Genomic DNA, 52,813 nt, shown 5'->3' with positions numbered 1-52,813 from the left:
CCGCACGTCCGCATTTGCCGCTACCTGCGCCGGTGACAGTCCGGTCCGCCATGCCGGTCTCGCTGGTTTCCCGGGCGCTTTGTTACGTTTTTTCGGGTTTTCGTCGGCGCTCTTGGTCTGCGGATTGCTGTCTGTGTCTTCACTGGCAGGCGCCCAAACCGCGCCGCAGCTCGATGTAGCGCCGGTTCGCTTCGGGATTCTGCCTCTGGGCGGCGCCTTCGAATCCCGCAACGACTGGGAGCCGGTGCTCGCCGAACTGAGCCGCGCCATCGGCCGCCCCGTCACTGTGTTGTCGGTGACGTCGTACGAAGCGCTCGAACAGGCCATCCAGCGCAACCAGGTCGACATGGCGTTTCTCTCCGGAAAGATGGCGCTCGACGCGGTGACGCAGCGCCGCATGAAAGTGATTGCACAGGTCACGCGGCACGACGGCATGCCCGGTTATCGATCGCTGTTGCTGGCGCGCAAGACCGGCCCCAGGACCTCGCTCAAGGACCTGCTCGATTCGCCCGAACAGTGGCGTCTTGCGCGCGGGGAAAGCCGTTCGGTTTCGGGCTTCATCGTGCCGCAGCTGCAGTTTTTCTTGCCGCACAACATCGCCATGGAAACGCGTTTTGCGAGTGAACTGGTCGGCACGCACCAGGTGACGGCGCTGGCCGTCGCCAACGGCGAGGCCGATGTGGCGACCAACAACACGGCCGACTTCGAGCGCTTCAAGCTGCAGTTTCCGACCGAGGCGGAGCGGCTGCAGGTGATCTGGGAATCGGATTTGATTCCGCATGCGCAGATCGTCGTGCGCCGCGACTATCCGCCTGCATTCCAGGCGAAGGTGCAAGCCTTTCTGGTCGCCTTTGGCCGCGGCAAAGGGTCGCGCAGCGACGCGGAGCGCGCCATGCTCAAGTCGCTGCACGACCTGGCTGGTTTTCTGGCGGCAGACAACGCCTCGCTCATGCCGGTCGCCAAGCTGGCCTATCAACTGGCCCGGCAAAGCGCGATGAGCGCGCAATGGGTCAACGAAGATGCGCGTCAGGCACGCCTGCAGCGCATCGAAGCCACGTACGCCGAGCAGGTCGCCGCGCTGCGCGAAGGCGCACCTTGAGCGTGAAGGCGCTGCGGTCGTCGTTTGGCCCCAACTGCTACTGGTGCAGCCTGCCGATGGACTTCGACGAGCCCTACGGACGGCCCGAGTCGGCCACCATCGAGCACCTCAACGATGCCACTCTGGGCGGCGTGCGCAAGCAAAGCCATCGGCGTCTGGCGCATGCTGTCTGCAACCAGATGCGCAATGAGTTCAAGCTGCAGGCAGAACGTCAATTCAAGCAGTGGATCGAGGCGCGGCGGAACTGAACTGCCAACGGGCACACGGGCGAACAGGCGGCGAGCGCACGCGGCGGCGGCTGACAAAGCGCTGGCCGGGGCGGTGTAACCATCTGCTTCGTTCAATCAATATCCGGAGAACCCAATGAAGAAGATTCTGTTCGCGCTTGTTGCATCCGTCGCCGTCCTCAGTGCCAACGCCCAGGTCGGCAAGGCCGCCTCCGAAGCCACCGACTCGGTCCAGCACAAGATCGACGAGAAGCGCGCCGACAGCGCGGCCAAGAAGAGCGGCCCGGTCGGCAAGGCGGTCAACAACGTCAAGTCCGGCTATCACAAGAATCGCGCGAAGCGTTCCGCCAACAAGGCCAAGCAGTCGTTGAAGAACGCGGGCTGATGCCAACAGCGGTCGGATCACCCGGCCGCCGTAACCGCTACCGAGTCTGCAGATCGAGTGCAACTCGATCGATGCGGCGGGCGATGCTCACATCGATTCGTCGACTTCCTTAGTTCGTCGAACATCCCGCGGCGCAGGCACCGGTCGAGGTGAACTCCATCGCGATGCCGGACAACGGCACATACACCGGCACCTTTACCGCCTTGATAAATGCTTCGGTCTTGCTGCCGGGGCGCACCTTGCCGCCCACGGTGCCGACCTCGTTCGCGTGCGATGCAATGACCGATGCCGGCTTTACCAGCTCATTCATCACGAAGGCTGCTTCGGCCGGGCCGGTGGTGAAGCCGTCGCCCATGTTCATGACGGCCAGCTTCGCCTTGTAGAGATCGCGCACCACGCGCTCCTGGTCGGCGGTGACACCGGTGTCGCCGGACAGGTACGCGACGAGCCCGTTGCTGAACCACAGCACGTAGCCGGTCGCCAATCCCACGTCGCCGGCAATGCCCGCGTCTTTCATCGACTTGCCGAGCTCGCCGCCGATGTACTCCGGGTCGACGCCGTTGCTGTGCATCGCAGTCACCGTCGCGATGCGCACGCCGCCCACTGTCACGCTGCCGCCGAAACGCGCGAGCATCGAGTTGGCAGGGTCGCCGCCGAGCGCCTTGAGCTTGGCCGCGAAGAACGGCGGCATCTCGCTGCCGGTGACGATCTTCGACTTCTTGGCGAGCGCGATGTTGACCGCGTTGGAGTTGGGCACGTCCGACACCGACATGTCGGGGCTGGCACACGTGCCTGCGTTGGGCGCCTTGTTGTGCGCGTTGCCCAGGTGGTCGCCGTGCATGTGGCTCACAAGCAGGATGTCGATCTTGCCGAGCCGTGGATCGTTGGCGCCCGCCACCGTGCGACCCGGGTCGTAGAGGATGCGCGTGCCGTTCGGGTCTTCGAAAATCAGCGCGCGGTCTTGCGCACAGAACTCGCCGTCGATGCCGCCGAGCGGCGTCACCTTGACGTTCTGCGCGAACGCGGGCGTGGCCAGCAGGGCCGACAACGCGGCAGCGGCCGCCATGAACTTGATCGATCGATTCATTGAATTTCCGGCGATTTTGAAGAAGAAGGGGAAGGGAAAAGACACAGCGAAAAAACGAGTATCGCGGCATCGGGCGGTGCCACGCATGAGTCGGTGCAGTGACCTTGAACTTGACTTCGACTCCTGAAGCCCAGCGCTGTCGGATGGATGCCGGGCATCCATTAGGAGGTCGCTATTTGCGTCGGCGTGTACCTGGATGAGCAGGACGCGATCGGTGCCGTTGCGCCGCATGCAGGAGCGGGCACGCCGCTCGCGAAGAGTCACGGGAATAATCGGCCAGAAGTCGCCGTTTGGGTCGCAAGGAGAACCATGCTGAAAGTCTACGGATTCGGACGCGTCAACTCGGCCGCCCGCGGCCACACCCGTGACCTGCGGGTTCTGTGGGCACTCGAAGAAATGCAGATGCCCTTCGAGCTCATCGGCATGGATCATCCGGCGCATGAACTCAACACCGATGCCTACCGCAAACTGAATCCGTTCGAGCAGCTTCCGGCGATCGATGACGACGGGGTCGTGCTGACCGAATCGGCGGCGATTCTGATCTACCTTGCGAAGAAGGCGGACAAGTTGATTCCAAGTGATTCCGCGGGCGAGGCGCAGGTCATCCGCTGGTGCTTGGCAGCAATGAACTCGATCGAGCTACCGCTGATGAGCGTCTTCTACATCGACTGGACTGCCGACGGCGGCGCAGGCGCGGCCAAGCCCAGGCAGTTCATGGCGGGCTGGGCTCAACGCTTGTTCACCGGACTGGAGCGCTGGCTGAAGGGCCGTGAGTTCGTGGCCACCGACAATTTCACGGTGGCCGACATCCTCATGTCGCATGTGCTCTCGGAGGTCAGAGATGAACGGCTGCTGGAGCCATTCGAGAACATCCGAAGCTATCGCGACCGTTGCGTGTCTCGGGCCGCATGGCGGCGAACGATGGAGAAGTATCTGGCTCGGGTGGAAGCGGGCTGAATGGCAGCTCGGCCGTCGAAGCCGATGGCAATTCTTCGCGTCTTCGCGGGAGCTGGTCTCAAGGTCTGCTTTTGAGACGACGCTATGTCGGGTGAGGCTCCGAATGTTCCGGCGATCCTGCGGCGGGATTCGGGCCAGGAGCCGACCTTTCATTGCACACTTCCGTCGAGGCTTTAATGAGTGAAATGCACGATACAGAAAATGCGTTGGCGCGAGCGGTCAAGGCGATCTACGACGCGTCTGATTTGAATCGCGAGATCCAGCCTTTGCTTGGACCACTGCTTGACGAACTGCTAAGCACGACGAGCGCGACTTCCGTCAGGGATGTGCTTCCGGAGTTTCATGACTGGACGATCCCAACGCGCGTCCAACTTGCTATGCATGTACGAATCCTTAGTCTCGACGGCGCAAGGCCTTCTGACGAAGCACAGCTGGCCCAGTTTCTTGAACTGTTTTACGAAGATATGCCAGAGTGGGCAGCGGCCTTTCGAGCACACTCTCAAGTCGCCTAACGGCCAGAAGCGGTCCTTCCGTGCGCCTGCCGGGATCAAGATCGAATCATGACTTTCACTCCGCAGCCGCACCTTGAGCGACGCCTTGCTGGCATGGTGGCCTCGTCGAATGAGCTGATGGCCGCGCTCGATGCAGCGCGTCTCCTGGGGCTGCAGTCGTGGTGCATCGGCGCAGGCGCTGTCCGCTCATTGGTTTGGGATGCTCTGCACGGCTTTGAGCGCCGTACGGCTGTGGAAGACATGGACCTTGTCTACTTCGACGCGGACGCTGAGCCGGAGAACGATGTCGAGTTGGAGAAGCGGCTTCGCTCCGTATTGCCAGAAGTGCGCTGGGAGGTGACGAATCAGGCTGGCGTGCACCGATGGTTCGCCCGTGACTTAGGACAAGCAGTGCCGCCGATCAAGTCACTCGCAGATGGCATTGCGACGTGGCCGGAGTTTGCAACTTGCGTTGGCGTGTTTTTGAACTGGGATGAGTCGCTGGGCGTCGTCGCCCCGCATGGACTCGATGATCTTTTCAATCTGCGCGTCCGTCACAACCCGCTCAGAGCGAGCGTTGAGATCTATAGGCAGCGCATAGAAGCCAAGCGCTTTGCCGAGCGCTGGCCTTTGCTTTCGATCAGCATGGGCTAAGGGCAGAATGCGGGCCAGAAGCTGCCGTTTGTCTTCCCCTTGCCGATCTGCCATCCACCATGTTGATCACAGCGTTTGTTGTGCGTGTTCCCTCTGCTGAATGCGTGGTTGCAGAACTCCGCAACCGCTTTGACTCGACGGCACAGCTTGGGGTCCCGGCGCATGTCAGCATTCTGGTTCCGTTCATGTCACCTGACCGAGTGACTGCAGCTGTGCTTGCACGCGCACAGGAGGCGTTGAACGAAATTCCATCGTTCGCGTTCTCGCTGCGTCGGGTAGGCCGCTTCCCGACCACAACCTACCTTGAGCCCGATCCACCCGAGCGCTTTGTTGCGATGACGGCGACGTTGGTTCGGGCGTTTCCGGCATTTCCTCCGTATGAAGGCGAGCATGCCGAAGTCATTCCGCATTTGACGGTCGCGCACGGGGACGCATTCAGCGCAGGCTTGGCGGCCGTCGAACTTCAAGAAAAAGTCCGCCGATCAGGCGCTATCGAGACAATGTGCACGTCCGTGACGCTTTTGGAAAACAGCACGGGACGGTGGCAGGCTATGCATGATTTCTATTTGCCGAAGTCGATAGGCGTGCCTTCCTAAAAGTCCGGCTAATTTCGGCCAGAAGCAGACGTTCCACGCGACGGCATAGTGGTGCTTGAAGAATATTTTTCCCTACAGCTGAGTTTTGCTGAGCGCAACGCGACGGTTGCGGATTTGTCTTTGGGCGCGTCGATCGCGCACTGCACAAACCTGCGGCGGCGTTTGAATCTTTGGGGACCTGCAGGCGCGAACCGCTGGAACGAATTCGTTGCTCGGATCGGCAACTCGAACAATGAAAGGCGCGATGCGCTTTCCTTGTGCACGCAGTGGTACGAGGATCGTCCCCGCCTTGCGACGGGACGGTCGTTCGGCTGCTTCTCCTTCGATCCGCCCGACGCCAGCGGCGTACTCCGCATTCACTTCGTCCCTCCAGAGACCACGAGCACAAGCCCGCTGGCTTCCGCGAACACCGGTGCCAGAGTGCAGGAGCTGTGCGAACTGTTCTCCCATGCTCGTCGCGAGGAGCCCGGCGTCTTGTCGGTTCGCGGCGTCTCCTGGCTCTACAACCTCGAGGCGTATCGGAGGCTCTTCCCGCGCAGCTACGCGAAGTCAATTCAAGCCATCGACGTGCCGCTGCATCTGAACGGCAGTTCAACCTGGGGACAGGTTTTGAACTGGCGTCAGGGTGTGAAGCCGGAAATGCGTGACGCGCTCCTGGCCCGCATGACCACTATGAGACCAGAAGCACCTTGGAAGGCCTTTCCGCTGCAGGCGCTGACCGCCAGTGGTGACGTCGCTGACTTCTATGAGCGCTTTACCTGACTTGGACGTGAGGCTGAGCCCTTCCACGTGAGTGGCGGAATTCGGGCCAGAAGCGGTCGTTCGCCGTCACCGCTTGTCTTGCCCCACGCGGCAAGTGAAAAGCGCTCTTACGTCACGCTTGTCCGGAGAAAGCGAAGATTCACCGCGCTACCATTCCCGATTGATTTTCAGGGAGAAAAAAATATGAAATGGATCTTGACTGCGTTCGTGTCAGTTACTTTTGCGGTGCTGTCGTTCAATGCTTTCATTGCGAACGACCTGAGCAAAGGTAGGAGCGAAAACGCGTTCATCGGAATGATGACGGGCGTATACGGATGGTTGCTCTCGTCTATTGGATCGATGCCATCTGGAATTGTGTTCGCCTTGTGCGCGATCGGTATCTTGCTGTTGGCCGTGCTGGATGGCCGTGGTGCCAAGAAGTCGGATTTCTAAAGTGCAGAGCGGCCGCCAGATCCGCAACCGGGCCAACAGCAGTCAGTCGGCGATGCGCCAGAATTTGACCCGAAGCGGACATTCAGGAACACGGAATTCATGGTTCAACAACTGTTTAAGTCTGCGACGTGACAAATCCCGCCAGGCTGACCCCTCCTCACAGCGTCATACCCAGCATCTACTCCGCCGAGGAGTCTGCGCGCCGCATTTCTGCCCTTTGCATGCCGTATGCATCGGATTCGATGTCGTTCCGTTGGCTTGTGGGCAGCGCAACAGAAAAAGGAGTTCGTCTTTCTTGGCGAGTTCGAGGCTCCAAGCCAAGCGCGACTCGCTTCATCGGCACATTCGACTGTGTGGATAGCAAGGTCGTGCTAGATGGAAAGTTCAGTGAGTCACCGTTCGAGCGGCTTTTCCTCGTGGTTTGGTTCGGAGCGCTCTTTGGTGTACTGGCCTTGTGCTTGTATGCGGGCCTGGTGCACGGAAACAGCAATGCACTGGGAGGTGCGGCGTTCGCGACCTGCCTCATAGCTACATTGTTGTGGATTAGCAAAAAAACAGGCCCAGGACACAACGGCGATATGGAGTGGGTGACGTCAGTTTTGCGAGAGGCGCTGTCTACTTGAAGATATGCGTGAGCGTTCGTCGCCTATGGCACAGTTCGGCCGCAACCAGACATTGAATAACGAGCCCGCAATCACAATGAACGTTGACCAACATCTTCGCGCCTACCTTGAAAGCGGGCAAGAAGCTGCCCAGCTGGATCAGGTGTTGAGTAGCCCGACTGAGCGGCATCAGATTTACAGGGCGATAGCGAGGCAGCCGCCTCGTCCCTATCGCCTATTGCTTCTTCGCTTGTTGGACAGGGAGATTGCGTTCAGGAATGCCCTTTGGGATAGAAGCGCCGAGTTCGACGAGGAGAGCGCTGAAGGAATTTTCCATTGTGCGTATTTACTAAGCCTCTGTGGCGAGCCGGCGGATACGAAGGCACTCTGGAAAGCGCAGTACCTAAATCAAGATGTCGGCGAGTTGGAGGTGGAATACTTCATTGGCGCCGGCGTGCCAGAGACGCTGGCATTCTTGACCCACGAAAATGATGAAACATCGCAAGAGATTGCTGGGTTCATACGCGATTCACTCAAGCAGCCGATAGAGACACAATGGCTGGCGAGTTGGCGAGCGTCTCGTCATGCTTGGTTTGACAGTTAACAGTCGCATTCAAACGACCGGTTCGGAGTTGTCCGAACTTCCGCTTTTGGCGGCGGATTCAACGGGTCGATGCAACGGATTCGCTGAACATCTCAGCGGGCGTCTGGAAGCCGAGCGTCTTGCGCGGCCTCTCATTCAATTGTCGCGCGATCGCGTTGAGCTGAGCCTGTGAGTAGCCCGCCTGCCGCCACCCCATGCGCACTGAACCATAAGCCCGCACACCCAATCGACGAAGGCCTTCTAGGCCCTTCGACTTAGACCCAACGCCTCCGTCTAGGCCGTTAGATGGATTTGCCGTTCACCCTCCGCGCCGGAAACTAGATGTTTCTTTCTGGCACCCGTGCCATTGACGGAGCGCGGATGAGTTGGCGAACAAAAGTGGTTTGGAGCGAGGGGATGCTGCTGCAGCCTCAGCACCTGCAGCAAAGCGAGCGCCACGCCGACCATGCGCGGCATGTGCTCCTGCGCACCACGACCCCTCATGCATGGGGCTTCGCTGAAATTGAAATCGACCAGGCGGCGCTCACCCTCGGCAAGCTCGCGCTGGTACGTGCCGTCGGCGTGTTCGGCGACGGCACCGTGTTCGACATGCCGGCTGTCGATCCATTGCCCGATCCCATCGACATCCCGCCGACGATGCGCGACGAGGCCGTCGTGCTCGCCTTGCCACTGCGCCGCGCTGGTGCCCGAGAAGCCGATGCCGAGGGCTACGACGACCTCGTGCGGCATCGCGTGCTGGAGTCCGAAGTGCCCGACTCCAACACCGCCGGCGAGCGTACCGCCATGCTGCAACTCGGTCAGCTCCACACGCGCCTGATGCGCGCCGGTGAGACGACCGATGCGTGGACCACCGTCAACGTCGCCCGGGTGGTCGAGCGGCGTGTCGACAACCAGGTTCAGCTCGATCGCAACCTGCTGCCGCCGCTGCTCGATGTGGCTGGCCACGCGGTGATCCGCTCGTGGCTCGACGAATTGCTCGGCCTGTTGCGCCAACGCGGCGAGGCTCTCGCTGGCCGCATGACGCAAGGCGGCACTGGCGGCGTGTCCGAGATCGCCGACTTCATGCTGCTGCAAACAGTGAACCGCAACGAGGCGGTGTTCGCGCATCTGGCAAAGAGCGCGATGCTGCATCCGCAGCGCTTCTTCGAGCATGCACTGGCGCTGGCCGGTGACCTCGCGACGTTCCGCGATTCGCGTCGGGTCGCGCGCTTCGGGCCCTACATCCACGACGACCTCGCACTCACATTTCGCCCGGTCATGGACGACCTGCGGCGCAGCCTGTCGATGGTGCTTGAACAGTCGGCCATTCGCATCGAGCTGCACGACCGCAAGCATGGCGTGCGCGTCGCCGTCATTCCCGATGTGGAGCTGCAGCGCAATGCGACCTTCGTGCTCGCGGTCAACGCGCAGATGCCGAGCGAGGCCTTGCGCGCGCGCTTTCCGACGCAGGTCAAGATCGGTCCGGTCGAGCGCATTCGCGATCTGGTCAACCTTGCGCTGCCCGGCGTCACGCTCATGCCGATGCCGGTCGCGCCGCGGCAGATTCCGTTTCACTCGGGTGCCAACTACTTCGAGCTCGAAACGCGCAACAGCGACCTGTGGCGCCAGCTCGAAGCATCGGGCGGCGTGGCGATGCACATCGCCGGCGACTTCCCCGGCCTGGATCTGGCGTTCTGGGCGATCAGGTCCTGACGCGCCCATGGGAAAAGCACCATGACAACCCCGGACCCTTTCGCTGCTTTCGAATCCGAACGTACGGTCATCAAGCCGAAGCCGCGCGCTGCTGGCGGCGCATCGCCGGCAAGCGGCAACGCCCCGTATGCAGCATCGGCAGAAGCGTTGCCAGCCGATGTCGGCGAGCTTGGCCTGCTCAATCCACTGGTGTCGGCCGCCGGCAAGTTGCTGGTGCTGATAGGCAAACTTCGCAACCTCGTGCAGCCGCCCAACGTGCCGGCGTTGCGCGCGTCCACAGCCGATGCGGTTAACCAGTTCGACGCTGCCGCGCGTCGCTCGGGCGCCTCGAACGAGTCGGTGCTGGCGGCTCGCTACATCCTTTGTACTGCGCTCGACGAAGCCGTCGCCAACACGCCGTGGGGCGTGCAGGCGGGCTGGAGCAAGCAGAGTCTGCTGGTCCAGTTCCACAACGAATCGTGGGGCGGTGAAAAGGTTTTTCAGCTGCTCGCAAAGCTGGCGCAAGACGTGCCGACGCACCGCAATTTGCTGGAGCTGATGTACAGCGTGCTGGCGCTCGGATTCGAAGGCCGCTACCGCGTGATCGACAACGGTCGCGCGCAACTCGACACCGTGCGGCAGCGCCTCGCCGATCTCATCGCCAAAGACCGGCCACCGCTGGAAGCCGAACTCTCGCCGCACTGGCGCGGCCAGGCAGCCGGCACCGCACGGCTGCGTGAATCGCTGCCGTTGTGGGTCTTCTCGGTCGGCTTCCTGTTGCTGCTCGCACTCGCCTGGTTCGGCCTGCGGCTCACCCTCAACAACCGCTCCGACACGACCTATGCAGCGATCTCCGGCCTGCGCGTGCCCAACGTGCAGATCGCGCCGCCGGCCATCATGGCGAAGTCGCCGCGGCTCGCGAAATTCCTGGAGCCTGAAGTCAAGCAAGGGCTCGTCACCGTCACCGACGAAGCCGATCGCAGCACAGTGCGCCTGCGCGGCGACAGCTTCTTCGGCTCCGGCAGTGCCGAGCCGATGCCGCAATCGCTGCCGGTGCTCAAGCGCATCGGCCAGGCGCTGGCCGAGGTCAAGGGCGAGGTGCTCATCACCGGCCATTCCGACAACCAGCCGATCCGCTCGATGCGCTATCCATCGAACTGGCATCTGTCGGCTGCGCGTGCCGATGCGGTCAAGGCCTCGCTGGTCGGTTTGGTAGAACCCGGTCGCATGCGGTCCGATGGAAAAGCCGATGCCGAGCCGGTCGCGCTCAACGACTCACCGGCCAATCGCGCGCGCAATCGCCGCGTCGACATCGTGCTGTTGTCCGAGCCGGAGCGCACAGCGGCCACGCTGAACGCAACGCCGGAGGTCAAGCGATGAAAAAGCTCCTCGGCTGGCTCTTCAGCCCGCTGCTCTTCATGCTGCTGGCGCTGCTGGTCGTCTCGCTGTTGATCTGGTGGGTCGGCCCGCTCATCAAGATCGGTTCGCTGGCGCCGCTTGAATCCGAAACCTCGCGCTGGGTGCTGATCGGCGTCATCGTGCTCATCGCGGTACTGCGCGCGACCTGGAAGCGCTGGCGCACGCGCAAGGCCAGCCAGAACCTCACGGAAGGTCTGATGCGCGCGCCGGCCGCCAAGACGGGCCCAGTGGATGAAGGCGAGCAGAAGGTGCTCGACACGCGCTTCACCGAAGCGGTCGCGACGCTCAAGCAGATGCGCCTGCATGCGGCCGGCCGCAAGCCCGGCTGGCGCGACTGGTTGTCGCTGTCGGGCGGCAGCTATCTGTACGACTTGCCGTGGTACGTCTTCATCGGCGCACCGGGTGCGGGCAAGACAACGGCGCTGGTCAACTCGGGCCTGTCGTTTCCGCTGGCCGACAAGTTCGGCCCCGGCGCCATTCGCGGTGTCGGTGGCACGCGCAACTGCGACTGGTGGTTCACCGACGAAGCGGTGCTCATCGACACCGCCGGCCGCTACACCACCCAAGACAGCCACCAAGCCGAAGACAAGAACGCGTGGGAAGGCTTCCTCGGCTTGCTGAAGAAGGTTCGGCCACGCCGGCCGCTCAACGGCGTGTTCCTGACAGTGAGCGTCGCCGACCTCCTGAGCCAGGGCGCCGAGGCGCGCAGCTCGCTGGCCTCGTCGATCCGCGCGCGACTGCTCGAGCTCGATGCCAAGCTCACCACGCGCTTGCCCGTCTACGTGCTGGTCACCAAGAGCGACTTGCTCTACGGCTTCACCGAATACTTCGCCGATCTCGGCAAGGAACAACGCGCGCAAGTCTTCGGCTTCACGCTGCCGGCCGCAGAGGTGGTGCAGGTCGACGAGAAGGGCCTGTCGGCCGCGTTCGGTCGGGAGTTCGGCTTGCTCCACGACCGCATCAACGACGGCCTCGTCAACCGCATGCAGCATGAGACGGACGTGACACGGCGCGCGGCTGTCTTCGGCTTCCCGGCGCAGCTGGGTTCGGTCGGGCCGCTGCTGTCGGACCTGCTCGACCAGGTGTTCACCGGCTCGCGCTTCACGCAGCCGCCATGGGTGCGCGGCGTGTACTTCACCAGCGGCACGCAAGAGGGCAGCCCGATCGATCGCGTGATGGGCAGCCTGGCGCGCAGCTTCGGGCTGGAACGGGCGATGCTCGCTCCGCAAAAGAGCAGCGGCCGCAGCTACTTCCTGACCTCGCTGTTGCGCGACGTGGTGTTCCCCGAGCAGCGGCTCGCGGGCGCCGACGTCAAGCTGGAGCGACGTCGTCACGGACTGCGCCTTGCGGCCCTGTCGCTCATGACGCTGGTCACGCTCGGCCTGCTCGCCGCATGGGGCTACAGCACATGGCAAAACCTCGACTACCTGAAGGCGGTCGAAGCGAAAGTGGAGCCCGCCAAGCAGACGCTGGCGGCACTGCCGGCGCGCGTGCAGAACCTGGTCGAAGTGGCGCCGGTGCTGCAAGGCCTGCGCGATATCTGGAAGGCGCCCGAAAACCGGCAGGGCAACGAGCCGCTCTCGATGACGCTGGGCCTCTACCAGGGCGACAAGCTCGACTCAGCTGCGATGCTGGCGCACCAGCGCGCACTCAACGAAGCCTTCTTGCCGCAGCTCGCCAAGCGACTCGAAGACCAGCTTCGCACCGCGCAAAAGGACAACCTGGAATTCAGCTACGAGGCGCTGAAGAGTTACCTCATGCTGCACCAGCCCGAGCACTTCGATGCCGACGCGCTCAAGGCCTGGATCACGCTCGACTGGGCGCGCAACATGGACCGCGGCATCCCGGAAGACCAGCGCAAGCTTCTCGAAGACCAGCTCGACGTGCTGATCGCGCAGGGCCCGCCGCGCTCGCCGTTGAAGATGGACGAGAACCTGGTGCGCAGCGTGCGTGGCGTGCTCGCCAGCTACCCGCTGGAGCAGCGCGTGTTCAGCCGGCTCAAGCGGCAGCGTCTGGGCAAGGACGTGCCGGCCTTCAGCGTGGCGGCAGCGGCCGGCCCTTCCGGCCCGCTGGTGTTCGAGCGCATCAGCGGCAAGCCGCTGACCGATGGCGTGCCGGGCATGTTCACCTACGACGGCTATCACAAGCGGTTTCAGGCCGAGGTGACCGTGCTCACCGGCCTGCTCGCGCAGGAAGATCCGTGGGTACTGGGGCAAGACCGCACCGCGACCGATCGACTGAAAGACGCGTCGCAACTCGGTGCGATGACCGACCGCGTGCGCCGCCTTTACCTCGAGGAGTACGTGAAGGTGTGGGAGGCGATGCTCGCCGACATTCGGTTGGTGCGCGGCGCAGGGCTCGAGAAGAACATCGAGACCGCGCGCATCTTGTCGGGCGCGAGTTCACCGCTCGCCAACTTCCTGCGTGCGGTAGTCAAAGAGACGACGCTGATTCCGGCCGAAGGCGCAAAGGACGTGGTGAGCAAGGCGACCGAGACCGTTCGCAACACGCGCAAGGGCCTCGAAGACCTGTTCGGCGGCGACTCCAACAAGCCAGTCGTGACCGGCAAGCGCATAGAGAGCATCGTGGACGATCGCTTCGAGCCGCTGCGCCGCATGGTCACTGCCGGCACGCCCGGTGGGCCGGCCCCGCTCGACGATGCACTCAAGCTCTTCAACGAGGTCTACGTCTATTTGACAGCCGTCGATTCCGCGGTGAAGAGCCGCTCGTCACCGCCGCCCGGCGACGTGGCCGCCAAGCTCAAGGGCGATGCGGGCCGGCTGCCGGAGCCGGTGCGCAGCATGGTCGAGAACCTGAGCCAATCGGGCGCGACGCAAGCGCAAAGCGCGGAGCGCAGCAACCTGAGCCAGGACCTGCGGCCGGTAACCGACTTCTGCACACGCGCGATCGCCGGCCGCTATCCGCTGGTCGCCACCAGCAACCGCGATGTGCTGCCCGAAGACTTCGGACAGATGTTCGGACCCGGTGGCTTGATGGACGACTTCTTCCAAAAGAAGCTGGCCGCACTGGTCGACACCAGCACCAAGCCGTGGCGCTACAAACCGGTGGCAGAGAAGGCGGCAGTCACCACCGCATCGCTCGCGCAGTTCGAGCGCGCTGCGCGCATCAAGGACATCTTCTTTCGGGGTGGCGGCCGCGGGCCGGCATTGCGGCTGGACTTCAGGCCGGTGGAGATGGACGAGAACATCACGCAGTTCATCCTCGATGTCGATGGGCAGCTGGTGAAGTACGCGCATGGCCCGGTCGTGCCGATGGCGGTGCAATGGCCGGGACCCAAGGGCAGCAACCAGGTGCGGGTGCAGATCAGCCCGCCTTCGGCCATCGGAAATTCGGGTCTGTCGACGGACGGACCGTGGGCGCTGTTTCGCACGCTCGACAAGGCGCAGCTCGAACAGGGCGACCTGCCGGAGCGCTTCTTCATCACCTTCAACATCGAGAACCGTCGCACCCGTTTCGAGGTGACGACCAACAGCGTGCAGCATCCGATCCGCCTGCGCGAACTGCGCGAGTTCTCTTGCCCGGAGGGGCTGTGAGCGAGACGCGAACCTTCCTCGCATCGGACGAGTTGCCGGGCTGGTTCGGCAAGCTTCCGGGCATGGGCGACTTCGCGCATCGCCGCATGCCGGAGCCGATGCGGGAGCGCCTCGACCACTGGCTGCAACGCGGCCTCTTGCGGCTGCGTGATGCGCACGACGACTGGACCGAGCGCTATCTCGCAGGTCCGCTGTGGTTCTTCGCTTTGGGCAGCGGATTGGGCGGCACCAACGCGTGGCTCGGCGTGCTGATGCCATCGGTCGATGGCGTCGGTCGCTACTTTCCTTTCATCATGGCGGCCGAATGCGAGGTGCCGCTGAACGAGTTCACGCCGGCGCAGTCGGGTGCCGTGTGGCGCTGGTGGCGCACTTGCGCACAGGCGGCACTCGAGGGGCTGGCGAACGACCTCGATGCAGGACGCTTCGACAACGCCTTGCTGCGCGTCTTCGATGTCGCCGACGGCCGCGCCGTGGAAGAGGTGGCCGATGCCGACCGAGGCGCGGCGATGGCCTGGCCGGCCGACGGCCAGTCGCTGTGGCTGACCGATCCTGTCGCCGAACCAGGTCTTCGCATGACGGCCATGGGCCTGCCGACCGACGCGCGCTTCGATGCGCTCTTCGGCTTTGTCAGCGACGAATGGGTGCAGCGGGTGAAGCGAGTGGAGGCAGAGCCATGAGCAATGCCGACGCCCCGAAGAACGACGACGGCGCAACGGTCATCTCCACGGGCGGCGTGGGCAGCACGGGCATGGCCCTGGTCAGCGGCAACCCGACACGCCTGCCGACCTCCGGCTCGCAAGCCGGCGCCGAAGCCGGCGTGTTGCCGGCCGGCAGCAAGGTCGGTGAGTTCGAGATCACCGCACTGGTCGGGCAGGGCGGCTTCGGCGCGGTGTACGAAGCGTGGGATCACACGCTGGAGCGCGTCGTCGCCATCAAGGAATATCTGCCGGTGTCGCTGTCGACGCGGCAATACGACGGCACGGTGGTGGCGTTGTCCGAGCGGCACCGCGAGACCTTCGACCTCGGCATGCGCAGCTTCATCAACGAGGCGCGGCTGCTGGCGCAGTTCGATCATCCCTCGCTGCTGAAGGTCTACCGCTTCTGGCAGGAGCGCGGCACGACCTACATGGTGATGCCGTTCTATCGCGGCGACACATTGCGCCAGGCGTTGGCCGCGATCCCGGCCGGTGTCGACGAAGGTTGGTTGATGCGCATCATGGACGGCGTGACGCAGGCGCTGGCCGTGATGCATGCGGCCAATTGCTATCACCGCGACATCGCGCCCGACAACATCATCCTGCTCGAAGGCTCGGGCCGGCCGGTGGTGCTGGACTTTGGTGCGGCGCGCCGCGTGATCAGCGACAAGACGCAAGCCATCACCGTCATCCTGAAGCCGGGCTACGCACCGATCGAGCAGTACGCCGAGATGCCCGACATGTCGCAGGGCGCGTGGACCGATGTGTACGCATTGGCCGCGGTGATGCACGTCGCCATCTGCGGTCGCGCGCCGCCGCCGTCGGTCGCGCGGTTGCTGTCCGACAGCTATGTGCCGCTGATCAATAACGAGATGCTGCGCCAGCGCTACAGCGCGCGGTTGCTGTCGGCCATCGATGCCGGGCTGGGCGTGCGGCCGGAGGCGCGGCCGCAGTCGATGGGCGCGCTGCGAGAAGCGCTCGGGCTCGATGACGAGACGACGAACGTGCCGGTGCGGCGCTCGGTGCCTGCTGCGCCAGCGTCGGCGCCGGCGCCCGCACCGCGCCCGTCGAAAGCCGTTGCGGCTTCGAGCGGCGGCGCGGGCAAGGCCGTCGCTGCCATCGCGGCAGTCGCGGTGCTTGCCGTGGCCGGCGGCGGCTGGTGGTGGATGCAGGGCAGGTCGAACGGCGCCGACACGGTGGTCGGCAGCGCAGCCGGTTCAATAGACGGCAAAGCGTCCACGCCGCCAGACACGAAGGTCGCTGAAGTTTCCGCGCCCGCAACCGCAACCGCAGCCGCAGCCGCACCGCCGCCCACACCACGCACGCCGACCGAATCGATGGCCGCCATCGGCACCGGCGCCACACCAGGCTTCAACGTGACAGCGACGCCGCGCAAGGCCGAGGTCGTCATCAAAAAGGATCGGCTCTCTTTCGACGTCAAGAGCAACCGCGACGGCTACGTGTACGTCTATCTTTTGTCGAGCGGCGGAGAGATGTTCCTGCTGTTCCCCAACCTGCTCGACAAGTACAACAAGATCACTGCCGGCACATCGATCTCGCTGCCGCGCGCATCGTGGCCGATGGACGCGGGCGGCCCGGCCGGCGTCGACTTGTTCGCGGTGGTGGTGAGCGAGCGCGAGCGCGATTTCTCCGGCTCGGGGATTCAGAACGACGGCGTGTTTCCGCAGTTTCCCGTGCCGGTGCTGGCGGCCCTGGAGGCGACGCGCGGCGCCGGCCCTTCGCCGCTGGTCGGCAAGCCCGTGTGCCCGCCGGGTGCGCCATGCAACGACGTCTACGGCGTCGGGACTTTCAAAATCACAGAGAAGTAAACGTCCTGATGAACAGGCAGCCCTTTCGGGCCGGCTCGTTTCACGGCAAGGAGACCGCCCATGAACACCTCTTCGACGACTTATCCGGTTGCCATCATGGTCGCCATCGCGTTGGCAGGATGCGCCATCGGGCCCAAGACCCCCGCTTCCACGACGACCGCTGCATCGACGGCGCCAGCACCCGCACCCGTCGAAGCCGCGGCACCGGCGCGACCCGCGACCAGCGGGCCCGGTGCTGGCAACGTCGCCGGCCAGGCCCGCACCTTTTCGACCCAGCTCGCGACCTACACGGCGGTCAATTTCGATTCGGTCCCCGGCTGGCGGCGCGACGACTTCGCCGAAACCTGGCCCGCGTTCCTTGGCAGCTGCAAGGTGCTCACCGGTCGCGGCGATGCCTGGAAAGAGGTGTGCGAGCGCGCTCGCAGAGTCAGCGACAAGAGCTCGCCCGCGATTCGCGACTTCTTCGAAACGGAGTTCGCGGCGTATCAGATTCGAGACGACGACCGCAAGCCCGACGGCGTGGTCACCGGCTACTTCGAGCCCGAGATCAGCGGCAACCGGAGTTATGCGCCGCCCTTCATCTACCCGGTGTACGGCCAGCCTGAGGACATGCTGTTCGTCGATGCGCGCAAGTTGCCCGCCGGCAACGGCACGGTGCCGGTGCGCGTGCAGGGCCGCGACGTGATCGTGCAGATGGGGCTCAGCACGCGTGACATGGGCGCGCCAGGCTTGTATGCGCTCGACCTTTCCACCATCACCCGCGACACGCTGGATCGCCGCGTGCGGCTTCGCATCGATGGCAAGCGGTTGATGCCTTACTACACGCGTGAAGAAATCGAAACGCGCGGCGCGCCCAACGCCAAGGTGCTGGCCTTCGTCAACAGCGCGACGGCGCTGTACGAAATGCAGATCCAGGGCTCGGGCCGCATTCGCATGCCGAGTGGCGAGGTGGTCCGCATCGCCTATGCCGAACAGAACGGCCAGCCGTTTCGCCCGACGCTGGTCGGCGCGGCCAACAGCAAAGGCAAGAGCGCGGTGCGCACGCGCGGCGGCGCCATCGAACTCGACCCTGACGACGATGACGACGAAGACCTGAGCGCAGTCAAGACGCGCGGCTTCACGCTGGCCAAGCCGGTCGAGAGCGGTGCCGTCATGGTGCCCGGCCGCAAGGCCACGGGCGACGTGATCGGCTCCGGCATCAAGGACCCGAGCTATGTGTTCTTCAAGGAGACGATCGGCGCTGCGGGCGGCCCGGTCGGCGCCTTCGGCGTGCCGTTATCGGCGGGGCGGTCCATCGCGGTCGATCCGCGCAGCACGCCGCTCGGCTTCCCGGTGTTCGTGTCGACACGCGCACCCGGGACCGGCGCGCCGATGCAGCGCTTGACCATCGCGCAAGACACCGGCGGCGCGATTCGCGGTGCGGTGCGGGCCGACTACTTCTTCGGCAACGGCACGCAGGCCGCGGCCAATGCGCGTCGCATGAAGGAACGCGGCCAACTTTGGATCTTGTTGCCGCGTGGCCTGGCGGTGGCAGCAGCCGCGACGTCGACCCTCCGGACGCGCGGCGCCGCGGTCGGTGCGGACCTGCCGCAGTGCCTGGTGCCGGTCGAAGGGCAGTGCGTCGATGACTGACTTTTCAGTGCTTTTGCACCGACTTCCGGCTTTGTTTCTTACCCATCTGATCTACCACGGGAGTGAATGCCATGTCATTGAACGGCGATGGATACCTGGACACCGACGAGGCATTGCGCCTGCTCGACCTTGGCCTTCGCAAGGGCGTGTCGCTCGACATGGCGATGTCGATCGACAACCGCGGAACGCCGGTCGAAGGCGAGTCGCCGCGCACCTATGCGGACGGCAAGGCGCGCATGGACCTGCTCGGCTACGACGTGCACGCGGGCTTGCGCATCGCGCCGGGCGCGAGCACGGCATCGCTGTCGCTGTCGCACTTGCACGTCGTGCGGCAGTCCGATGCGGCCACCGCGTCGATCGCCAGCCTGCTGCGCAACCAGACGGTCGGCCTGACCATCACCGTGTCGATCTATCGCTCGGGCGGTGAAGACGGCTCGCAACTGGAACCGATGATCGAGTTCGTCTTTACCGGCGGCCGCGTCAACGAGGTCGCCTACCTCACCGGCGGCTCGTCGGGGCACCCATGCGAAATCATCCGCTTCGGCTACCGCGTGATGTCGATCAACTCTGCCGCGCAGCTCGCCACCGGCATTCGCGGGGCCGTGCGTACCTGCGACCTGACGGCTTCCTGAAAAGAACCGAGCAAGCGCAAAGCGAAAGCAAAGGAGTTGCCATGTCCGCCATCGAACTGTTGAAGGCATCCGACCCTGTGGGCGCACTCAAGGCGCTCAGCGACGATGTGCGGGCCAAGCCGGGCGACAGCAAGAACCGCGTGTTCCTGGTGCAGCTGTTGTGCGTGCTCGGCCAGTGGGAGCGCGCGCTCAACCAGCTGTCGGTCGCCGCCGAACTCGACGCACTGGCCGTGCCGATGAAGCAGGTCTACGGCGAAGCCATTCGCTGCGAAGGCGTGCGTGCAGAGGTGTTCGCCGGCTCCCGCACGCCGATGGTCTTCGGCCAGCCCGACGAATGGCTAACGCTGCTGATCGAGTCGCTGCTGCGGCGCGGCCGTGGCGAAGAGGCGATGGCCGAGCAACTGCGCGAGCGCGCCTTCGACGGTGCACCCGCCACGGCCGGGACGATCGACGGCTCACCCTTCGAGTGGCTGGCCGATGCCGACATGCGGCTCGGCCCGGTGCTCGAAGCCTTCGTCAACGGCAAGTACTACTGGGTGCCCTATGCGCGTCTCTCGCACATGAAGCTCGATCCACCCGAAGACCTGCGCGACTGCGTCTGGTTGCCGGCGCATCTGCAGTTCAAGAACGGTGGCGAAACACTGGCGCTGATCCCGACGCGGTACGAGGGCTCCGAGAAGAGCGACGACGGCGCCTTGCAACTGGCACGCAAGACCGAATGGCGCGAGCTGGCACCCGATGTGTGGGTCGGCTCGGGCCAGCGCGTCCTGGGCAGCGACGCCGGCGAGCACGCGTTGATGGACGTGCGAGAGATCCTGTTCAAAGAAGCCTCGAATGGCTGAGCCCGCCAGCGCGCAGGAGCGGTTGCAGCCATCGCTGCTCGACCGACTTGTCGACCATGCGCCGACGGAGAAGCGAGAGAGCGACGACAAGCGAACGCTCACCAAGCAGGCGCTTCGGCAAGCGGTGCTGCGCGACCTCGGCTGGCTCTTCAACGCGACCGGCTTTGGCCTGGCCTTCGACGACAAGCGCCATCCCAACGCAGCGCGCTCGGTCATCAACTACGGATTGCCTATGCTTTCCGGCCAGTTCACGTCGAGCGTGCAGCGTGTCAGCATGGAACAGGCTTTGAAGAACGCGATCCTGCAGTTCGAGCCGCGCATCCTGCCCCGCACTCTGGAAGTCGAACTCGTCATGGAAGGCCCGGCCCTTGATTCACACAACCGCATCGGGCTGCAGATTCGCGGCATGCTCTGGGCACAACCCGTGCCGTTGGAGTTCCTGATGCGAAGTCGCATCGATCTCGAAGAGGGTCGCATCGAGATCGAAGACATGGCGCACCCGGCACGGTAGTCGGCATGGACCCCCGCCTGCTGAACCTGTACGAGCAGGAGCTTCGGTATTTTCGCGAAAGCTCCGGCGAGTTCGCGCGGGCTTTTCCCAAGATCGCGCACCGCCTCGGCGTCGAAGGACAGGAGGTCGCCGACCCGTACGTCGAGCGATTGATAGAGGCCACCGCCTTCTTGTCGGCGCGCGTCGGACTCAAGCTCGATGCGGAGTTTCCGCGCTTCACCGGGCACCTGCTTGACATCGTGTATCCACACTTCATGGCGCCGACGCCGTCCATGACGGTGGTGTGCTGCACTCCCGAACTCGACGATGCGAACCTTGCCACCGGGCCCACGCTGCCGCGCAACAGCGGCCTGCGTTCGCGCCATGCCGTGGGGCAGAACACGCACTGCGAATTTCGCACCGCACGTGCCTTGCGCGTGTGGCCGATCGAGGTGATCCGGGCGCAGTACTTCACCTATGCACCCGACCTGCCGATCAACCAGCATCCGCAGGCGCGCGAGATCCGGGGTGGCTTGCGCCTGTCGTTGCGCACGACGGCCGGCCTCACCCTCGACAAGCTCCAGCTCGATGAGCTGGTGATCCACTTCGGTGGCGCCGACGACGTGGCGTGGCAATTGCACGAATGCTTTCTCGGCAAGCCGATCGGTGTCATGGTGCAGCCGATGGGTGCAGGCGGTACGGTCACTGCGAACGCTGTACGGACGCTACCGGCAACTGCGGTGCAACCGGTAGGTTTCGACGACGACGAAGCGCTGCTGCCGATAACGGCCACCGGCTTTTCCGGCTTCAGGCTGGTGCAGGAGTACTTCGCGTTTCCGCAGCGCTTTCAGTTCGCGCGCATCGTCGGCTTGCAGGCGTTGCTGCGCAGCATGCCGGGCACCGAGGTCGAGCTCGTCGTGCTGTTCTCACGCGGCGACGCGGCGCTCGAAAAACTGGTGACGGCAGACAACATCCAGCTGCACTGCGTGCCGGCCATCAACCTCTTTCCCAAGCGCCTCGACCGTGTCGCCATCACCGAGGGCAACAGCGAATTCCATCTGGTCCCCGACCGCACGCGGCCACAGGATTTCGAGGTGCATTCGGTCACCGAGGTGCTCGGGCTCGGCAACGTCGGTCAGGGCCAGGGAGCCCCGGGGCCCGGCCAGTCCGATAGTCCGCAAGAGCTCCTCTTCCGCCCTTTCTATGCCGCGTTCCATGGCAGCCGGCACAGCCATCCCGCGTACTACACGACGACGCGCGAGCCGCGCAGCCTGTCGGTTAAGCAGCGCACCGAGGGGCATCGCAGCAGCCACATCGGCTCCGAGGTCTACATGCAGATCGTCGACCCGCAGGAGGCGCCGTACCCGCCGGGCTTGCGCCAGTTGGCGGTCGCGGCACTCGTGACCAATCGCGATCTGCCGATGCTGCTGCCGCTCGGGCGCGACAACGATTTCGATTGCGTCGACTCGTTCCCGGTGCAGCGCGTACGCATGGTGCACGGCCCGTCGCGGCCGGTGTCGCCAGTGGTGAACAACGGCCTTGGCTGGCGTGTGGTCGACCATCTGGCGCTCAACTACCTGTCGATCGGCGGTGCCGATACGCACAAGAACGCGGCTGCCCTGCGCGAGATGCTGATGCTCTATGCGGTGCATGCCGACGAGTCGCGCCAAGTGCAGGTGCGCGGTTTGCTGTCGGTGTCGTCGAAGCCGGTGGCGCGACGCTTGCCGATGGCCGGGCCGATCGCTTTCGGCCGCGGGCTCGAAGTCACGCTCGAAGTCGACCGGAATGCTTTTCTTGGGCAGAGCGCCTTCCTTTTCGGCTCCGTGCTGGCGCAGTATCTGGCGCGCCATGTCGAGGTGAATCACTTCGTCGAAACGGTGCTCACCGTCGCCGGCAAGGGCGAGACGATGCGCTGGAGGCCGCTGTGCGGGACGCGCCCGGTGATGTGACCTCACGGGTCGGTGCGCACCTGCATTCGGTGTCGCACGAGCCGTGGGCCTACGACTACTTCGCGTTGATGCGTCGCCTGGAATCGGTCGCAAAGAGCAGTCCGCGCTGGGGTCGTGCGTTGCTGCCGAGTGCCGAGCCGGTGCGCGTCGGGCAAGAGCCGTCGCTGTCGTTCGCGCCCGCCAGCTTCAGTCGATTCGAAGCGGCGACCGATGTCTCGCCGCCGCGCCTGCGCCAGCATTTCTTTGGCTACCTCGGACCCAATGGCCCGCTGCCGGTGCACCTGAGCGACTTCATTCGCGAGCGCTTCATCAACCACGGCGATCCGACATGGGTCGCGTTCCTCGACACTTTCGCGCACCGTTTCTCGCTGCACTTCTACCGCGCGTGGGCCTCGTCGCGGCCGGCCGTGGCGCTCGATCGACCGGGCGAGGACGCGTTTCGATTGCAGTTCGGTGCACTGGTCGGTGCCGGCACCGCAGCGCGCAATCACCGCGACGAAATCCATGACGACGCGCGGCTGCACTTCGCCGGATGGCTCACGCGTCGCGTGCACAACGCGGAGTCGGTCGAGGCGGTGCTGTGCAGCTACTTCGGCGTGCCGGTTCGGCTCGAGCGATGGGTAGGCCACTGGATGGCGTTGCCGCCCGGCGAGCTCACACGGCTCGGTCGCGGTGAGGCTTCGCGCTCGATGGGCATGGGCGCGATGCTGGGGCAGCGCGCGTGGGACCGGCAGCATCGGGTGCGGCTGCATCTCGGGCCTTTGACGCTGGATCAGTACCGCCTCTTCCTGCCGATCGGCCCGGCGCGCCCCGAGCTGCAACGCTGGATGCAGCAGTTGCTCGGCGACGAACTCGAGTGGGATGCCGAGCTCGTGCTCGAGCAACAAGAGGTGCCGGCGACGCGGCTCGGCCAGGCGCGGGGCGGTAATGCGCCGCGCCTCGGTTGGGTCAGCTGGCTCGGGCAGTGCCCTCGCACCCACGACGCCGCCGATGTGCGCGTCCGGCGCGATGCGGGCGAGCTGGTTTCGCATCGTTCGGCGCGTTCTTTTGAAACCACGGCGCACGGTTCGTCTTGATCACATACGGAGAAATGCAATGAGTGAAATCAGCCGCACCGCCTTGTTCGGCAAGCTCAACTCGCTGGCCTACAAAGCCATCGAAGGCGCCACGGTGTTCTGCAAGATGCGCGGCAATCCGTACGTCGAGCTGGAGCACTGGTTCGCGCAGTTGCTGCAAGCGCAAGACTCCGACCTGCACCGCGTCATCCAGCACTACGGGCTCGACATCTCTGTCATTGCGAAAGACATGACCGCTGCGCTGGACCGGCTGCCGCGCGGTGCCACGGCCATCAGCGATTTCTCTCCGCACATCGAGAACGCGATCGAGCGCGCCTGGACCTACGCCACGCTGCAGTTCGGCGAGGCGCAGGTGCGCACCGGCTACATCCTGATCGGCATGCTGAAGACGCAGAGCCTGCGCAACCCGCTGTTCAATCTGTCGAAGCAGTTCGAACGCGTCAAGGTCGAAGACCTGGCCGACAACTTCGTCAAGATTTGCGACCCGTCGCCCGAGTCGCAGATGCGTGCGCAAGACGGCACCGGCATGGCGTCAGGGGGAGGCGTTGGGATACCGGGCGCAGACGCCGGCGCCATGGCACCGGCAGCGATGGGCAAGGGCGATGCGCTGAAGAAGTTCGCGGTCGACCTCACGGAAAAAGCGAAGAAGGGCGAGATCGACCCGGTGACGGGACGCGACGAAGAGATTCGCCAGATCGTCGACATCCTGATGCGCCGGCGCCAGAACAACCCGTTGCTCACCGGCGAGGCCGGTGTCGGCAAGACGGCGGTGGTCGAGGGCTTCGCGCAGCGCCTCGCGCGTGGCGATGTGCCGCCGCAACTCAAGGACGTGAAGCTGCTCACCCTCGACATTGGACTGCTGCAGGCCGGTGCCAGCATGAAGGGCGAGTTCGAACAGCGTCTTCGGCAAGTCATCGACGAGGTGCAAAGCTCGCCGACGCCGATCATCCTGTTCATCGACGAAATCCACACGCTGGTCGGTGCCGGTGGCGCGGCCGGCACGGGCGATGCGGCCAACCTGCTGAAGCCGGCATTGGCGCGCGGCAACCTGCGCACCATCGGCGCGACGACCTGGGCCGAGTACAAGAAGTACATCGAAAAGGACCCGGCGCTGACGCGGCGTTTTCAGGTCGTGCAGGTGCCGGAGCCGGACGAGGTCAAGGCCATTCTGATGCTGCGCGGCGTGGCCAGCGTGCTTGAGAAACACCATCGCGTGCAACTGCTCGACGAGGCGATCGAGGCCGCGGTGAAGCTGTCCCATCGCTACATTCCGGCGCGTCAGTTGCCGGACAAGGCGGTGAGCCTGCTCGACACGGCATGTGCGCGGGTTGCCGTGAGTCAACATGCGACGCCGCCGGAAGTCGAGGACTGCCTGCGCCGCATCGAGGGGCTCAAGGTCGAGCAGGAAATCATCGGGCGTGAGGAGACGATCGGGATCGATGTGACCAAGCGGGCGGCGGCGGTGGCTGGGTCGCTGGTCGAGTCGAACGAGCAGCTTGAAAAGCTCAATGCGCGCTGGCAGGAAGAAAAGGGCCTGATCGATCGCTTGCTCGAACTGCGGGCGCAACTGCGCAAGGCAGGTGAGGCGGTGGACTCCTCTTCACTCCCTCTCCCTTTGGGAGGGAGCGAAGCCGAAGGAGGGAGCAAAGACCGCGCGGCGCTGCTTGCGGAACTGCACGAACTGCAGGCCAGGATCGCAGCCGTCCAGGGCGAGTCCCCACTCATCCTTCCTTCGGTCGACGAGCAGGCCGTGGCCTCTGTCGTTGCCGACTGGACCGGCATTCCCGTCGGCCGCATGGTGAAGAACGAAGTGCAGGCGGTGCTGGAATTGGCGGACACGCTGAACAAGCGCGTCATCGGCCAGAAGCATGGCCTCGAGATGATCGCGCGCCGCATCCAGACCTCGCGTGCACGACTCGACAACCCCGGCAAGCCGATCGGCGTCTTCATGTTGTGCGGCACCTCCGGCATCGGCAAGACAGAGACCGCACTTGCTCTGGCCGAGGCGCTGTACGGCGGCGAGCAAAACATCATCACCATCAACATGAGTGAATTCCAGGAAGCGCACACCGTCTCCACGCTCAAAGGTGCGCCGCCCGGCTACGTGGGCTACGGCGAGGGCGGCATATTGACGGAAGCGGTGCGACGCCGGCCTTACTCGGTGGTGCTGCTCGACGAGGTCGAGAAGGCGCACCCGGACGTGCACGAGATCTTCTTCCAGGTCTTCGACAAGGGTTGGATGGAAGACGGCGAGGGCCGCATGATCGACTTCAAGAACACGATCATCCTGCTCACCACCAACGCTGGCAGCGAACTGGTCATGAGCATGTGCCGCGACCCGGAACTGTTGCCCGATCCGGTGGCGCTGAACGAGGCGCTCAAGGCGCCGCTGATGAAGATCTTTCCGCCCGCGCTGCTCGGCCGCATCGTGACGATTCCGTACTACCCGCTGTCGCCCGAGATGATGGCGATGATCGTGCGGCTGCAACTCGGCCGCATCCAGAAGCGCGTCGCGGCCAACCACGGCATTCCGTTCGAATACACCGAAGCGGTGGTCAAGCAGGTGGTGGCGCGCTGCAACGACGTGGAGTCGGGCGGCCGTGCCATCGACGCCATCCTGACCAACACGGTGTTGCCGACGATCTCGGTCGAGTACCTGCAGCGGCTGGCCTCGGGCGGCGAGATCAAGCGCGTCGCGCTCGATGTGAAAGACGCCGACTTCACCTACGCGTTCGACTAGACGAACACGACGGCAAGCCCACGAAAGATCTGCGACATGGCCGAAGAACTGTTCCACATCAAGAGCGATTCGCCGGTGGTCGACGACTTGATGTTCTGGACCTTGGTGGGCCATGAGGGCTTGTCGAATCCTTCGATCTACGAGCTCGTGGTGCTTTCCAGGAACGATCAGATCGACGGCAAGGACATCCTGGGCCGGGCCTTCGATGTGGTGCTCGATTTCTTCGACGCCGACGGCGGCAAGCACCAGCGTCATTGCCAGGGCCATGCCGTGCGCTTCATGCGGGCGGAACGGGCTGGTCGATATGCCTCGTACCGCATCGTGCTGCGCTCGTGGTTCTGGCTGCTGACCAAGCGCACCAACTCCCGCATCCTGCAGGAGAAGAAGGTGCTGGAGGTGATGGATGCGGTGCTCGAAGACAGCCCGATCAAGCGCTTCAAGAAGGTCGAAACCCAGAACGTGATCGGCAACCACTTGCAGCGCCGCTACAGCGTGCAGCATATGGAAACCGACTTTCACTTCATCTCGCGGCTGCTCGAAGACGAAGGCATTTACTACTGGTACGACGCACACGATGCGCCGGGCACGATGCACCTGTCGGACGCCAGCGAGATCGCTCATGAACCGTTGCCTGTGAAGCAGACGCTGCCGTACGTGAGCTTCGGCGTCAACGACTCGCGCTTCGAAGAGATCAGCCGCTGGGTCAGTGCCCGCAATTTCGAAAGCGGCAAGTACGACACGCGCGACAGCGACTTCAAGGCCATCGGCAAGCGGCTGGGCGCCAAGCGCGACACCTCGGACGATCACCAGTTGGCGGACTTCGAGGAGTTCGAGTTCCCCGGCGGCTACTTCACCACCGACGATGCCGACAACACCGCGAAGATCCGCGGTGAAGAACAGATCGCACGGCGCGACCGGCACTGGGCCATCACGACCTGGCCCGATGTAGCGGTTGGCCGTACCTTCAAGTTCACCGGCTCGCCCGATGGTTCGAGCGATGGTGAATACCTGATCGGCGGTTGTGACTTCGTGGTCACGCACTCCGGCTACGAAGGCATGAACGCCACCGACGGCAATGCGCATCGCATCGGTTCCGTGCTGCTTGCGATGGTGACCGAAGATCCGTCGAACAACGACATCGCCGGCTTGCTGAAGGAGTTGATCGACGGGCATCCGGCGTTGCGCATTCCGGAGCGCGGCACCCGGTCGTTTCTGATCACCGTGCTGCCGGCCGACATGCCCTTCAGGCCGCGCCGCATCACGCCGCGCGTGACGATGCCAGGGCCGCAGTCGGCCATCGTGGTCGGCCCCAAGGGCGATGAACTGCACGTTGACCAGCTCGGCCGCGTCAAGGTGCACTTTCACTGGGATCGCTACGACGACAGCAACGAGAAATCGACCTGCTGGGTGCGCGTGTCGCAGCCGATGGCGGGCACTTCGTGGGGCGGGTACTTCATGCCGCGCATCGGGCAGGAAGTGATCGTCGACTTCCTGAACGGCGACCCCGACCGGCCCATCGTCGTCGGCCGTGTCTACAACGACAAGCAGCCGATCCCGTACGACTCGCCGACGCGAAGCGGCTTCAAGACGCGGTCGACGCCGGGCGGCAACAGCAACAACTACAACGAGTTGATGTTCGAGGACAAGAAGGGCGAGGAGCTCGTCAACATCCATGCCGAACGCAACATGTCGACCTCGGTCGAGGCCGACGACTCGACCAGCGTGGGGCACGACCAGAGCATCACGGTCGAGAACGACCGCACGGTGCACACCATCGGTTTCGAAAAGCGCGAGGTCGACAAGGACCAGCGCAACATCGTCCACAAGGACCAGTACACCAACGTGACGCTGGCGCAGTACAACAACATCGGCAAGTACCAGGAAAACATCGTCGGCCTGACGGGGCAGTTCAACCAGGTCGGCGGCAAGGTCGACATGATCGTCGGCCAGACCTACAACCTGAACGTGACCGGCGCCATGACGCAGTTCTCGGCGTCGCTGGCGCTCACCTCGGGCGCCGTCACCGTGACTGCCGCTTCACTGGCGGTCGGCACCAAGGGCGACATGTCTTTCACATCGCAGGCCGGCCGCAAGGACATCACCAGCGGTGCGCATCTGGTCGCATCCAACGCTGGCATCAAACTGGTGGCCGCGGCCGACGTGGACCTGATGGCCTTCGGCAACATCAATGCGACCTCGATGGGGTCCAACACGACGGTGATGGGTTCCAACTCGAGTGGCTACATCGGCTCGTCGAGCGAAGCCAACATGGGCATGGCACGCAGCACCTTCATGGGTCTGCAGATGAGCAATTTCCTCGGCGCGTCGATCGGCAACGCGTTGTCGATCAGCATGGAGAACTGCGCTGGCCTGCGCATGGGCAACATCGGTGCGCTCGATTTCACGCTGGCGGCGTTCGACGTGGAGTCCGTCGGCATGAAGGTCATCAATCCCGGTGCGGGCGGCGGCGCGACCGCCGGCGCCATGGTGACGCTGTCGGCGGCCGGCGGATTGTTGGCGGGCGTGCTGGGCGTCGCCGACTCGGCCGCGACCATGAAGCAGTACGCCGACGCAGCCGCGGCACTGCGCCAGACGGCGAGCGAAATTCCCGAGCTGCCCGAACTCCAGGGCAAGCTCAACAGCCTGGCCGCCAGCGCCGACCGGCGACAACGGCAGCTCGGCACGGCTGTCGGTGCAGGCGTCGGTGCAGGCGTCGGTGCGGTGGTGGGCGGTGTGCTCGGCGGCCCACTGGGTGCCGCGGCGGGCGCCGCGGTCGGCTCGCAACTGGGCGGCAAATACGTGCCCGGCGCGGCACCGGCGGTGGGCAACGTGGCCGACAAAGCAGGCGAGGCCGTCGGCAAGGTGGCGGACAAGGCCTGGGACGCCGCGATGCCTTCCGCGCCACCCGCGACCAAGACACCGAGCCCGACCGACAACAAAGGCGGCAACGGCGGCAACGGTGGCGGATCGACTCCGGCGGGCGGCTGATGCAGGTCTGCAAGCCCATGTCGCTTGGGTTTTCGAGCCGCGCGATCGAATACCGAAAACGCTACGGCATGTGCGTCACGCACTATCTGCACGTGCCTTTCGTTCAGGGCAGCGCCGGCCGTTTGTGGGGCGAGCAGTCGCTCTGGAATTTTGTAGCGCGCGAGATGGCGCTGCCGCTGCTCGACGAGGGCGTGGCCAAGCTCACGCCCGAGTTTCTGGTGCACGGCCATGCCTATCCGCAGCCGTCGGAGGCCGCGGGCTGCGCGGTGCGCGTGCGCGTCGGGCATGTCGAGAAAACGCTGCTGGCTTTCGGTGAGCGCTGGTGGGAAGGCGACCGGCCGCGTGCCGTGGCCGCGGCGCCCGAGCGCATCGCGCTGGGCTGGCACAACGCCTATGGCGGTGCCGACTACGCACTGAACCCGCTTGGCAAGGGCCGCCAGGCCGTCAACGGCGTGCGCCTGCTGCCCAACATCGAACTGCCGGGATCGCGCATGCTGTCGCCGCAGTCCGAGGTAGTGCCGGCCGGCTACGGCCCGCTCGACACCTTGCACCCGCAGCGGCTCGCCTACCGTGGCACCTACGACGCCGACTACCTCAAGGCCCATGCGCCGGGCTTTCCGCCGGACCTCGATTGGAAGCACTTCAACATGGCCCCGAGCGACCAGTGGTTCGATGCGCCGTTGCGCGGCGACGAACCGTTTGCGCTCGACAACCTGCACCCGGTGCAGCGTCGGATCGAAGGCCGGTTGCCGGGCCTGCGCGTGCGCACCTTCGTCAACTATGCGATCGGCGCTGCCACCAAGCTGCGCGAAGTGCCGATGCGCCTGACCACGGCGTGGTTCTTTCCGCATGCCGAGCGCATGGTGCTGGTGTTCCACGGCATGGCCGAATGCGCGGAGGACGACGGTGCCGACATCCTTCAATTGCTGGGTGCGGTCGAACGCATCGGCGAGCCGAAGACCGATGCGCACTACATCGATGTGCTGGCCCGGCGTGCCGACCCGAAGCACGGCGGTCTTGAAGCATTGAACGATGCCGACCTGCTGCCCGAGGGCATCGACACCGCCGACCCCGAAGCCACCGAAGCCGAGCGGGCGTTCGCGATGGAAGGCCTGCAGGGCGCAGCGCAGCGCCGCCGTGCGGAGATGGACATCGCCGTCGCGCGCGAAAGGATGGCCGCCGAAGGCAAAGACCCCGGCGCACTCGCATTCACCCTGGCGCCGCCTGAACCCAGACGCAGCATGGGTGAGCTGCCGGCCTATCTCAAAGCCAAGCAGGAAGAAGCCCAGGCGCAGCAATGGGCCGCGATCAGCGACATGGCCGATCAGCTTCAGCGCGTGCTCGATCTCGAAGAGGTCGGCAAGATCGATATGGCAAAGCTGGTGCACCGCGGACCACCCGACTACAACGCCGAAGCGCATCTGGCCGCGCTGGATGCGCAGCGCGCTGCGGGCCTGGTGTTCGACCGTCGTCCCGTTGCGCAAAAGCTGGCGCAGCGCGAAGGCGCCGAGCGACTCGGCTACCTGCAGGCGGCGCATCTGCAGCCGCCCGCGTATCCGCAGCAGGGCGAAGTGGCGGCACGCGGCCGCGCGCTGATGCAGTGGATGCTGGCGCGCGGGCTGCGGAGTTTTCCGGGCATCGACCTGACGGGGGCCGACCTGTCGGCGCTCGATCTGCGAAATGTCGACTTCACCGATGCGTGGTTGGAAAGCGCGAACCTGCAAGGCGCCAACCTGTCGGGCGCCAACTTCACGCGGGCGGTGCTCGCGCATGCCGATCTGCAGCGCATGCTGGCGGTCGGCACCGACTTCAGCTACGCCAACCTGGGCCGGGCTCGCCTGGCCGGCGCGGTCTTCGACCAGGCGCAACTGGCAGGTGCCGTGTTCATGCATTGCGCGCTGGCCGACACGCACTTGCGCAGCGCCGTCATAGTCAACGCCAACCTGCTGAACACGTCGTGGGGCCACGCCGACTGGACCGGCGTCGAAGCCGCGGGCAATCTGTTCTACAAGCTCGACATGCAGGGGCTGCAGGCCGGCGAAGCCAACCTGGCGGGCGCGACCCTCGTCGAGTGCAACCTCAGCGGCGTGGACCTTCGTGGTGCGCGGTTGCCGGGCGCGAGCTTCGTCAGTTGCCGGCTCGATGGTGTGCGGCTGGCCGGCGCGCAACTCGACGGCGCGGTGTTCACCAAAGACTGCTCGCTGGTCGGCGCCGACCTGTCGCATGCCAGCTTGCTCGCAGCCAACTTCGGCGAGGTCGACATGCGAGATGCGTCGCTGCTCAAGGCCCGGCTGGCCGGCGCCAACTTCGGCTCGGCCCGCCTCTCCGGCTGCGATGCGCGACTGGCCAGCGCCGAGGGCGCGTTGCTGCGCAAAGCGGTGCTCACCCGTGCTCGCCTGGCAGGCGTCAACTTCAAAGACGCCATGCTGCAGCACGCGGATTTGCGCGGCGCTGACCTGCGCGACGCCAACCTCTTCGGAGCCGACATCTCGCGGGCCCGGCTCGATGCCGATGTGCGCTTCGACGGCGCATTGCTCGAGCGCGTGCGCAGCTGGCCGCGCCTTACGGCCGAACAACAGGCACGGCACGCGTCCGCGCATCCACTGTGAAAGCCGAGCATCTTTCGCTGGCGGTCAGCATGGGCGAGACCATCGACGGTCTCGACCTGCGCAAAGGCCAGTTCGCGAAGATCTTCATCGGCGGTGGTGTCTTCACGCAGGCGCAGCTCGACGAATGCGACTGGCGTGAAGCCGACGCGCGTGAAAGCGTGTTCGACCGCTGCAAGCTGCAAGGCGCGATGTTCAACGGCGCCAATCTGCGGCGCGCGGTCTTCAACCAGTGCGAGCTGGCGCATGCCGATTTTCGCAACGCGCATCTGCACGGCGCGACCTTCAGCGAGTGCACGTTGACGCATGCGCAATTCGCTGCGGCATGGCTCGGCATGGCGACGTTTTCGCGTTGCCGGCTCGACCACGCCAGCCTGGCCGGCGCCACGCTCGAATCCGCGGTGATCACCGACTGCTCGCTCATCGACGTGAATGCCGACGACAGCGAGTGGAAGCACACCTGCGTGCTGCAGTGCGACCTGGCGCAGCTCACCTGGGCGGGTGCGCGCATGACGCGTGCCGTGTTCACCAAGACCGCGCTGATCGGCAAGTCCTTCGCGGGTCTGGTGCTCGACGGTTGCCAGTTTTCATTCGCCGATCTGACAGGTGCCGACTTTGCCGGTGTCTCGCTGAAGCAATGCAACTTTCAGGGGTCGGTGCTGGACGGCGCTCACTTCAACCACGCGGTCGGCCCGCATGCGCTCTTTTGCGGCGCGCAGGGCGAGGGCGTCGATTTCTCCAACGCCAAGCTCCGGCAGGCGCTCTTCACGGCTGGGCAGTTTCCGTCGGCGCGTTTCGATGGCGCCGACCTCTACCAATGCCACTTCGCCAACGCGAACCTGGCCGATGCGAGCCTCGCCGGTGCCGAACTCACCTACGCCGACTTTCGCCATGCCGACCTCAGTCGCGCCGACTTGCGGCAGGCGACGATGTTTCGCGCCGCGTTGCACGGCGCACGGACCGACGAAGCGCAGATGACCGACCGCAGCCGCGCGCTCGAAACCGACCCTGAACTGGCGCGTGCCGAACGCTGGACTGCAAGCGCCTGACGCCACCTTTATGCTCTTTCCGGAGATACCTATGACTGCCACTGTCGTTTCGAAACCGCGCCGCCGAACGGCCGTGCGCCACGCTGCGCCGACGCCTGCGCAGAGTTGTGTCGGCGTCATCACCGCCGCTGACGCGAACGGAATTTCGGTGAGCAGCGGCAGCCTGCAGGCACGCGGCCGACGCGCTGCGAGTTGCCTGCTCGAACCGGCCGTTGGCGACACCGTGGCCTGCTTGCTGGTGGCGCCCGACGAAGTCTGGGTGCTCGCTGTGCTGCAGCGTGAAGAGGGCACGGCCAACGTGCTGCGCTGCCACGGGCCGACGCGCATCGCGGTCGACGGCGGCGCGCTGACTTTGGCCGCGCCGCATCTCGCGCTCGAAAGCGAGGTCTTTTCATTGCGCGCAGCCAAGGCCAGTGTCGCCGCCGACGATGCCGAACTCGTTGGCAAGAACCTGCACGTGATCGGCACCGCGGTGAAGCTGGTCGGCTCCGTGCTGTCGACCGTGTTCGAGCGCGTCACCCATTTCAGCCGCAACCACTTGCGCACCACCGATGGCATCGACCGGGTGCAGGCGACGCATGTCGAATGCGAGGCCGAGCAGCTGGCGCGCATTTCGGGCCAGCATCTGCTGCTCAACGGACAGAACCTGGTGAAGGCGCGCGGCGGCCAGATCCACTTCGGTTGAAGGCGCGGCCATGTTCGCCAACTGCCAGCTCATGGGCACCGACATGGGGTTTCCCGATGTCTGCATGACGCCGGCTGCGCCGTCGCCGTTGCCGATTCCTTACCCGAACATCGCGATGGGCCCGATGGCCATCCCCAACTGCCCGACCATCCTCATCATGGGCATGCCGGCGCACAACCTGGGCACCAGCATTCCCATGACCAACGGCGACAACGCCGGCGTCGTGATGGGCGTGGCCTCAGGCACGGTGATGGGACCGAGCCGGCATTTGACGGCTGCGTTCACCGTGTTGTTTCAGGGTATGCCGGCCACGCGCCTGACCAGTGTGTCGCTGCAAAACAGCACGAACTGCCCCGGTGTAAGGGCCGTGCCGAGTCAGGCGCTGGTGTTGCTGCTGTCGCCGTGACACCATGCTGTTCCAGGCCAGACATTCACAGATTGCAGCAGGAGTGAGTTCGTGATTCGAGTCGTTGTGGTTTCACATCAAGGCGGGCCCGTCGGGCGCGCGCTCGAAGGGCGTTTCGGGCCGGAGGGCGGCACCATCGGGCGCGCTTCGACCAACACGCTGGTGCTCGACGACCCGGATCGCACCGTGTCGCGGGTGCATGCGCAGATCGTGTGCCGCGGCGACGCCTTCTTCATCGTCGATCGCGGCAGCAATCCGATGCTGTGCAACGGCCGGTCGCTGGGTGCCGGCAACGAGGTGCCGATGGCCGATGGCGATCGCCTGGTGATCGGCGGCTTCGAGCTGAAGGTCGAGGCGCAGCAATCTTCGGGCTCGGCGGCTCTGGCGGCTTCGGCGGGGAACGGTTTCGGCGACGACCTTGGGCTGTTGGGCACTGCGCCGAATGCGGCGGCGCACGACGACGATCCGTTCGCCGACCTGCTGGCCGGGCTCGGTGCGCCGACCTCACCGACCTCACCGTCCTCACCTGTGCCTTCGCCCGCACGGGCAGCCGCACCTTCGTTCCCTTCCTCCCCGTCCACCGATTCACTGCTGTTCGCCAACCCGCTGGAATCCGGACCGAGCCTCGGCGGCCCGACCGGTGCCGATCCGTTCGCCGACCTGCTCGGGCCGGACTCGAGCGCTCGATCTGGTGCTACGCCAGGCAGTTCCTCCGCAGATCGATCACCGGGCGCTCTGGACGATTTCTCCGACTTGGGGCTGGGGCCGGCCGGCAAAGCTGCCGGCATCGACGACCTGTTCGGTACCGGTGGCGGTCTGGGCGGCGACCCGCTCGCGTTGTCTCCATTGGCCGACCCGCTGCTGCAACCCAACACTGCCAGCAATGCCGATCCGTTCGCGGCGTTGCAGGGCAAGGCGAAGCCGACCGCGGCGCCGCGCAGCGACCATGTGCAGATCGGGAACTTCGGCTATGCGCCGCCGGTGGCAGTGGTGCATGCCGCGATGCCCGTGCCGGTGCCCGCGCGTCCGCTTCCGCATCCGCACGCACCCGCGCCGCAGTTCCACGACCAAACCGGCTCGCCGGTCGGCAACGCCGCCTCCGACGCTGAACTGCTGGCCGCGCTGCTGCGCGGACTGGGCGGCCTGCACAAAGAGCCCCCGGCGCTCACGCCGGAGTTGATGGAGCGCATCGGCATCATCCTGCGCAGTGCGACCGAGGGCACGCTGCAACTGCTGCTGGCGCGCCAGGAGCTCAAGCGGGAAGTGCGGGCCGAGGTCACGATGATCGCGTCGCAGGCCAACAATCCGCTCAAGTTTTCACCGACGGTCGAGGTCGCGCTGGCGCATTTGCTGGGTGACGGCGTGCGCGGCTTCATGCCACCGGAGGTCGCCATGCGCGATGCGTTCGACGATTTGCGCGCGCATCAGTTCGGCGTGATGGTCGGTATGCGGGCAGCGCTGGCGCATGTCATCGGTCGCTTCACGCCGGAAGAACTGGAAAAGAAGATCGCGGCCAAATCGGCGCTCGACAGCCTCTTCGCTGCGAACCGCAAAGCCAAGCTGTGGGACCAGTTCGTCGCGCTGTACGGCGGCATCGCAGCCGAGGCCGAAGACGACTTTCACAGCCTGTTCGGCAAGGCATTTCTGGAAGCCTACGAAGCCCAGATGGCGCGGCTCCGGGCCACCGTATAAATTCATAGCAAATCCACGACAAGAGGAATCCGGTTTGGAAATCGAAATCGTCACGCTGTCCAAACAGGGCGGGCGTCCCTACAACGAAGACGTGCACGGGCATTGGCACGACGATCGCTTCGTCGCGTGCCTCGTGGCCGACGGTGCAGGCGGCCATGGCGGTGGTGATGTCGCGGCCGCCACCACGCGCAGCAGCGTGCTCGGCGGCTTCGCTGCGGCACCATCGATCGGCAGCGACGCATTGCGCGCACTGCTGGAGCGCGCCAATCTCGACGTCGTCGCGCGCCAGGCCGAGGGCGGCAAGCTGGCGGCGATGCGCTCGACCGTGGTGCTCGCGGTCATCGACCTGCACCACGATCAACTGGCCTGGGCGCACAGCGGCGACAGCCGGGCGTATCTGTTTCGCGCGGGCGCATTGGTGGCGCGCACCACCGATCACAGCCTGGTGCAGCAGATGGTGGCCGGCGGCATGATCGACGAAGAGGGCGCGCGGCTGCATCCACAACGCAACATGCTGTTGTCGGCGCTCGGCTCCATCGACGAGGCGCCGGAGATCAGCGTGTCCGCGTCGATGCCGCTGGCGCCCGGCGACGTTCTGCTGATGTGCAGTGACGGCGTGTGGGAGCCGCTCGGCGACGAGTGCCTGCTCGAAACGCTGCAGGCCTCGCGCAACCCGAGCCAGTGGGTCGAGTTGCTCGACCAGCAGATCAAGGTGCGCGCCAAGCCGGGGCACGACAACTACACGGCCCTGGCCGTCTGGTTACGTGAGGACGACGAAGACACGCGCCGCATGCCGGTCGTTGCGGACCAGCCCGACGCAAGCTGAGGCCCGTGCCCGGGGCGACTCTCCAGAGGGCGGCGGTCACCGCCACGCTGCCGCGTTGCGACAGGTCCTTGTGGCGTGTCGCATCAAGGCGCCTTGGGGCGGTAGGCCGTGATCGTGCCGGTGACGCTCACGTCCACTGTCACCTTCACCGTCGCCAGTTCCATCTTGCCGTTATCGGATCGCTTCATCGACTTCCGGGTGCTCGTCTCTTTGATCGGTGCATCCTTCCAGCGGATCACGCTGGCCTTCACTTTTTCGTGGTGGCCCTTGTCGTTCTGTTCGAGAACGGTCAACTCACCGGCGCCGGTGTTCTTGCTCACGATCGACGTGTGGTGCGGATGCCCGATCGTCGTCTCGACGGCGTCTTCGGACTCCAGTCCGTCCGCGAAGGTAACGGTGGTGGTGGTCGTCTTCGTCATCTCGTAGTCGCGGTACTGGAGCACGTCACCGGGCAGCACGTCTTTCAGGTCGACCTCGTCGCCCCATACGTAGTCGGCATCGCTGTCCGTGGGCCCGCCGAAATCCGACGATGCGCCGGCCCCTGCCTTCTTCAAAGCGCTTTCCGCGAGGTCCCAGCATTCGCCGGCCCCCACGCTCTTGCCGACGTGGCCGCTGGCCCACTGCAAGATCTTCTGATTCAGTGTTGCCATGGCGTCTTCCTCGGTGCGGGACGGCTTTGCGACTTGAACCTCTGCGACTCAAACCTTCTTGTTCGCCGCGATGTCCCAGCCCGCCGTTTTGGCGGCATCGCCCGTGCCGTCGGCCTTTTGCGGAACGTATTCGAACTTGAATTTCGAAAAGTTCAGCGAGATGTTTTCGGTGAGGCGGTCCTCGCCACCGCTGCCGCCGGTGGCGACATGCGCGACGATCAGGTTGCTCAAGGTGAGCTTGATGTACTCGAGCGGTTCTTTGCCGGCCTTGCGCACCACGAACACCGCCTCCTTGATGTGCTCGCCGTTGCAGCACGCCAGCAGCAGCGCATGGGAACTCGCGTCGATGTACTTGGTAAAGGAAAAGTCTTGAACGGAAACCTTGCCGCTGCCGCCGCCGCCGCCCATGTGGCTGGTGCCCGACTGGCTGGCGCCCCAACTCCAGGACATGACATCGATTTCCTTCTTGTGCTTGTCGTCGGACGACTCGCCTTCTACGCCTTCGATCTTGATAAACATGTCTACAGCCATGATGGTCACCTTTCAGTTGTGTTGTGAGAAACAGATCGACTTCCGTGCCGACGCAGCTACAGGGATAACGACCTCAAGTCCCTGAATTCAAAGACTCGCGACAAATTTATTTGGCCCCTTTGGCGGAGGGAAGCTTGGAGACCAGGCGCAATGAAACGGTGAGTCCTTCGAGCTGGTAATGCGGCCGCAAGAAGAACTTGGAGCTGTAGTAACCGGGATTGCCTTCGATCTCTTCGACCACCACCTCGGCCGCGGCCAGGGGCTTTTGCGACTTGGTTTCTTCCGAGGAGTTGGCCGGGTCGCCATCCACGTAGTTCATGATCCATTTGTTGAGCCAGCGCTCCATGTCCGACTTCTCCTTAAAGCTGCCGACCTTGTCGCGCACGATGCATTTCAGGTAGTGCGCAAAGCGGTTGCAGGCAAACAGGTAAGGCAGGCGCGCGGCCAGGTTGGCGTTGGCGGTTGCATCCGGGTCGTCGTACTCCGCAGGCTTGTGCAAAGACTGCGCACCGATGAATGCGGCAAAGTCCGAGTTCTTGCGGTGGATGAGGGACAGCAAGCCGGCCTTCGACAATTCGGCTTCGCGCCGGTCGCCGATGGCGATTTCTGTCGGGCACTTCTGGTCGACGCCGCCGTCGTCGCTCGGAAAAGTGTGGAGCGGCAGGTTCTCGACCGCGCCGCCCGATTCGATGCCGCGAATCCGCGAGCCCCAGCCATAGAGCTTGTACGAGCGATTGATGTTGGTCGCCATCGCATAAGCCGCATTGGCCCATGCGTACTTGTTGTGGTCGGCGCCGGCAACGTCTTCCTCGAAGTCGAACTCTTCGATCGGATTGGTCTTGGCGCCATAAGGCGTGCGCGCGAGGAAGCGCGGCATGCACAGGCCAAGGTACTTGGAGTCGTCGGAGTCGCGCAGCGAGCGCCAGCCGGCGTACTCGGGCGTGCCGAAAATCTTGGTGAGGTCGCGCGGGTTCGCGAGCTCCTGCCACGACTCCATTTGCAGGAGGTTCGAACTGGCGCCGGTGATGAAGGGCGCGTGCGCCGACGCAGCGATCTTCGCCATTTCGCCGAGCAGTTCCACATCGGGCGGGCTCTGGTCGAAGTGATAGTCGCCCACGATGGCGCCGAAGGGCTCGCCGCCGAACTGGCCGTATTCCTCTTCGTAGACCTTCTTGAACATCGGGCTCTGGTCCCAGGCCGCGCCCTTGAATTTCTTCAGGTTCTTGTGCAGTTCCTTCTTGGAGATGTCCATCACCCGGATCTTGAGGAACTCGTCCGACTCGGTGTTGTTCACCATGTAGTGCAGGCCGCGCCAGGCACTCTCGAGCTTTTGAAACTCGTCGTTGTGCAGGATCTGATTGACCTGCGCAGTGAGCTTGGCGTCTATCGCGGCGATCATGGCCTGGATCGACTTGGTCACGTCCTTGCCGATGACGGTGCTGTTGCTCAGTGCCTGTTGCGCGAGTGTGAGCACGGCGGCTTCGACGGCACTCTTGGCCTCGTCGCTGCGCGGCTTGAATTCCTTTTGCAGCAGCGACGAAAAATCGCTGCCGGCAAACGCGACATCTTTCAGCGCGCCTTGTTCAAGTGCTTCTGCCATGGTGCTTTCTCCTCGTTGTCCGTTGAATGGGTAAGGCGTTGCTCAGGCAGCAGGCGCGCTGTCCTCAGGCTTCTTCGTCGCGGCCAGCGTGGCCAGCAGGGCCGGGTCTTCGAGCACCTTGGCCAGCAGGTCTTCGGCGCCGCCCTTGCCATCCATGTAGGTGACGAGGTTCGACAGTTGCGTGCGGGCTTCAAGCAGTTTTTTGAGCGAGTCGACTTTCTTGGCGATGGCGGCTGGCGAAAAGTCGTCCATGTTCTCGAAGGTGATGTCGACCTTGAGGTCACCTTCGCCGGTGAGCGTGTTGGGCACCGAGAACGCGGCGCGTGGTTTCATGGCCTTCATGCGCGTGTCGAAGTTGTCGGTGTCGAACTCCAGGAACTTGCGATCGCCCACTGGTGCCAGCGGGTCGGCGGGCTTGCCGGACAGATCGGCCAGCACACCCATCACGAAGGGCAACTGCACCTTCTTTTCGGCGCCATAGAGCTCCACGTCGTACTCGATCTGGACCCGGGGTGCCCGGTTGCGGGCGATGAATTTCTGACTGCTCTTGGACATGGAAATCTCCTTGCGGATGGTGTGCGGGTCGTTGAAAAGGGAAGGGAGCTAATCGGAACTCGGCCGCTTGCCGGTGACGGTCTCGATGGTGTCCATCGCGTTGGGCGCGAGGTTGGCCATGATTTCGAAGAAGTCGACGCCGATGAGCTTCTTGGCGCGCTCGATGAGCAGCGGCGCCGGGTTGCCGGGTTCGGCCTGTATGAGGTAGCTGATGACACGGTCGAGCATGTGCAGCGCGTCTTGCCGCGTCGTGATTTCGCCGCGCGCTACAGCCGGCGATGCGGCAGTTCCGGACGCGGCGGTTTCGGCTTCCGTTGCTGGCGCGACGTCGGCTTCAGCCTGCACTGGCGACCCGACCGCACTCGCTGCAACCTTGTGGAGCAGATTGCCCAGGCTGCGCAAGCCGTCCATATCGACGGCGTCGTGACGGCCAGTGCGTACGCCGAGCAGCTCGTGCAAGGCCGCGATCGTCGCGCGTACCTCGAGCAGCGATTGCAGGGCGGCCGGATGCTCCGCATGAATCTCTTCGAGCGCACCCTGGATCTGCGCAGTCGAATACGTGGGCTCGCCCCCTGCGGCGCCGATCAGGCTGTGCGCGATCGCGATGTCGCGCACGCGAATGGCACCGACACCGCGCGCTACGCCGACTCGCGCGTCGTACAAGTCGCGCAGCACCATCGCATCGTCGGTGAGTGGCATCAGCGCGTTGAGGCGCATCGTCGGATCGTTGTCGTCGTCGGCATCCAGCTTTGGATGTATGCCGTCCCAGTACGTGTCGAGCAAGCCGGTCAGCAAGCCGAGGCCCGCCGCGAATCCCGGCATGCCGTCGAGTCGCGTGGCGGCGCGCAGCAGCAGCATCGCGGCGCGCACGTCCTTCGATCGTCGCAACACCGCATCGGCCTGTTCGGCGACCTGCCGCCAGTCGGGCTCGACGGCTGGAATGACGGTGTCGCCGAACTGCTGCTCCGCCTTGCCTTGCGCCAGCGATGCCAATGCCGTGAACGCCGGGTCGTACTCCAGATCGTCGCCGCAAGGAGAGGCTTCGTTGATGGGGCGTTGCAGCGCTTCGACGAGTTCGGGGGTCAGCATGTTGCCTGTTCGAGTTGACTGGTGATAATCAAAGATGCCTATGAACGGGTCAATGCAACGAAGGGAATAGCATGCGATCGCCTGGTACACACCGTTTGCCCTATGGTCGGTTTTCCATAGCGACCCTGCGGCGCCGCATGACCGCATCGGGCGTGTTGCTCGCGGGCCTCGCGCTCGCCGGTTGCAGCGCACCTCCTCCTCCGCCCAAGCCGGTGGTGACGCAGGTCTCCATGACGTTGACTGCAGGCCCCGACGCCAATCCAGATGCGCGCCTGCGCCCGTCGCCGCTCACGGTTCGGGTGTATGCACTCAAGTCTCCGGGACCTTTCGAGAGCGCCGACTTCTTCTCGCTGTTCGAAAAAGACCAGGCCACGCTCGGCGCTGAAATGGCGCAGCGCGAAGAAGTTTTGCTGCGACCTGGCGAGAGCAAGAAGCTCGAAATGACGTTGGCCGCAGACGTCAAGGTCATCGGCGTGATGGCGGCGTATCGCGACCTCGAGCGCGCGCGCTGGCGTGAGATCAAGGTGCTGCAGGTCGGCAAGCCGCTGGTGATGACGGCGACCTTCGGAGCGCGTCAGATCACCATCGATCCGAAGTGAGCCGGAAGTGATCTAGGCATCGAAGCGCGCCAGCGGCTGGTCGGCCGGCAGGAAGCGCTCGAACAGATCCGCTGCAAAGGCCGCGCCCGATGCGTCCGCGCCCGAAGGCGTCGAGCCGGTGAGGTACAGCCCGCGCCAGCGTTGCGGGCGACGCTGGTCCTTGATGCGACCGAACAGCGCGTCGGCCAGCTGACGCAACCCTGGTTGCATCGCGCGCACCTGTTCGACGAACGCATGAATCGCCAAGCGATCTGCCGGCGTGCTCGTTTGCCGCAGCAGCGCCATGCGCAATGCATCCAGCCCCTCGATGATCGAGTCGAAGGCTTCGGTCGCGCGCTCGTCGGCGCGGACGCTGGCCGCCGCACCGGCGCCCGCAATGCCCGACCAGCGATAACCGATCACCTGCGTCAGCACGTCTTTCGACAACGACGAGCGCAGCGTGTCGTAGCCGTTCAGTTTCTCGAGACCGGTGACCACGAGGTAGATCGGCAGTCGCAGATGCAGGTGTTCGGCGGCTTCGTCGATCAGGCGGCGCATGCGCATAGCCGATGACTCTTCCGTTGTTCCGGCCGCTCCCGTTGTCGCTGGCAACAGGCTGCTCGCGCTGACGCAAACGACGATGCCGTTCAGCGGCAGGCGTGGCCGCTCCTGCACCAGCACCAGCAACGCCCGGTACCACGAGCGCCGTACGCGTGCGGGGTTCGCTCGCTGCAGCACCTGCGGATCGATTCCGATGGCGACCATCGATGGCAGTGCGTGCCACTGCCAGAAGTGCCAGAAGGGCCGGACTGTGTCGGCGTCGCCCGCCGAAGCACTCGCTGCATCGAGCAGGCGTGGCACATCGGCAGCCGCATCGCCGAGGAATAGAAACCAGGGCGTGCGATACAACGTTGCGCGACCGCCGGTCGAACGCACCGAGGACTGTCGGGCCTGCCGCGGTGCGTCGCCCAGGCCGTCGAGCGTGGCCTGTTCGGCCGGCGATTCGGCAGGGCCGCAGAGCGTGAGCTGCCGCTGCAAATCACGGCACCGCGCCACTCGGCGCCGGCCCGTGATGCGCCACCACAGCGCTGTCGCCCCGCCGATGCAGACGGCCACCAGCAGCCAGAACACGAGCGGGAGCTGGGTCAGCACGGTCACGGCGGGGGTGGCAGTCATCGTTCCGCGGTCTCCAGGAAGAGGAATTCCGCGATCAGCCGGTCGCCGCCCTTGTTGGCGGCGAGCGCCTCACGCAGCTTGAGCAGATACGCCGATGCCAGCTCGAAAGGCGGGCGGTCCGGCGCCTCGGGAAACGGAGAGGGCGACGCCAGCGCGACCACCATCACGGTGCCGAAGGGCGGGTTCACCAGCCAGCTCGAAGGGATGTCCTTGCCGAACACCAGTCGCTGCCCAGCGACGAAACGCGTCGGCTCTCCCGCGCCGCTCAGATGCTGCACCGCGCCGTCGGCCGTGTAGTAGTCGACCCGCACATTGCCCTCGTAGTGCGGTGCGGTCACTTCGATGCGCACGGCATCGCCCTCGCGCAGCCGGCCATCGTGTGCCGATGGCGCCGTCACTTTGAGGTCGAACGTCTTGTCGCGGTTTCGGGTCTGGTACGGCTTCAGGATGGCGACGACCTCGCAATGCGGCCACACGCGCAGCCGCAAGTCGAAGGTGGCGGACGACATGCCGGGCATGGCGCGCACCTCGCGTTCGACCTTGGCGATGTCGTCGACCAGCGGAACGAAGCCGCTGATGTGCAACGCGCTGAAGGCACCGACGGCGCCGGTCACGCCCCAGCTCGCTTGCAGGTCGGCACATGCGTAGCTGCGCAGTTGCTGATCGAGCCGCTGCTCGGCGCTGGCGGCGGTCTGCCGAGGCCCGGCCAGCAGCAGCCACAACAGCGCCATCAACGGGACGAGCACTGCGCCGGCGACGACCGCACGCAGGAGCGCGCGCTCGCGCCGCTCCGGGTCGCGCGGCGGCACTGTGCGGAGCTGGGCGTAAGGCTGCGGCGTGATGCGGTCCTTCGCCAGCGTGGCGATAGCGGCCGGTACCACCGGCAACTGGCGGCCGTGCAAGTCCTTGAGCTTGCCGAGCTCGCCGCCGTCGCCGGCCTCGAAGTAGTACTGGCCGGTAAAGCCGTTGGCCAGCGCGTACCAATACACCTCGCGCACCGCATCGTCGCCTGCCTGCAGGCCGGAGAGGTGATGAAAGAACTCGCTGTGTGCGTTGCTGGAATTGAAGAGCTGCGCCTGCAGCGGTGGGGCAGCGTCGGTCCAGCGGCGCTGCCGCGCGAAAATTTCGTCGAGCCACGCGACCATCGCGAAGGCGGCCGATTCGACCTGCGCGGGTGGGGCGCCGCCTGCCGTTGCTGCCAGTCGCGCCTCTGCGAGCAGCCGGCGTGCTTGTGCCTGTGCATCGGCGCGGGTGGTCGGCTCGGCAACGCCGGCGCGCAAGGGGTCGACGGCGTCGATCGCCAGGCCGTACGAGAAAAGGGCGGAGAACTGATCGAGCAGGCGCGCCATCGATTGCCCGCGTCAGCAGTGGATGAAGACGCACATGCCCATGTCTCGTCCCTCGGGTGTTGAGACGATTCTTTCGAGCCGCGCCGCGCAGCACCATATCCCGTGGGGACTATGCCGTCCGCTCGGCGCAAGCCGCTTGCCGCGCACGCCGAAGGCCGCTATCTTCAAGACTGGTCCATCAAAGCGCGGAACTAGTCATGAAAATCCTGATCGCCGACGACCACCGGCTCGTCATCGAGGCGGTCAAGGCCAAGTTGGCGGAACTCGAGCCGGGCATCGAGTTCGTGCTGGCCATGAGCGTCGACGAGTTACTCGCCGGGGCTTCGGACGACCTCGACCTGGCCGTGATCGACCTCAACATGCCTGGCGCCGACGGCCATGCGCACATCGACGAGATGCGGCGTCGCCATCCGGCCGTGCCGGTGATCGTGCTGTCTGGCTACGAAGATCCGGCCATCATGCGGACCGCGCTCGCGCACGGTGTGCTGGGCTTTATTCCGAAGGCGTATTCGCCCGAGGTGATGTTGTCGGCGGTGCGGCTGGTGCTGGCCGGTGGTGTCTATGTGCCACCGATGATGCTGTCGGCCCTGCCGCCCGGCATCGTGGCGGGCGTGCCGGCAGTGGAGGCGGCCGCGCGCGTCGCGACCCCAGCTGCGGCCCACACGCTCGACCATCTGCGCAACGTGCTGACCGAGCGGCAGGTCGAAGTGCTGCAACTGCTGTCGCAGGGCAAGCCGAACAAGTTGATCGGGCGCGCGCTCGGCATCAGCGAAGGCACGGTCAAGATTCACCTGGCAGCGATCTTTCGGGCGCTGAACGTGCGCAACCGGACCGAGGCGGTCGTCGCTGCGCAAACGCTGGCGGAAGCCTGAGCTCCCGCGTTAGACGAATCGTGGTCAGCTGCTGCGGCCGAGCAGCGCGTCTTTGAGCCGGTAGTCCGCAGGCGACGGGCCGAGCCAGATGCGTACCAGGGCGTTGAAGAACGCCACTTCCTTGATCGGATCACCCTGCATCGCGCCTCTGACCGTGATGACCGTGCCCGTGCCAGGAATCCAGTCGATCGTGAAGGTGTCGCCGGTCTTCAGCGTCTTCTGGTCGGCGAACATCTGGCCCATGCGAAGCAGGCCCGGAATGAGCTGCGAGAACTCCGCGCGCGGTGAGTTGTCTTCGACGCCGCGTGTGAAAAGTTTGCCCAGCTCATTGGCATCGATGTCGCGCAGCATCGTGATGGTCACGCGCTTGGAACCGGTGGCTGCCAGCACCTCTTCAGGCGTTCCGGCCTTCTTGCCCAGGTACAGGCCGGCGGTGTAGACCTTGAAGATCGCCTTGAAGCGAATGCCCGCGCCATTCAGCTGTAGGGTCTCGCCTTTCAGGCTGACGCTGTCTTCGAGCTTGACGCCGGAAACATCGACGGTCGCCGCATTGGCCGTGCTGATCGCGCAGGCGGTGCTGACGGCGACCAGCGACAACAGCGTTGCCGCGATGCGTTGACTAAATCGTGTGGGCATTTCAGTTCTCCTTTTTCCATCCAGAACGCGGATGTTCTTTTGTGTAACTGGATTTTCGGTCGGTCTTGCGTCAGCGGCGTCCGTAGAACCCCGCGCAGGCAAAAGTACGACATGCCGGCCGCTTGCAGCGCGAAAGGCCGCTGCTAAACTCGCGGTCACATGTTCGTTCATCACATCATTCAGACCGGTCAGGGCCGTCGGGGAGCCTGGCCCTGGCGTAGCCCGCACGGCGCCATCTGACTGATCGGCGCGACACTTGTCGCGCCCCCGCGGACCCGAAACGCACGCCACGCACTTGGGTCACCCCCATGAAGACTGATTTGCCGAAATCGACCGACGACGCGTCGTGAGGCAACGGAGAACGAACCTGTGATCACCGAACTCGAATTCAAAAGCCTCAGCGCGCAGGGCTACAACCGCATACCGCTGATGGTGGAGGCCTTCGCAGACCTCGAAACTCCGCTCTCGCTCTACCTCAAGCTGGCACACACCAAAGACGGCGGCAAATACAGCTTTTTGCTGGAATCCGTGGTGGGCGGCGAGCGCTTCGGGCGCTACAGCTTCATCGGCCTGCCGGCGCGCACGTTGATCCGGGCCAGCGGCTTCGGCGCCGCAGCGCGTACGGAAGTCGTGACCGACGGGCAAGTCGTCGAAACTGCCGAAGGCAATCCGCTGGACTTCATCGATGCGTACCAGAAGCGCTTCAAGGTCGCGCTGCGGCCAGGGCTGCCGCGCTTCTGCGGCGGGCTGGCTGGCTACTTTGGATACGACGCGGTGCGCCACATCGAGAAGAAACTCGAAGCCAGCTGCCCACCCGACACGCTCGGCTGCCCCGACATCATGTTGCTGCAGTGCGAAGAGTTGGCCGTCATCGACAACCTTTCGGGCAAGCTCTATCTGATCGTCTACGCAGACCCGACGCGGCCCGAGGCGTACACCATCGCCAAGCGCCGCCTGCGCGAGTTGCGCGACCAGTTGAAGTACTCGGTCAGCGCGCCGCAGGTGAAGCCGACGCAGGCGCATCCAGCCGAGCGATCGTTCGCCAAGGCAGACTATCTGGCAGCAGTGGAGAGCGCCAAGGAGATGATTGCCGGCGGCGAATTCATGCAGGTACAGATCGGCCAGCGCATCAGCAAGCGCTACACCGAGTCACCGCTGTCACTGTACCGCGCGTTGCGCTCGATGAACCCGTCGCCCTACATGTTCTATTACGACCTGGGCGATTTCCACGTGGTGGCCGCGTCGCCGGAGATCCTGGTGCGGCAGGAGAACATGCCGAACGGCGAGCAGAAAGTGACGATCCGTCCGCTCGCGGGCACGCGTCCGCGCGGCGCGTCGGCCGAGCTCGACAAGGCCGCCGAAGTCGAGCTCCTCAACGACCCGAAAGAGCGCGCCGAGCACGTGATGCTGATCGACCTGGCGCGCAACGACATCGGCCGCATCGCGAAGATCGGCACGGTGAAGGTGACCGAGGCTTTTGCCGTCGAGCGCTACAGCCATGTGATGCACATCGTGAGCAACGTCGAAGGCACGCTGAAAGACGGCATGACCGCCATCGATGTGCTGAAGGCGACCTTTCCGGCCGGCACGCTGACCGGCGCGCCCAAGGTGCACGCGATGGAAGTCATCGACCAGCTGGAGCCCGTCAAGCGCGGCATCTATGGCGGTGCGTGCGGCTACATCAGCTACGCCGGCGACATGGATGTGGCCATCACCATCCGCACCGGCATCATCAAGAACCAGGTGTTGCACGTGCAGGCGGCGGCGGGTGTCGTTGCCGACTCCGTGCCCGAGCTGGAATGGAAAGAAACCGAAGCCAAGGCGCGCGCGCTGCTGCGTGCGGCCGAACTTGTCGAAGAGGGATTGGAATGACTGCCGTCGAACTACAGAACGCACAGAACGACTTCTCGCACGAGATCATCGGCGCCGCCGTCGAGGTGCAGCGCGTGCTGGGCACGGGGCTGCTCGAAAGCGCTTACGCCGCTGCGCTGGAAATCGAACTCGCCGAACGCGAGATCGGTTTTGTCCGCAATGTGCCTTTCGGCGCGATGTACAAGGGCCGGCCACTCGGCGACGTGTACCGCGCAGGATTCGTCGTCGAGCAGTCGGTCGTCGTCGAGTTGAAGGCGGCCGAGTTGCTGACCGACCTGCATCGCGCGCAAGTGATGGCAGCGCTGCGCTTGTCGGGGCTCAAGCTGGCGCTGTTGATCAACTTCAATGTGTTCCCTGTCGTCAAGGGTGTCCATCGGATCGTCGGCAAGCCATGACGCAGGCTATGAACCAAGCCATAAGAGTCCTGATGATCGACAACTACGATTCGTTCACCTACAACATCGTCCAGTATTTAGGTGAGCTGGGGGCGGAGGTCGATGTGGTGCGCAACGACGAGATCACGGTGGCGCAGATCGGCGAGCGTGTGGCGGCGGGTATCACGCGGCTGGTGGTGTCGCCGGGGCCCTGCTCGCCGGCCGAAGCTGGTGTATCGGTGGCAGCCATCGAAGCTTTCGCGGGCAGGCTGCCGATCTTGGGCGTGTGCCTCGGGCACCAGGCCATCGGCGCGGCCTTCGGCGGCAAGATCGTCCGCGCGCAGCAACTGATGCATGGCAAGACGAGCCAGATCACGACCACACGCGAGGGTGTCTTCGCCGGCCTGCCGGGGAAATTCACGGTGAATCGCTACCACTCGCTGGCCATCGAGCGCGACAGCTGTCCGGCCGATCTGGCAGTCACCGCCTGGACCGACGACGGCGAAATCATGGGTGTGCGCCATACCGCTTTTGCGCACGATGTTCGCATCGAAGGTGTGCAGTTCCATCCCGAATCGATCCTGACAGAGCACGGCCACGCCATGCTCAAGAACTTCCTGGAGTGACCGCCTTGACCGCCCTGAAAACAGTCGACCTGCGCAGCGACACCGTCACCCAGCCGACCTCTGCGATGCGCGCTGCCATGGCCGCGGCACCGTTGGGCGACGACGTCTTCGGCGCCGACCCCAGCGTCAACGCACTGCAGGAAAAGATCGCCGACATGCTCGGCTTCGAAGCGGCCCTGTTTGTACCGACCGGCACGCAAAGCAACCTCTGCGCGATCCTGTCGCACTGCGGTCGCGGTGACGAGTACATCGTCGGCCAGCAGGCGCATGCGTATCGCTGGGAAGGCGGAGGTGCCGCGGTGTTCGGCAGCGTGCAGCCGCAGCCGCTCGACCATGCGGCCGATGGCACCTTGCCGATCAGTGCGATCGAAGCCGCCATCAAGCCCGACGATGCGCACTTTGCGCGCACAAGGCTGCTGGCGCTGGAGAACACGCTGGGCGGCAAGCTCTTGCCGTTCGACTATGTGCAGGCCACGACCGATCTGGCCAAGGCCAAAGGATTGCAGCGGCACCTCGATGGCGCGCGGTTGTTCAATGCGGCGGTGGCGCAGGCTGCCCGGGGCGGTGGCGATGTTCGCGTCGAGGCACGGCGTATCGCGCAGTGCTTCGACAGCGTGTCGGTGTGCTTCAGCAAGGGCCTCGGCGCACCGATCGGCTCTGCGTTGTGCGGCTCGCGCGAGCTCATTGCGAGCGCTCACCGTATTCGCAAAATGGCCGGTGGTGGTATGCGGCAGTCCGGCTTTCTGGCTGCAGCCGCATCGCATGCGCTCGACCATCACATCGATCGGCTGGCCGACGATCACGCGCTGGCAAAGCGGCTTGCGGCAGGACTGGCGGGTATCGACGGGCTCATGGTCGAGGCGCCGCAGACCAATATGGTTTTCGTCGATCTCACCGGTGCTGTCAAAGAACGCTCGGCCGAGTTGCTGGCCGCGTTGAACGCGCAAGGCGTTCACACGATGGGCTTGTACCGGCTGCGCTTCGTCACGCACCTCGATGTGGATGCGGCGGGCGTCGATCGTGCAGTGACTGCCATCCGTGTCTTCTTCAACGCCTGAATCAAAAATCCAAGAGACACGACATGATCACTCCGCAAGAAGCATTGCAACGGACCATCGAACATCGCGAGGTGTTTCACGACGAGATGCTGCACATCGTGCGGCTCATCATGAGCGGCGAGTGTTCGCCCGTGATGATGGCCGCGCTCATCACGGGCCTGCGCGTCAAGAAGGAAACCATCGGCGAGATCACCGCTGCCGCACAAGTGATGCGAGAGGTGTCGACCAAGGTGACGGTAAAGGACACCAAGCATCTGGTCGACATCGTCGGCACCGGCGGTGACGGCTCGCACACCTTCAACATCTCGACCTGCTCGATGTTCGTCGCGGCCGCGGCTGGCGCCAAGGTGAGCAAGCACGGCGGCCGCAGCGTGTCGAGCAAGTCGGGCAGCGCCGACGTGCTGGAGTCGCTGGGCGTCAACATCAACCTGAAGCCCGAGCAGATCGCGAAGTGCATCGAGGAGGTCGGCATCGGTTTCATGTTCGCGCCTAACCATCATCCGGCGATGAAGAACGTTGCGCCGGTGCGCAAGGAACTCGGCATCAAGACCATCTTCAACATCCTGGGCCCACTGACCAACCCTGCCGGCGCACCCAACATGCTGATGGGCGTGTTCCATGCCGACCTGGTCGGCATCCAGGTGCGAGCGCTGCAGCGGCTCGGGACCGAGCACGCACTGGTGGTTTATGGCCGCGACGGCATGGACGAGATTTCGCTGGGCGCCTCGACGTTGGTCGGTGAACTGAAAAACGGTGAGATCCGCGAGTACGAGTTGCATCCGGAAGATTTCGGTTTCGCGATGTCGAGCAACCGCGCATTGCGCGTGGAGACGCCCGACGAGTCAAAGGCGATGTTGCTCAGCGTGCTCGACAACGCGCCCGGCGCGGCGCGTGACATCGTCGTGCTGAACGCCGGCGCCGCGCTGTATGCAGCGAACGTCGTCGATTCGGTGCTGGCTGGCGTGGAGCGTTCGCGTGCGGTGATCGAATCGGGCGCGGCCAAGGCCAAGCTGGCCGAGTTTGTCTCAGCGACGAACACGGCAGCCATGAACACCGCGGGAGCGCACTGACATGTCCGCCGACATCCTGAACAAGATCGTTACGGTCAAGCACGAAGAAGTGGCCGCTGCAAAGCGCCGTACGCCGCTCGAGCGCATTCGCTTCGACGCCGAGAGCCGCGTGCTGACGCGCGATTTCGTCGGCGCGATGCGCGCAAAGATCGCAGCGGGCCAGGCGGCGGTGATCGCCGAGGTCAAGAAGGCGAGTCCGAGCAAAGGCATCATTCGCGAAGACTTCATTCCGGCCGACATCGCGCAAAGTTATGCCGAGGGCGACGGCACAGCGGGCAGCGTCAGCGCGGCCTGCCTTTCAGTGCTCACGGACAGGCAATTTTTCAAGGGCGAGATCGACTACCTGAAGCAGGCACGGGCGTCTTGCGACCTGCCGGTGTTGCGGAAGGATTTCATGGTCGATGAGTGGCAGATCTACGAGTCGCGCGCGATCGGCGCCGATGCCATCCTGCTGATCGCATCGGTGCTCGACGATGCGCAGATGAAAGACTTCGAGGCGATCGCGCTGGGGCTCGGCATGGCGGTACTGGTGGAAGTGCACGATGCGGTGGAGTTAGACCGTGCGCTCAGGCTCAAGACGCCGCTCGTCGGCGTCAACAACCGCAATCTGCGCAACTTCGAGGTGTCGATCCAGACCACGATCGATCTGCTGCCCAGGCTGCCAGCCGATCGGTTGCTGGTTACCGAATCCGGCATTGCGACGCGGGACGACGTGGCCGCTCTGCGCGCTGCAGGGGTTCAGGCCTTTTTGGTCGGCGAAGCGTTCATGCGCGCCAAAGAGCCAGGCGAGGCGCTCGCCGATTTGTTCAAGTGAGCCGCGCGCCATATGGTCAATTGACGCGCGCCGATCCGGCGGACTGGCCTGTGGCTCCCGGCTGGCAGCCGCTCGTCGACACGTTTTTTGCGAGCGCAGCGGGTCAAAAGCTTTTGGGCTTTTTGCAAGCGCGACTGGCCGCTGGTGCAGTCATCTTTCCGCCGCGCCCGCTCCGCGCGCTGGAGCTCACACCCCCTGAGGAAGTGCGCATCGTCGTCCTCGGACAAGACCCGTACCACGGTCGCGGCCAGGCGGAGGGGCTGGCGTTTTCCGTGGCGCCGGGCGTCAGGGTGCCGCCGTCGCTGCGCAATATCTTCAAGGAACTGGAGCGTGATGTCGGTACACCCCCGCCACCGTTTCCCGAGCCTGGGGGCAGCCTGGTCGAGTGGGCTAAAAAGGGTGTGCTGCTGCTGAACACCTGCCTCACGGTCGAAGAAGCGCAGCCTGCCAGTCATGCGGGTCGCGGCTGGGAAATCTTGACCGACGCTGTCATTCGCCATGTCGGCGCCGGCAACGATCCGGCGATGTTCATGCTGTGGGGTGCACATGCGCAGAGCAAGCGGGTGTTGATCGACATGCAGCGCCACAAGGTGCTGACGGCGAACCATCCGTCTCCGCTGTCGGCACTGCGGCCGCCCCTGCCGTTTATCGGCTGCGGGCATTTCAGTCAGGCACGTGCCTGGCGAGAGGCGCAGCGTTCCGTGTCCGGTGGACGCGCCGGGATTTAGGCGCTCTTGGTGCGCAAGGAACTCGAAAGCGCCTCCGAACCATGCTATATTCCGCGGTTCGCCGGAGAGGTGGCCGAGTGGTTAATGGCAGCAGACTGTAAATCTGCCCTCTTACGAGTACGCTGGTTCGAATCCAGCCCTCTCCACCAGCGACGAAATGGATTTTCAAGGGCGTTTGGCACCGTGAGAAACGGGCATTTGGGGTGCGCTGATGGCTCCCGATGCGGGAGTAGTTCAATGGTAGAACCCCAGCCTTCCAAGCTGATGACGCGGGTCCGATTCCCGTCTCCCGCTCCAGAAATTCCGGATCGCCGCAGGAATGCGTTGGTTTGTACAGGCCCTTTTGGCTCAGTGGTAGAGCACCCCCTTGGTAAGGGGGAGGTCGCGGGTCCGATTCCCGCAAAGGGCACCAGTTTTGGGGTTGCAGCGCCTGGTTTGCAGCTCGCGTAGATACGTTGATATCTTTTTTTTCGGAGTCGAGAAAATGGCAAAAGGAAAATTCGCCCGTACCAAGCCCCACGTGAACGTGGGCACCATCGGTCACGTCGACCACGGCAA

General features: G+C 64.6%; 48 protein-coding genes, 3 tRNA genes and 2 pseudogenes. 43 read left to right on the top strand and 10 right to left on the bottom strand.

The window, feature by feature from the left end:
• The first annotated feature begins 79 nt into the window (after nucleotides 1–79).
• From phnD to QN413_RS22900, 3 genes are all read left to right on the top strand, one after another.
• The gene (gene phnD, locus QN413_RS22910; protein ID WP_323498899.1) at nucleotides 80–1,099 is read left to right on the top strand and encodes a phosphate/phosphite/phosphonate ABC transporter substrate-binding protein; all 1,020 of its coding nucleotides are present in this window, start codon (nucleotides 80–82) and stop codon (nucleotides 1,097–1,099) included.
• A 2-nt stretch (nucleotides 1,100–1,101) separates the two neighbouring features.
• Entirely contained in the window at nucleotides 1,102–1,347 is a 246-nt protein-coding gene (locus QN413_RS22905) for a hypothetical protein (RefSeq protein WP_261802597.1), read from the top strand.
• A 115-nt stretch (nucleotides 1,348–1,462) separates the two neighbouring features.
• Nucleotides 1,463–1,711 (top strand): hypothetical protein, encoded by a 249-nt coding sequence (locus QN413_RS22900; protein ID WP_187053319.1) that lies wholly within the window; start codon nucleotides 1,463–1,465, stop codon nucleotides 1,709–1,711.
• A 109-nt stretch (nucleotides 1,712–1,820) separates the two neighbouring features.
• On the opposite strand, the gene QN413_RS22895 is transcribed toward QN413_RS22900, so the two are convergent.
• Nucleotides 1,821–2,798 (bottom strand): MBL fold metallo-hydrolase, encoded by a 978-nt coding sequence (locus QN413_RS22895; protein ID WP_323498896.1) that lies wholly within the window; start codon nucleotides 2,796–2,798, stop codon nucleotides 1,821–1,823.
• A 309-nt stretch (nucleotides 2,799–3,107) separates the two neighbouring features.
• On the opposite strand from QN413_RS22895, the gene QN413_RS22890 reads away from it, so the two are divergent.
• The 8 genes from QN413_RS22890 to QN413_RS22855 all read left to right on the top strand — a co-directional run bounded on the left by QN413_RS22890 (nucleotide 3,108) and on the right by QN413_RS22855 (nucleotide 7,896).
• A complete protein-coding gene (locus QN413_RS22890) occupies nucleotides 3,108–3,755 on the top strand; it encodes a glutathione S-transferase family protein (RefSeq protein ID WP_323498895.1) in 648 nt (215 codons plus the stop codon).
• A 176-nt stretch (nucleotides 3,756–3,931) separates the two neighbouring features.
• Nucleotides 3,932–4,267, top strand: a complete 336-nt coding sequence (locus tag QN413_RS22885; protein ID WP_323498894.1) for a hypothetical protein — start codon at nucleotides 3,932–3,934, stop codon at nucleotides 4,265–4,267.
• Between the two features lie 117 nt (nucleotides 4,268–4,384).
• Entirely contained in the window at nucleotides 4,385–4,900 is a 516-nt protein-coding gene (locus tag QN413_RS22880) for a nucleotidyltransferase family protein (protein ID WP_416352226.1), read from the top strand.
• A 59-nt stretch (nucleotides 4,901–4,959) separates the two neighbouring features.
• The gene (locus QN413_RS22875) at nucleotides 4,960–5,496 is read left to right on the top strand and encodes a 2'-5' RNA ligase family protein (RefSeq protein WP_323498893.1); all 537 of its coding nucleotides are present in this window, start codon (nucleotides 4,960–4,962) and stop codon (nucleotides 5,494–5,496) included.
• A gap of 51 nt (nucleotides 5,497–5,547) precedes the next feature.
• Nucleotides 5,548–6,258 (top strand): hypothetical protein, encoded by a 711-nt coding sequence (locus QN413_RS22870; protein WP_323498892.1) that lies wholly within the window; start codon nucleotides 5,548–5,550, stop codon nucleotides 6,256–6,258.
• A gap of 183 nt (nucleotides 6,259–6,441) precedes the next feature.
• Nucleotides 6,442–6,690, top strand: coding sequence for a hypothetical protein (locus QN413_RS22865; RefSeq protein WP_323498891.1), 249 nt, complete (start codon nucleotides 6,442–6,444; stop codon nucleotides 6,688–6,690).
• A 128-nt stretch (nucleotides 6,691–6,818) separates the two neighbouring features.
• Nucleotides 6,819–7,313: a hypothetical protein gene (locus QN413_RS22860; protein ID WP_323498890.1), complete on the top strand. Its 495-nt coding sequence runs from the start codon at nucleotides 6,819–6,821 to the stop codon at nucleotides 7,311–7,313.
• Nucleotides 7,314–7,338: 25 nt separating this feature from the next.
• Entirely contained in the window at nucleotides 7,339–7,896 is a 558-nt protein-coding gene (locus tag QN413_RS22855) for a hypothetical protein (protein WP_323498889.1), read from the top strand.
• Nucleotides 7,897–7,954: 58 nt separating this feature from the next.
• On the opposite strand, the pseudogene QN413_RS22850 reads toward QN413_RS22855, so the two are convergent.
• Nucleotides 7,955–8,077 (bottom strand): annotated as a pseudogene (locus QN413_RS22850) (IS30 family transposase); the annotation flags it as partial.
• A 179-nt stretch (nucleotides 8,078–8,256) separates the two neighbouring features.
• Between QN413_RS22850 and tssK the strand changes: the two are divergent.
• The 19 genes from tssK (at nucleotide 8,257) to QN413_RS22755 (ending at nucleotide 36,677) form a co-directional block, all read left to right on the top strand.
• Entirely contained in the window at nucleotides 8,257–9,588 is a 1,332-nt protein-coding gene (gene tssK / locus QN413_RS22845) for a type VI secretion system baseplate subunit TssK (protein ID WP_323498888.1), read from the top strand.
• A gap of 21 nt (nucleotides 9,589–9,609) precedes the next feature.
• Nucleotides 9,610–10,947 carry a DotU family type VI secretion system protein gene (locus QN413_RS22840; RefSeq protein ID WP_323498887.1) on the top strand — a complete coding sequence of 446 codons (1,338 nt, stop codon included), beginning with the start codon at nucleotides 9,610–9,612 and terminating at the stop codon, nucleotides 10,945–10,947.
• Nucleotides 10,944–14,540 carry a type VI secretion system membrane subunit TssM gene (gene tssM, locus QN413_RS22835; RefSeq protein ID WP_323498886.1) on the top strand — a complete coding sequence of 1,199 codons (3,597 nt, stop codon included), beginning with the start codon at nucleotides 10,944–10,946 and terminating at the stop codon, nucleotides 14,538–14,540. Before QN413_RS22840 ends, tssM begins: the two co-directional genes overlap by 4 nt.
• Complete coding sequence (gene tagF, locus QN413_RS22830) at nucleotides 14,537–15,217, top strand: type VI secretion system-associated protein TagF (RefSeq protein ID WP_323498885.1); 681 nt, start codon at nucleotides 14,537–14,539, stop codon at nucleotides 15,215–15,217. Before tssM ends, tagF begins: the two co-directional genes overlap by 4 nt.
• Complete coding sequence (locus QN413_RS22825; RefSeq protein WP_323498884.1) at nucleotides 15,214–17,064, top strand: serine/threonine-protein kinase; 1,851 nt, start codon at nucleotides 15,214–15,216, stop codon at nucleotides 17,062–17,064. Before tagF ends, QN413_RS22825 begins: the two co-directional genes overlap by 4 nt.
• 60 nt (nucleotides 17,065–17,124) lie before the next feature.
• Nucleotides 17,125–18,696 (top strand): murein transglycosylase A, encoded by a 1,572-nt coding sequence (locus QN413_RS22820; protein WP_323498883.1) that lies wholly within the window; start codon nucleotides 17,125–17,127, stop codon nucleotides 18,694–18,696.
• A 71-nt stretch (nucleotides 18,697–18,767) separates the two neighbouring features.
• A complete protein-coding gene (locus QN413_RS22815; protein ID WP_323498881.1) occupies nucleotides 18,768–19,328 on the top strand; it encodes a hypothetical protein in 561 nt (186 codons plus the stop codon).
• Between the two features lie 41 nt (nucleotides 19,329–19,369).
• Entirely contained in the window at nucleotides 19,370–20,170 is an 801-nt protein-coding gene (locus tag QN413_RS22810; RefSeq protein ID WP_323498880.1) for a type VI secretion system accessory protein TagJ, read from the top strand.
• Nucleotides 20,163–20,681: a type VI secretion system baseplate subunit TssE gene (gene tssE / locus QN413_RS22805; protein WP_187053301.1), complete on the top strand. Its 519-nt coding sequence runs from the start codon at nucleotides 20,163–20,165 to the stop codon at nucleotides 20,679–20,681. Before QN413_RS22810 ends, tssE begins: the two co-directional genes overlap by 8 nt.
• 5 nt (nucleotides 20,682–20,686) lie before the next feature.
• Nucleotides 20,687–22,609 (top strand): type VI secretion system baseplate subunit TssF, encoded by a 1,923-nt coding sequence (gene tssF / locus QN413_RS22800; protein WP_323498879.1) that lies wholly within the window; start codon nucleotides 20,687–20,689, stop codon nucleotides 22,607–22,609.
• A complete protein-coding gene (tssG, locus tag QN413_RS22795; RefSeq protein ID WP_323498878.1) occupies nucleotides 22,585–23,685 on the top strand; it encodes a type VI secretion system baseplate subunit TssG in 1,101 nt (366 codons plus the stop codon). The genes tssF and tssG overlap by 25 nt, the downstream gene beginning before the upstream one ends.
• Before the next feature lie 19 nt (nucleotides 23,686–23,704).
• Entirely contained in the window at nucleotides 23,705–26,425 is a 2,721-nt protein-coding gene (gene tssH / locus QN413_RS22790) for a type VI secretion system ATPase TssH (RefSeq protein ID WP_323498876.1), read from the top strand.
• 36 nt (nucleotides 26,426–26,461) lie between these two features.
• Nucleotides 26,462–29,413, top strand: a complete 2,952-nt coding sequence (locus QN413_RS22785) for a type VI secretion system Vgr family protein (RefSeq protein WP_323498875.1) — start codon at nucleotides 26,462–26,464, stop codon at nucleotides 29,411–29,413.
• Between the two features lie 17 nt (nucleotides 29,414–29,430).
• Nucleotides 29,431–32,022 carry a DUF2169 family type VI secretion system accessory protein gene (locus QN413_RS22780; protein ID WP_323498874.1) on the top strand — a complete coding sequence of 864 codons (2,592 nt, stop codon included), beginning with the start codon at nucleotides 29,431–29,433 and terminating at the stop codon, nucleotides 32,020–32,022.
• 29 nt (nucleotides 32,023–32,051) lie between these two features.
• The gene (locus QN413_RS22775) at nucleotides 32,052–33,068 is read left to right on the top strand and encodes a pentapeptide repeat-containing protein (RefSeq protein WP_323498873.1); all 1,017 of its coding nucleotides are present in this window, start codon (nucleotides 32,052–32,054) and stop codon (nucleotides 33,066–33,068) included.
• Nucleotides 33,069–33,099: 31 nt separating this feature from the next.
• Complete coding sequence (locus tag QN413_RS22770) at nucleotides 33,100–33,753, top strand: DUF3540 domain-containing protein (protein WP_323498872.1); 654 nt, start codon at nucleotides 33,100–33,102, stop codon at nucleotides 33,751–33,753.
• 10 nt (nucleotides 33,754–33,763) lie between these two features.
• Nucleotides 33,764–34,159, top strand: a complete 396-nt coding sequence (locus QN413_RS22765) for a DUF4150 domain-containing protein (RefSeq protein WP_187053293.1) — start codon at nucleotides 33,764–33,766, stop codon at nucleotides 34,157–34,159.
• 51 nt (nucleotides 34,160–34,210) lie between these two features.
• Entirely contained in the window at nucleotides 34,211–35,851 is a 1,641-nt protein-coding gene (gene tagH, locus QN413_RS22760) for a type VI secretion system-associated FHA domain protein TagH (protein WP_323498871.1), read from the top strand.
• A 34-nt stretch (nucleotides 35,852–35,885) separates the two neighbouring features.
• Nucleotides 35,886–36,677 carry a PP2C family serine/threonine-protein phosphatase gene (locus tag QN413_RS22755; RefSeq protein WP_323498870.1) on the top strand — a complete coding sequence of 264 codons (792 nt, stop codon included), beginning with the start codon at nucleotides 35,886–35,888 and terminating at the stop codon, nucleotides 36,675–36,677.
• An 83-nt stretch (nucleotides 36,678–36,760) separates the two neighbouring features.
• Here QN413_RS22755 and QN413_RS22750 read toward each other — a convergent pair whose 3' ends face one another.
• From QN413_RS22750 to tssA, 5 genes are all read right to left on the bottom strand, one after another.
• Nucleotides 36,761–37,327, bottom strand: coding sequence for a hypothetical protein (locus QN413_RS22750; protein WP_323498869.1), 567 nt, complete (start codon nucleotides 37,325–37,327; stop codon nucleotides 36,761–36,763).
• A 48-nt stretch (nucleotides 37,328–37,375) separates the two neighbouring features.
• Nucleotides 37,376–37,858 (bottom strand): type VI secretion system tube protein Hcp, encoded by a 483-nt coding sequence (locus QN413_RS22745; RefSeq protein WP_323498868.1) that lies wholly within the window; start codon nucleotides 37,856–37,858, stop codon nucleotides 37,376–37,378.
• Between the two features lie 106 nt (nucleotides 37,859–37,964).
• Nucleotides 37,965–39,458 carry a type VI secretion system contractile sheath large subunit gene (gene tssC, locus QN413_RS22740; RefSeq protein WP_323498867.1) on the bottom strand — a complete coding sequence of 498 codons (1,494 nt, stop codon included), beginning with the start codon at nucleotides 39,456–39,458 and terminating at the stop codon, nucleotides 37,965–37,967.
• A gap of 42 nt (nucleotides 39,459–39,500) precedes the next feature.
• Nucleotides 39,501–40,019, bottom strand: a complete 519-nt coding sequence (tssB, locus tag QN413_RS22735) for a type VI secretion system contractile sheath small subunit (protein ID WP_222620457.1) — start codon at nucleotides 40,017–40,019, stop codon at nucleotides 39,501–39,503.
• 42 nt (nucleotides 40,020–40,061) lie between these two features.
• A complete protein-coding gene (gene tssA / locus QN413_RS22730) occupies nucleotides 40,062–41,102 on the bottom strand; it encodes a type VI secretion system protein TssA (RefSeq protein WP_323498865.1) in 1,041 nt (346 codons plus the stop codon).
• Between the two features lie 137 nt (nucleotides 41,103–41,239).
• On the opposite strand from tssA, the gene tssJ reads away from it, so the two are divergent.
• The gene (gene tssJ / locus QN413_RS22725) at nucleotides 41,240–41,701 is read left to right on the top strand and encodes a type VI secretion system lipoprotein TssJ (RefSeq protein WP_323498864.1); all 462 of its coding nucleotides are present in this window, start codon (nucleotides 41,240–41,242) and stop codon (nucleotides 41,699–41,701) included.
• Between the two features lie 12 nt (nucleotides 41,702–41,713).
• Here the strand turns inward: tssJ and QN413_RS22720 are convergent, their stop codons facing one another.
• Together QN413_RS22720 and QN413_RS22715 are read right to left on the bottom strand one after the other, a co-directional pair.
• Nucleotides 41,714–42,856 carry a type VI secretion system protein gene (locus QN413_RS22720; RefSeq protein ID WP_323498863.1) on the bottom strand — a complete coding sequence of 381 codons (1,143 nt, stop codon included), beginning with the start codon at nucleotides 42,854–42,856 and terminating at the stop codon, nucleotides 41,714–41,716.
• Entirely contained in the window at nucleotides 42,853–44,205 is a 1,353-nt protein-coding gene (locus QN413_RS22715; RefSeq protein ID WP_323498862.1) for a DotU family type IV/VI secretion system protein, read from the bottom strand. The genes QN413_RS22720 and QN413_RS22715 overlap by 4 nt, the downstream gene beginning before the upstream one ends.
• Nucleotides 44,206–44,402: 197 nt before the next feature.
• On the opposite strand from QN413_RS22715, the gene QN413_RS22710 reads away from it, so the two are divergent.
• Nucleotides 44,403–45,077 carry a response regulator transcription factor gene (locus QN413_RS22710; protein WP_323498861.1) on the top strand — a complete coding sequence of 225 codons (675 nt, stop codon included), beginning with the start codon at nucleotides 44,403–44,405 and terminating at the stop codon, nucleotides 45,075–45,077.
• A gap of 24 nt (nucleotides 45,078–45,101) precedes the next feature.
• Here the strand turns inward: QN413_RS22710 and QN413_RS22705 are convergent, their stop codons facing one another.
• Complete coding sequence (locus tag QN413_RS22705; protein ID WP_323498860.1) at nucleotides 45,102–45,713, bottom strand: chalcone isomerase family protein; 612 nt, start codon at nucleotides 45,711–45,713, stop codon at nucleotides 45,102–45,104.
• Nucleotides 45,714–46,082: 369 nt separating this feature from the next.
• On the opposite strand from QN413_RS22705, the gene trpE reads away from it, so the two are divergent.
• The 11 genes and pseudogenes from trpE to QN413_RS22650 all read left to right on the top strand — a co-directional run.
• Nucleotides 46,083–47,585: an anthranilate synthase component I gene (trpE, locus tag QN413_RS22700; RefSeq protein ID WP_323498859.1), complete on the top strand. Its 1,503-nt coding sequence runs from the start codon at nucleotides 46,083–46,085 to the stop codon at nucleotides 47,583–47,585.
• On the top strand, nucleotides 47,582–47,980 hold the full coding sequence (locus tag QN413_RS22695; protein WP_323498858.1) for a GxxExxY protein: 399 nt from the start codon (nucleotides 47,582–47,584) through the stop codon (nucleotides 47,978–47,980). The genes trpE and QN413_RS22695 overlap by 4 nt, the downstream gene beginning before the upstream one ends.
• Nucleotides 47,981–48,000: 20 nt before the next feature.
• Nucleotides 48,001–48,585 carry an aminodeoxychorismate/anthranilate synthase component II gene (locus tag QN413_RS22690; RefSeq protein ID WP_323498897.1) on the top strand — a complete coding sequence of 195 codons (585 nt, stop codon included), beginning with the start codon at nucleotides 48,001–48,003 and terminating at the stop codon, nucleotides 48,583–48,585.
• 14 nt (nucleotides 48,586–48,599) lie between these two features.
• The gene (gene ltaE / locus QN413_RS22685; RefSeq protein WP_416352227.1) at nucleotides 48,600–49,643 is read left to right on the top strand and encodes a low-specificity L-threonine aldolase; all 1,044 of its coding nucleotides are present in this window, start codon (nucleotides 48,600–48,602) and stop codon (nucleotides 49,641–49,643) included.
• Nucleotides 49,644–49,666: 23 nt separating this feature from the next.
• Nucleotides 49,667–50,713: an anthranilate phosphoribosyltransferase gene (trpD, locus tag QN413_RS22680; protein ID WP_323498856.1), complete on the top strand. Its 1,047-nt coding sequence runs from the start codon at nucleotides 49,667–49,669 to the stop codon at nucleotides 50,711–50,713.
• A gap of 1 nt (nucleotide 50,714) precedes the next feature.
• Complete coding sequence (gene trpC / locus QN413_RS22675; RefSeq protein WP_323498855.1) at nucleotides 50,715–51,527, top strand: indole-3-glycerol phosphate synthase TrpC; 813 nt, start codon at nucleotides 50,715–50,717, stop codon at nucleotides 51,525–51,527.
• Complete coding sequence (locus QN413_RS22670) at nucleotides 51,524–52,255, top strand: uracil-DNA glycosylase (RefSeq protein WP_323498854.1); 732 nt, start codon at nucleotides 51,524–51,526, stop codon at nucleotides 52,253–52,255. The genes trpC and QN413_RS22670 overlap by 4 nt, the downstream gene beginning before the upstream one ends.
• A 63-nt stretch (nucleotides 52,256–52,318) precedes the next feature.
• Nucleotides 52,319–52,404: transfer RNA gene (locus QN413_RS22665), tRNA-Tyr, on the top strand.
• Between the two features lie 74 nt (nucleotides 52,405–52,478).
• Nucleotides 52,479–52,552 (top strand) — tRNA-Gly (locus tag QN413_RS22660).
• Nucleotides 52,553–52,592: 40 nt separating this feature from the next.
• Nucleotides 52,593–52,667: transfer RNA gene (locus tag QN413_RS22655), tRNA-Thr, on the top strand.
• 72 nt (nucleotides 52,668–52,739) lie between these two features.
• Nucleotides 52,740–52,813: pseudogene (locus QN413_RS22650) on the top strand (elongation factor Tu); the annotation flags it as partial.

It is taken from the genome of Variovorax sp. LG9.2 (assembly GCF_035018885.1).
Taxonomy (GTDB): domain Bacteria; phylum Pseudomonadota; class Gammaproteobacteria; order Burkholderiales; family Burkholderiaceae_C; genus Variovorax.
The sequence above is the reverse complement of the archived record's forward strand: the minus strand, read 5'-3'. Positions and strand labels throughout refer to the sequence as shown.

Excerpts from the sequence above, each read along its gene's own strand:
- QN413_RS22900 (WP_187053319.1), top strand. The coding sequence starts at position 1,463 with ATGAAGAAGATTCTGTTCGCGCTTGTTGCATCCGTCGCCGTCCTCAGT.
- QN413_RS22895 (WP_323498896.1), bottom strand. The coding sequence starts at position 2,798 with ATGAATCGATCGATCAAGTTCATGGCGGCCGCTGCCGCGTTGTCGGCC.
- QN413_RS22890 (WP_323498895.1), top strand. The coding sequence starts at position 3,108 with ATGCTGAAAGTCTACGGATTCGGACGCGTCAACTCGGCCGCCCGCGGC.
- QN413_RS22885 (WP_323498894.1), top strand. The coding sequence starts at position 3,932 with ATGAGTGAAATGCACGATACAGAAAATGCGTTGGCGCGAGCGGTCAAG.
- QN413_RS22880 (WP_416352226.1), top strand. The coding sequence starts at position 4,385 with ATGGCCGCGCTCGATGCAGCGCGTCTCCTGGGGCTGCAGTCGTGGTGC.
- QN413_RS22875 (WP_323498893.1), top strand. The coding sequence starts at position 4,960 with ATGTTGATCACAGCGTTTGTTGTGCGTGTTCCCTCTGCTGAATGCGTG.
- QN413_RS22865 (WP_323498891.1), top strand. The coding sequence starts at position 6,442 with ATGAAATGGATCTTGACTGCGTTCGTGTCAGTTACTTTTGCGGTGCTG.
- QN413_RS22855 (WP_323498889.1), top strand. The coding sequence starts at position 7,339 with ATGGCACAGTTCGGCCGCAACCAGACATTGAATAACGAGCCCGCAATC.
- tssK (WP_323498888.1), top strand. The coding sequence starts at position 8,257 with ATGAGTTGGCGAACAAAAGTGGTTTGGAGCGAGGGGATGCTGCTGCAG.
- QN413_RS22840 (WP_323498887.1), top strand. The coding sequence starts at position 9,610 with ATGACAACCCCGGACCCTTTCGCTGCTTTCGAATCCGAACGTACGGTC.
- tssM (WP_323498886.1), top strand. The coding sequence starts at position 10,944 with ATGAAAAAGCTCCTCGGCTGGCTCTTCAGCCCGCTGCTCTTCATGCTG.
- QN413_RS22825 (WP_323498884.1), top strand. The coding sequence starts at position 15,214 with ATGAGCAATGCCGACGCCCCGAAGAACGACGACGGCGCAACGGTCATC.
- QN413_RS22820 (WP_323498883.1), top strand. The coding sequence starts at position 17,125 with ATGAACACCTCTTCGACGACTTATCCGGTTGCCATCATGGTCGCCATC.
- QN413_RS22815 (WP_323498881.1), top strand. The coding sequence starts at position 18,768 with ATGTCATTGAACGGCGATGGATACCTGGACACCGACGAGGCATTGCGC.
- QN413_RS22810 (WP_323498880.1), top strand. The coding sequence starts at position 19,370 with ATGTCCGCCATCGAACTGTTGAAGGCATCCGACCCTGTGGGCGCACTC.
- tssE (WP_187053301.1), top strand. The coding sequence starts at position 20,163 with ATGGCTGAGCCCGCCAGCGCGCAGGAGCGGTTGCAGCCATCGCTGCTC.
- tssF (WP_323498879.1), top strand. The coding sequence starts at position 20,687 with ATGGACCCCCGCCTGCTGAACCTGTACGAGCAGGAGCTTCGGTATTTT.
- tssH (WP_323498876.1), top strand. The coding sequence starts at position 23,705 with ATGAGTGAAATCAGCCGCACCGCCTTGTTCGGCAAGCTCAACTCGCTG.
- QN413_RS22785 (WP_323498875.1), top strand. The coding sequence starts at position 26,462 with ATGGCCGAAGAACTGTTCCACATCAAGAGCGATTCGCCGGTGGTCGAC.
- QN413_RS22780 (WP_323498874.1), top strand. The coding sequence starts at position 29,431 with ATGTCGCTTGGGTTTTCGAGCCGCGCGATCGAATACCGAAAACGCTAC.
- QN413_RS22775 (WP_323498873.1), top strand. The coding sequence starts at position 32,052 with ATGGGCGAGACCATCGACGGTCTCGACCTGCGCAAAGGCCAGTTCGCG.
- QN413_RS22770 (WP_323498872.1), top strand. The coding sequence starts at position 33,100 with ATGACTGCCACTGTCGTTTCGAAACCGCGCCGCCGAACGGCCGTGCGC.
- QN413_RS22765 (WP_187053293.1), top strand. The coding sequence starts at position 33,764 with ATGTTCGCCAACTGCCAGCTCATGGGCACCGACATGGGGTTTCCCGAT.
- QN413_RS22750 (WP_323498869.1), bottom strand. The coding sequence starts at position 37,327 with ATGGCAACACTGAATCAGAAGATCTTGCAGTGGGCCAGCGGCCACGTC.
- QN413_RS22745 (WP_323498868.1), bottom strand. The coding sequence starts at position 37,858 with ATGGCTGTAGACATGTTTATCAAGATCGAAGGCGTAGAAGGCGAGTCG.
- tssC (WP_323498867.1), bottom strand. The coding sequence starts at position 39,458 with ATGGCAGAAGCACTTGAACAAGGCGCGCTGAAAGATGTCGCGTTTGCC.
- tssA (WP_323498865.1), bottom strand. The coding sequence starts at position 41,102 with ATGCTGACCCCCGAACTCGTCGAAGCGCTGCAACGCCCCATCAACGAA.
- tssJ (WP_323498864.1), top strand. The coding sequence starts at position 41,240 with ATGACCGCATCGGGCGTGTTGCTCGCGGGCCTCGCGCTCGCCGGTTGC.
- QN413_RS22720 (WP_323498863.1), bottom strand. The coding sequence starts at position 42,856 with ATGACTGCCACCCCCGCCGTGACCGTGCTGACCCAGCTCCCGCTCGTG.
- QN413_RS22715 (WP_323498862.1), bottom strand. The coding sequence starts at position 44,205 with ATGGCGCGCCTGCTCGATCAGTTCTCCGCCCTTTTCTCGTACGGCCTG.
- QN413_RS22710 (WP_323498861.1), top strand. The coding sequence starts at position 44,403 with ATGAAAATCCTGATCGCCGACGACCACCGGCTCGTCATCGAGGCGGTC.
- QN413_RS22705 (WP_323498860.1), bottom strand. The coding sequence starts at position 45,713 with ATGCCCACACGATTTAGTCAACGCATCGCGGCAACGCTGTTGTCGCTG.
- QN413_RS22695 (WP_323498858.1), top strand. The coding sequence starts at position 47,582 with ATGACTGCCGTCGAACTACAGAACGCACAGAACGACTTCTCGCACGAG.
- trpD (WP_323498856.1), top strand. The coding sequence starts at position 49,667 with ATGATCACTCCGCAAGAAGCATTGCAACGGACCATCGAACATCGCGAG.
- trpC (WP_323498855.1), top strand. The coding sequence starts at position 50,715 with ATGTCCGCCGACATCCTGAACAAGATCGTTACGGTCAAGCACGAAGAA.